At 54.1% G+C, this 56,751-nt stretch carries 60 protein-coding genes, 1 pseudogene and 2 riboswitches (2 of these 63 only partly in view); of the genes and pseudogenes, 59 read left to right on the top strand and 2 right to left on the bottom strand.

The annotated features are described in order from the left end of the window. The 21 genes from GC56T3_RS06310 to lysA all read left to right on the top strand — a co-directional run. On the top strand, nt 1-326 hold the 3' portion of the coding sequence (locus GC56T3_RS06310) for an NUDIX domain-containing protein (protein WP_013144828.1). It extends 235 nt beyond the left edge of the window; only the last 326 of its 561 coding nucleotides appear in the window; its start codon lies beyond the left edge, outside the window; its stop codon occupies nt 324-326. Continuing rightward, nucleotides 316-1,506 carry a TIGR00375 family protein gene (locus GC56T3_RS06315; protein ID WP_013144829.1) on the top strand — a complete coding sequence of 397 codons (1,191 nt, stop codon included), beginning with the start codon at nt 316-318 and terminating at the stop codon, nt 1,504-1,506. The genes GC56T3_RS06310 and GC56T3_RS06315 overlap by 11 nt, the downstream gene beginning before the upstream one ends. Nucleotides 1,507-1,730: 224 nt before the next feature. After that, nucleotides 1,731-2,396 carry a stage II sporulation protein M gene (gene spoIIM, locus GC56T3_RS06320; protein WP_013144830.1) on the top strand — a complete coding sequence of 222 codons (666 nt, stop codon included), beginning with the start codon at nt 1,731-1,733 and terminating at the stop codon, nt 2,394-2,396. A gap of 97 nt (nt 2,397-2,493) precedes the next feature. Beyond that, nucleotides 2,494-2,946, top strand: a complete 453-nt coding sequence (locus GC56T3_RS06325; protein ID WP_011231799.1) for a Fur family transcriptional regulator — start codon at nt 2,494-2,496, stop codon at nt 2,944-2,946. A gap of 100 nt (nt 2,947-3,046) precedes the next feature. Beyond that, nucleotides 3,047-3,259, top strand: a complete 213-nt coding sequence (locus tag GC56T3_RS06330) for a YqzK family protein (protein ID WP_011231798.1) — start codon at nt 3,047-3,049, stop codon at nt 3,257-3,259. 6 nt (nt 3,260-3,265) lie between these two features. Beyond that, nucleotides 3,266-4,162: a site-specific tyrosine recombinase XerD gene (xerD, locus tag GC56T3_RS06335; protein WP_012820676.1), complete on the top strand. Its 897-nt coding sequence runs from the start codon at nt 3,266-3,268 to the stop codon at nt 4,160-4,162. 131 nt (nt 4,163-4,293) lie between these two features. Further along, a complete protein-coding gene (deoB, locus tag GC56T3_RS06340) occupies nt 4,294-5,481 on the top strand; it encodes a phosphopentomutase (protein WP_041468302.1) in 1,188 nt (395 codons plus the stop codon). A 29-nt stretch (nt 5,482-5,510) separates the two neighbouring features. Then, nucleotides 5,511-6,347, top strand: a complete 837-nt coding sequence (locus tag GC56T3_RS06345) for a purine-nucleoside phosphorylase (RefSeq protein WP_011231795.1) — start codon at nt 5,511-5,513, stop codon at nt 6,345-6,347. Between the two features lie 5 nt (nt 6,348-6,352). Next, nucleotides 6,353-7,654, top strand: a complete 1,302-nt coding sequence (locus GC56T3_RS06350; protein WP_013144832.1) for a pyrimidine-nucleoside phosphorylase — start codon at nt 6,353-6,355, stop codon at nt 7,652-7,654. Between the two features lie 166 nt (nt 7,655-7,820). After that, a complete protein-coding gene (locus GC56T3_RS06355; protein WP_013144833.1) occupies nt 7,821-8,996 on the top strand; it encodes a D-alanyl-D-alanine carboxypeptidase family protein in 1,176 nt (391 codons plus the stop codon). A 125-nt stretch (nt 8,997-9,121) separates the two neighbouring features. Further along, nucleotides 9,122-9,472, top strand: a complete 351-nt coding sequence (gene spoIIAA, locus GC56T3_RS06360) for an anti-sigma F factor antagonist (protein ID WP_011231792.1) — start codon at nt 9,122-9,124, stop codon at nt 9,470-9,472. Further along, complete coding sequence (gene spoIIAB, locus GC56T3_RS06365) at nt 9,473-9,913, top strand: anti-sigma F factor (protein WP_011231791.1); 441 nt, start codon at nt 9,473-9,475, stop codon at nt 9,911-9,913. Nucleotides 9,914-9,926: 13 nt separating this feature from the next. Beyond that, nucleotides 9,927-10,679, top strand: a complete 753-nt coding sequence (gene sigF / locus GC56T3_RS06370) for an RNA polymerase sporulation sigma factor SigF (RefSeq protein ID WP_011231790.1) — start codon at nt 9,927-9,929, stop codon at nt 10,677-10,679. A 403-nt stretch (nt 10,680-11,082) separates the two neighbouring features. After that, a complete protein-coding gene (locus tag GC56T3_RS06375; RefSeq protein WP_041468727.1) occupies nt 11,083-11,706 on the top strand; it encodes a stage V sporulation protein AA in 624 nt (207 codons plus the stop codon). Next, entirely contained in the window at nt 11,693-12,124 is a 432-nt protein-coding gene (locus tag GC56T3_RS06380; protein ID WP_013144835.1) for a stage V sporulation protein AB, read from the top strand. The genes GC56T3_RS06375 and GC56T3_RS06380 overlap by 14 nt, the downstream gene beginning before the upstream one ends. 17 nt (nt 12,125-12,141) lie before the next feature. Beyond that, nucleotides 12,142-12,570: a SpoVA/SpoVAEb family sporulation membrane protein gene (locus GC56T3_RS06385; protein ID WP_013144836.1), complete on the top strand. Its 429-nt coding sequence runs from the start codon at nt 12,142-12,144 to the stop codon at nt 12,568-12,570. An 18-nt stretch (nt 12,571-12,588) separates the two neighbouring features. Next, nucleotides 12,589-13,617, top strand: a complete 1,029-nt coding sequence (spoVAD, locus tag GC56T3_RS06390) for a stage V sporulation protein AD (protein ID WP_011231786.1) — start codon at nt 12,589-12,591, stop codon at nt 13,615-13,617. A 39-nt stretch (nt 13,618-13,656) separates the two neighbouring features. Continuing rightward, nucleotides 13,657-14,007, top strand: coding sequence for a SpoVA/SpoVAEb family sporulation membrane protein (locus GC56T3_RS06395; protein WP_012820684.1), 351 nt, complete (start codon nt 13,657-13,659; stop codon nt 14,005-14,007). A gap of 5 nt (nt 14,008-14,012) precedes the next feature. Continuing rightward, the gene (locus tag GC56T3_RS06400; protein WP_041468729.1) at nt 14,013-14,624 is read left to right on the top strand and encodes a stage V sporulation protein AE; all 612 of its coding nucleotides are present in this window, start codon (nt 14,013-14,015) and stop codon (nt 14,622-14,624) included. Beyond that, complete coding sequence (locus tag GC56T3_RS06405) at nt 14,572-16,050, top strand: spore germination protein (protein ID WP_012820686.1); 1,479 nt, start codon at nt 14,572-14,574, stop codon at nt 16,048-16,050. Before GC56T3_RS06400 ends, GC56T3_RS06405 begins: the two co-directional genes overlap by 53 nt. Nucleotides 16,051-16,363: 313 nt before the next feature. Further along, a complete protein-coding gene (lysA, locus tag GC56T3_RS06410; RefSeq protein ID WP_013144837.1) occupies nt 16,364-17,683 on the top strand; it encodes a diaminopimelate decarboxylase in 1,320 nt (439 codons plus the stop codon). Between the two features lie 72 nt (nt 17,684-17,755). On the opposite strand, the gene GC56T3_RS06415 is transcribed toward lysA, so the two are convergent. Beyond that, on the bottom strand, nt 17,756-18,634 hold the full coding sequence (locus GC56T3_RS06415) for a DUF1002 domain-containing protein (protein ID WP_013144838.1): 879 nt from the start codon (nt 18,632-18,634) through the stop codon (nt 17,756-17,758). Between the two features lie 184 nt (nt 18,635-18,818). On the opposite strand from GC56T3_RS06415, the gene GC56T3_RS06420 reads away from it, so the two are divergent. From GC56T3_RS06420 to GC56T3_RS06445, 7 genes are all read left to right on the top strand, one after another. Continuing rightward, entirely contained in the window at nt 18,819-19,259 is a 441-nt protein-coding gene (locus tag GC56T3_RS06420) for a peptidylprolyl isomerase (RefSeq protein ID WP_013144839.1), read from the top strand. Beyond that, nucleotides 19,246-19,374, top strand: a complete 129-nt coding sequence (locus GC56T3_RS20135; RefSeq protein ID WP_014196248.1) for a hypothetical protein — start codon at nt 19,246-19,248, stop codon at nt 19,372-19,374. The genes GC56T3_RS06420 and GC56T3_RS20135 overlap by 14 nt, the downstream gene beginning before the upstream one ends. A 47-nt stretch (nt 19,375-19,421) precedes the next feature. Continuing rightward, nucleotides 19,422-19,554, top strand: a riboswitch (FMN riboswitch). A 207-nt stretch (nt 19,555-19,761) separates the two neighbouring features. Then, the gene (gene ribD, locus GC56T3_RS06425) at nt 19,762-20,904 is read left to right on the top strand and encodes a bifunctional diaminohydroxyphosphoribosylaminopyrimidine deaminase/5-amino-6-(5-phosphoribosylamino)uracil reductase RibD (protein WP_013144840.1); all 1,143 of its coding nucleotides are present in this window, start codon (nt 19,762-19,764) and stop codon (nt 20,902-20,904) included. Next, the gene (gene ribE / locus GC56T3_RS06430) at nt 20,859-21,503 is read left to right on the top strand and encodes a riboflavin synthase (protein WP_013144841.1); all 645 of its coding nucleotides are present in this window, start codon (nt 20,859-20,861) and stop codon (nt 21,501-21,503) included. The genes ribD and ribE (GC56T3_RS06430) overlap by 46 nt, the downstream gene beginning before the upstream one ends. A gap of 20 nt (nt 21,504-21,523) precedes the next feature. Then, on the top strand, nt 21,524-22,717 hold the full coding sequence (locus GC56T3_RS06435) for a bifunctional 3,4-dihydroxy-2-butanone-4-phosphate synthase/GTP cyclohydrolase II (protein ID WP_013144842.1): 1,194 nt from the start codon (nt 21,524-21,526) through the stop codon (nt 22,715-22,717). A gap of 20 nt (nt 22,718-22,737) precedes the next feature. Further along, a complete protein-coding gene (gene ribE / locus GC56T3_RS06440; RefSeq protein WP_011231776.1) occupies nt 22,738-23,202 on the top strand; it encodes a 6,7-dimethyl-8-ribityllumazine synthase in 465 nt (154 codons plus the stop codon). Between the two features lie 120 nt (nt 23,203-23,322). Continuing rightward, the gene (locus tag GC56T3_RS06445) at nt 23,323-23,679 is read left to right on the top strand and encodes a GNAT family N-acetyltransferase (RefSeq protein ID WP_013144843.1); all 357 of its coding nucleotides are present in this window, start codon (nt 23,323-23,325) and stop codon (nt 23,677-23,679) included. A gap of 22 nt (nt 23,680-23,701) precedes the next feature. Here the strand turns inward: GC56T3_RS06445 and GC56T3_RS06450 are convergent, their stop codons facing one another. Continuing rightward, entirely contained in the window at nt 23,702-24,241 is a 540-nt protein-coding gene (locus GC56T3_RS06450; RefSeq protein WP_012820694.1) for a DUF309 domain-containing protein, read from the bottom strand. A 194-nt stretch (nt 24,242-24,435) separates the two neighbouring features. Here GC56T3_RS06450 and GC56T3_RS06455 point away from each other — a divergent pair, with 194 nt between their 5' ends. From GC56T3_RS06455 to cobD, 31 genes and pseudogenes are all read left to right on the top strand, one after another. Continuing rightward, nucleotides 24,436-25,191, top strand: coding sequence for a segregation/condensation protein A (locus GC56T3_RS06455; protein WP_033005256.1), 756 nt, complete (start codon nt 24,436-24,438; stop codon nt 25,189-25,191). A 179-nt stretch (nt 25,192-25,370) separates the two neighbouring features. Next, nucleotides 25,371-26,024 (top strand): SMC-Scp complex subunit ScpB, encoded by a 654-nt coding sequence (gene scpB / locus GC56T3_RS06460; RefSeq protein ID WP_033005253.1) that lies wholly within the window; start codon nt 25,371-25,373, stop codon nt 26,022-26,024. A gap of 18 nt (nt 26,025-26,042) precedes the next feature. Beyond that, complete coding sequence (locus tag GC56T3_RS06465; RefSeq protein ID WP_012820697.1) at nt 26,043-26,444, top strand: hypothetical protein; 402 nt, start codon at nt 26,043-26,045, stop codon at nt 26,442-26,444. 357 nt (nt 26,445-26,801) lie between these two features. Next, nucleotides 26,802-28,115 (top strand): superoxide dismutase, encoded by a 1,314-nt coding sequence (locus GC56T3_RS06470; protein WP_013144844.1) that lies wholly within the window; start codon nt 26,802-26,804, stop codon nt 28,113-28,115. Nucleotides 28,116-28,465: 350 nt separating this feature from the next. After that, nucleotides 28,466-29,614, top strand: coding sequence for a D-alanyl-D-alanine carboxypeptidase family protein (locus GC56T3_RS06475; protein WP_041468731.1), 1,149 nt, complete (start codon nt 28,466-28,468; stop codon nt 29,612-29,614). Beyond that, nucleotides 29,607-30,203, top strand: a complete 597-nt coding sequence (locus GC56T3_RS06480; RefSeq protein WP_013144846.1) for a nucleoside recognition domain-containing protein — start codon at nt 29,607-29,609, stop codon at nt 30,201-30,203. Before GC56T3_RS06475 ends, GC56T3_RS06480 begins: the two co-directional genes overlap by 8 nt. After that, entirely contained in the window at nt 30,203-30,736 is a 534-nt protein-coding gene (locus GC56T3_RS06485; protein ID WP_013144847.1) for a spore maturation protein, read from the top strand. Before GC56T3_RS06480 ends, GC56T3_RS06485 begins: the two co-directional genes overlap by 1 nt. Nucleotides 30,737-30,868: 132 nt before the next feature. Then, nucleotides 30,869-31,600 carry a pseudouridine synthase gene (locus tag GC56T3_RS06490; RefSeq protein WP_011231765.1) on the top strand — a complete coding sequence of 244 codons (732 nt, stop codon included), beginning with the start codon at nt 30,869-30,871 and terminating at the stop codon, nt 31,598-31,600. A 143-nt stretch (nt 31,601-31,743) separates the two neighbouring features. Beyond that, the gene (gene resA / locus GC56T3_RS06495) at nt 31,744-32,268 is read left to right on the top strand and encodes a thiol-disulfide oxidoreductase ResA (protein ID WP_011231764.1); all 525 of its coding nucleotides are present in this window, start codon (nt 31,744-31,746) and stop codon (nt 32,266-32,268) included. 13 nt (nt 32,269-32,281) lie between these two features. After that, complete coding sequence (locus GC56T3_RS06500) at nt 32,282-33,946, top strand: cytochrome c biogenesis protein ResB (protein WP_013144848.1); 1,665 nt, start codon at nt 32,282-32,284, stop codon at nt 33,944-33,946. Further along, complete coding sequence (ccsB, locus tag GC56T3_RS06505) at nt 33,933-35,120, top strand: c-type cytochrome biogenesis protein CcsB (RefSeq protein WP_011231762.1); 1,188 nt, start codon at nt 33,933-33,935, stop codon at nt 35,118-35,120. The genes GC56T3_RS06500 and ccsB overlap by 14 nt, the downstream gene beginning before the upstream one ends. Nucleotides 35,121-35,195: 75 nt before the next feature. Beyond that, on the top strand, nt 35,196-35,942 hold the full coding sequence (locus GC56T3_RS06510; protein ID WP_041468306.1) for a response regulator transcription factor: 747 nt from the start codon (nt 35,196-35,198) through the stop codon (nt 35,940-35,942). Then, complete coding sequence (locus tag GC56T3_RS06515; RefSeq protein WP_013144851.1) at nt 35,942-37,735, top strand: ATP-binding protein; 1,794 nt, start codon at nt 35,942-35,944, stop codon at nt 37,733-37,735. The genes GC56T3_RS06510 and GC56T3_RS06515 overlap by 1 nt, the downstream gene beginning before the upstream one ends. Before the next feature lie 295 nt (nt 37,736-38,030). After that, entirely contained in the window at nt 38,031-39,233 is a 1,203-nt protein-coding gene (gene nagA / locus GC56T3_RS06520) for an N-acetylglucosamine-6-phosphate deacetylase (RefSeq protein WP_013144852.1), read from the top strand. Beyond that, nucleotides 39,224-39,985 carry a glucosamine-6-phosphate deaminase gene (gene nagB, locus GC56T3_RS06525; protein WP_013144853.1) on the top strand — a complete coding sequence of 254 codons (762 nt, stop codon included), beginning with the start codon at nt 39,224-39,226 and terminating at the stop codon, nt 39,983-39,985. The genes nagA and nagB overlap by 10 nt, the downstream gene beginning before the upstream one ends. After that, a complete protein-coding gene (locus GC56T3_RS06530; protein WP_041468735.1) occupies nt 39,982-40,713 on the top strand; it encodes a GntR family transcriptional regulator in 732 nt (243 codons plus the stop codon). The genes nagB and GC56T3_RS06530 overlap by 4 nt, the downstream gene beginning before the upstream one ends. Continuing rightward, nucleotides 40,713-42,077 carry an N-acetylglucosamine-specific PTS transporter subunit IIBC gene (gene nagE, locus GC56T3_RS06535; protein ID WP_012820709.1) on the top strand — a complete coding sequence of 455 codons (1,365 nt, stop codon included), beginning with the start codon at nt 40,713-40,715 and terminating at the stop codon, nt 42,075-42,077. The genes GC56T3_RS06530 and nagE overlap by 1 nt, the downstream gene beginning before the upstream one ends. Nucleotides 42,078-42,126: 49 nt before the next feature. Further along, nucleotides 42,127-42,532: pseudogene (locus GC56T3_RS06540) on the top strand (hypothetical protein). Between the two features lie 511 nt (nt 42,533-43,043). Beyond that, a complete protein-coding gene (locus tag GC56T3_RS06545; RefSeq protein WP_013144856.1) occupies nt 43,044-44,180 on the top strand; it encodes an IS110-like element ISGka2 family transposase in 1,137 nt (378 codons plus the stop codon). 341 nt (nt 44,181-44,521) lie between these two features. After that, on the top strand, nt 44,522-45,271 hold the full coding sequence (locus GC56T3_RS06550) for a sensor histidine kinase (protein ID WP_012820711.1): 750 nt from the start codon (nt 44,522-44,524) through the stop codon (nt 45,269-45,271). A gap of 3 nt (nt 45,272-45,274) precedes the next feature. After that, nucleotides 45,275-45,976, top strand: a complete 702-nt coding sequence (locus GC56T3_RS06555) for a helix-turn-helix domain-containing protein (protein WP_011231754.1) — start codon at nt 45,275-45,277, stop codon at nt 45,974-45,976. Further along, complete coding sequence (locus tag GC56T3_RS06560) at nt 45,976-47,265, top strand: hypothetical protein (protein WP_013144857.1); 1,290 nt, start codon at nt 45,976-45,978, stop codon at nt 47,263-47,265. The genes GC56T3_RS06555 and GC56T3_RS06560 overlap by 1 nt, the downstream gene beginning before the upstream one ends. 81 nt (nt 47,266-47,346) lie before the next feature. Beyond that, complete coding sequence (locus tag GC56T3_RS06565) at nt 47,347-48,252, top strand: acetamidase/formamidase family protein (RefSeq protein ID WP_013144858.1); 906 nt, start codon at nt 47,347-47,349, stop codon at nt 48,250-48,252. Nucleotides 48,253-48,265: 13 nt separating this feature from the next. Next, nucleotides 48,266-49,630, top strand: coding sequence for an APC family permease (locus GC56T3_RS06570; protein ID WP_013144859.1), 1,365 nt, complete (start codon nt 48,266-48,268; stop codon nt 49,628-49,630). A 186-nt stretch (nt 49,631-49,816) separates the two neighbouring features. Further along, complete coding sequence (locus GC56T3_RS06575) at nt 49,817-50,431, top strand: PH domain-containing protein (protein ID WP_013144860.1); 615 nt, start codon at nt 49,817-49,819, stop codon at nt 50,429-50,431. Between the two features lie 145 nt (nt 50,432-50,576). After that, nucleotides 50,577-51,044, top strand: coding sequence for an NUDIX hydrolase (locus GC56T3_RS06580; RefSeq protein WP_369769992.1), 468 nt, complete (start codon nt 50,577-50,579; stop codon nt 51,042-51,044). 83 nt (nt 51,045-51,127) lie between these two features. Next, nucleotides 51,128-51,327: riboswitch (cobalamin riboswitch) on the top strand. Nucleotides 51,328-51,467: 140 nt separating this feature from the next. Beyond that, complete coding sequence (locus GC56T3_RS06585; protein WP_012820717.1) at nt 51,468-52,424, top strand: ABC transporter substrate-binding protein; 957 nt, start codon at nt 51,468-51,470, stop codon at nt 52,422-52,424. After that, nucleotides 52,411-53,445: an iron ABC transporter permease gene (locus GC56T3_RS06590; protein WP_013144861.1), complete on the top strand. Its 1,035-nt coding sequence runs from the start codon at nt 52,411-52,413 to the stop codon at nt 53,443-53,445. The genes GC56T3_RS06585 and GC56T3_RS06590 overlap by 14 nt, the downstream gene beginning before the upstream one ends. Beyond that, nucleotides 53,442-54,914, top strand: a complete 1,473-nt coding sequence (locus tag GC56T3_RS06595; protein ID WP_012820719.1) for an adenosylcobinamide amidohydrolase — start codon at nt 53,442-53,444, stop codon at nt 54,912-54,914. The genes GC56T3_RS06590 and GC56T3_RS06595 overlap by 4 nt, the downstream gene beginning before the upstream one ends. Beyond that, on the top strand, nt 54,911-55,885 hold the full coding sequence (gene cbiB / locus GC56T3_RS06600; RefSeq protein ID WP_013144863.1) for an adenosylcobinamide-phosphate synthase CbiB: 975 nt from the start codon (nt 54,911-54,913) through the stop codon (nt 55,883-55,885). The genes GC56T3_RS06595 and cbiB overlap by 4 nt, the downstream gene beginning before the upstream one ends. Beyond that, a protein-coding gene (cobD, locus tag GC56T3_RS06605) for a threonine-phosphate decarboxylase CobD (protein WP_013144864.1) crosses the window boundary here: on the top strand, nt 55,842-56,751 show its 5' portion. The gene runs 161 nt beyond the window's last position; 910 of the gene's 1,071 nt are visible here — the first part of the coding sequence; the start codon lies at nt 55,842-55,844; its stop codon lies beyond the right edge, outside the window. The genes cbiB and cobD overlap by 44 nt, the downstream gene beginning before the upstream one ends.

Here is a 56,751-nt window from a genome sequence, read left to right on the forward strand (position 1 = left end):
AACATGGGGAAGAGCCGCTCGCTTCCGCACATCGCGAGCTTGAAGAAGAAACCGGCTACCGCGCCCAATCGATGCGCCATCTCATTTCTTTTTATACGTCCCCGGGGTTTGCCGATGAACTCATCCATTTGTATGTCGCCGAGGGGCTGGAAAAAGCGGAGGACGGCGCCGGTTTGGATGAAGATGAGTTTGTCGAGCTGTTGGAAGTTACATTGGAGGAGGCGCTTGAGATGCTTCAACAACGTGACATTTACGACGCGAAAACGGCATACGCCTTGCAATATTTGCAGCTGCGCCGCGCGCTAGGGGAGCAAAATGCCGAATAAAAAAAACGAGCGCGGCCTCGGCCGTTATTACGCTGATTTACATATTCACATCGGCCGCACCGCCTCGGGCCGCCCGGTGAAAATTACTGGGGCGCGCACGTTGACGCTTGAGAACATCTTGCATGAGGCGGCTGAGGTGAAAGGGATCGACCTCGTCGGTGTTATTGACAGCCATGTGCCCGAAGTGCTGGACGAGCTCGAGCGGGCAATGGAGAAGCACGGTTGGCGCGAACATGAGGGGGGCGGCGTCAGCGCCGGGAAGGTGATGCTTTTGTTAGGCAGTGAAATCGAAGTATATGACGACCATTGCCATGGACCGATCCACGTGCTCGTTTTTTTGCCGACTGTGCAGACGATGCGCACGTTTTCCGGCTGGCTTGGCAAACGGGTAAAGAACGTGTCGCTCAGTTCACAGCGCATTTACGTGTCCGGCCGTGAGCTGCAAGCTGCCGCGAAAGAGCAGGGCGGCTGGTTCATCCCCGCGCACGCGTTCACCCCGTTTAAAAGCTTGTACGGAAAAGGGGTCAAGCACAGCCTGACAGAAGTGTTTGACCCGGATTGGATTGATGCCATTGAACTTGGGTTAAGCGCCGACACGGCGATGGCGGATCAGATCGCCGAATTGCATCGCTACCCGTACTTGACGAATTCCGATGCCCATTCGCTGCGGAAAATCGCCCGTGAATATGAAGAAGTGCGGCTCGCCGCCCCGACGTTTGCCGAATTTGAAAAAGCGCTGCGCGGTGAAGACGGGCGCGCGATTGTCGCCAACTATGGTTTAAATCCCAAACTAGGAAAATATCACCAGACAGTGTGCGAGCGCTGTCTTGCGCCGGCTGCACCGGACGTCGACAGCTGTGCGGCATGCGGCCATCATCGCTTCGTGAAAGGCGTGTTTGACCGGCTTGCGGAGCTGAAAACGGCGGAACGCGGGCCGAAACGGCCGCCGTACATTTATCAAGTGCCGCTTGAATTCATCCCCGGCCTTGGTCCAAAAGCGTATGAAAAGCTGCTCGCCCGTTTTGGCACGGAAATGAGCGTTCTTCATGAGGCGGCGGAGGAAGAGATCGCGGAGACGGTGGGAGAAAAGTTGGCCCAACTGATCGTCCTTGCCCGCAGCGGTGCGCTCCATATCGAGGCCGGGGGCGGTGGGAGATACGGGAAAGTGCGGGAGGGGTAACCACTCGGGCAGCGCTCCTGCTGTTCATCATCATGCCGTGCGTGCTGCTTGGCCCAGCCCAGCCATGCGCCAATGGACCGAGGCGGCGTGCCGCCCGTGGAGTTGGTCACACGTCGGTGTTGAGCTGCTTTTTCATTACATCACCAGCCTTTTAGAAAAACAGTCATACCGAAAGCGGATGGACATACAATCTACTAAGAGACAAAGTAGGAGGACGAAGCACAATGAGAACCCATCCGCTGAAATCGGCTATCGCTGTCCATTGGCGTGAACATGCTTCGCTGTATGTGTTTGTCATCGTCCTGTTTCTCATGGGCGTCATTTTCGGCGCCATTGTCGTCAACAGCCTCGGTTTCAGTCAAAAGCAAGACTTGTACTATTACTTGACGCAATTTTTTGGACAAGTGTCAAAAGACAATATCGCAAGCGCCCATGATATGTTCCGGCAAAGCTATATGCACAACGTCAAATATACCGCGCTGATGTGGGTGCTTGGCATTTCTGTCATTGGCTTGCCGATCATTCTTGTTTTGCTGTTTTTCAAAGGCGTCGTCGTCGGCTTTACGGTTGGCTTTTTAGTCAACCAAATGGGTTGGCGCGGGTTTCTTTTGTCGTTTGTGTCCATCATGCCGCAAAATTTGGTGGCCATTCCACTCATGATCGTCATGGGCGTCATTTCGATTTCGTTTTCCTTGCACATGGTGCGCAACCAGTTTATGAAGCGGCCGCATGGATCGATGTTTCCGATGGTGATGCGCTACGCAGCGGCGATGGCGGCTGTCGCCCTTGGGCTGCTTCTTTCCTCAGCGGTCGAGGCATATCTTTCGCCGGCATTGATGAAACAGGCGGTTCAATGGACAATGAGTTTAATCATAATGAATATTATATAATAACCATTATCATTTCTTCATAATAGTGATTTTACTTTGATACTTCCCTCGTGCATTTGTTATAATGATGGGTGAATGGCGAGGGAGGAATGAAAAGATGGAAGATCGTGTGGAACGAATCAAGAAGCAGCTGCATTCGGCGGGTTACAAGTTAACGCCGCAGCGGGAAGCAACGGTAAGAGTCCTGCTTGAACATGAAGAAGACCATTTAAGCGCGGAAGACGTCTACCTCCTCGTGAAAGAAAAATCCCCAGAAATCGGGTTGGCAACCGTTTACCGGACGCTCGAGCTGTTAACCGAGCTGAAAATTGTCGATAAAATCAATTTCGGGGACGGGGTGTCGCGCTATGACCTCCGCAAGGAAGGAGCGGCCCATTTCCATCACCACCTCATCTGCTTGGAATGCGGATCGGTGGCGGAAATTCAAGAAGATTTGCTTGAGGATGTCGAAGCGATTGTTGAGGAGAAGTGGAAATTTAAAATTAAAGACCATCGTTTGACGTTCCACGGCATTTGTCACCGTTGCCAGCAAAAGCATGAAGAAAAATAAAAACCTTTTCCAACGGGAAAGGTTTTTTGCGTATAAACAACGAAACAAATGGCATATCCTCATACTAGCAAGCTGACAAGCAGCTGATAGGGAGGATGCCATGAAAACCGTTTGGCAAATGGTGAAAGTGTTTCTTTTATTTACGGGATGCACCATTTTATTTTATTATAGTCTTGTATGGTTTAACCGCGAGTACGAGTATTACCACCGATACGATGAGCCGAAGGGATCGGCGGTCAAAGTATCGGCGGCGGAGAGTGCGCCGCCAAGTTGGCTCGACCGGCTGTTATTTTTTTATCGCGATGGGGAGTAGAGAGCGTTGGAATACGAGTTGAAAGATTTTCTGCATTATTTGACGGTGGAGCGGAATTTGGCGCACAATACGATCGTTTCGTATGAACGCGATTTGAAAAAATACGTCCGCTATTTGCGCCAAGTCGAGCAGCTTCAGGCGTGGGGCGAAGTGGAGCGCCTCCATATTCTCCATTTTTTAAAGTTTTTAAGCGAACAAGGGCAATCGGCGCGGACGATCGCCCGCCATTTGGCGTCGATCCGTTCGTTTCATCAGTTTTTGCTAAGGGAGAAAATCGCGGCGCAAGACCCGACCGTCCATATCGAAACGCCGCAGTTTGAACGGACGCTGCCGAAAGTGCTGTCGGTCGAGGAAGTCGAGGCGCTGCTTGCAGCGCCGCAAGTGAGCACACCGTTTGGGCTGCGCGACAAGGCGATGCTGGAGCTGTTGTATGCGACCGGCATGCGCGTCAGCGAACTCGTGCAGCTGAATTTGGCTGACGTGCATTTGACGATGGGGTTTGTCCGCTGCTATGGAAAAGGGCGGAAAGAGCGGATCGTGCCGATCGGGCGCATGGCGATTGAAGCGCTTGCCCACTATTTGGAGCGAGGGCGCCCGCAGCTTGTCAATCCGCGACGGCGGGCAACGGAGGCGCTGTTTTTGAACCATTATGGCCAGCGGTTGACACGGCAAGGGTTTTGGAAAATTTTAAAGCGGCTCGCGAAAGAAGCCGGCATCGAAAAAGAATTGACGCCGCATACGCTTCGGCATTCGTTTGCGACGCATCTGCTTGAGAACGGAGCCGATTTGCGCGCTGTGCAAGAGTTGCTTGGGCATGCCGACATTTCGACGACGCAAATGTATACGCATGTTACGAAAACGCGCCTAAAAGACGTGTACAAACAGTACCACCCGCGCGCCTAGCAGCTGCCGTATGCTAGGCGCTTGCCTGTCGTTTTAGTTGTCAGACTTCTGACCAATTGGCCATAGGCGTGTTTTCGCGAAAATACGGGAACGATAGAAAGAGACTCCATTTTTCATTGCAGGCAGGGGGAATGAATGTGAAAGCGACATACCGGCGCGTCTTTTTGATTGTGATGGATTCAGTCGGCATCGGCGAAGCGCCGGATGCCGAGAAATACAACGACAAAGGAGCGGATACGCTCGGCCATATCGCTGAGTATCGCGGCGGCCTCTATATGCCGAACATGGCGAAGCTCGGCCTAAGCCATATTCGTGAGATCAAAGGGGTGCCGAAAGTCGATCGACCGCTCGCGTACTATACAAAAATGAAGGAAGCATCGGCTGGAAAAGATACGATGACAGGCCATTGGGAGCTGATGGGCCTTCGCATCGACAAGCCGTTCCGCGTCTTTCCGAACGGGTTCCCAGATGAATTGATCGCTGAGCTCGAGCGGCGCACCGGCCGGAACGTGATCGGCAACAAACCGGCGAGCGGAACAGCGATCATCGAAGAGCTTGGCGAAGAGCATATGAAAACAGGGGCGATCATCGTCTATACATCAGCCGACTCCGTCTTGCAAATCGCCGCCCATGAACAAGTTGTGCCGCTTGATGAATTGTACCGCATTTGCGAAATCGCTCGTGAATTGACGCGCGACGAGCCGTATATGGTCGGGCGCGTCATTGCCCGACCGTTCATCGGCACACCCGGCCATTTTGAGCGAACCGCCAACCGGCACGACTATGCGCTTAAGCCGTTTGGCAAAACGGTGATGAATGAATTGAAAGACGCCGGTTATGAAGTGATTGCCATCGGGAAGATCGCCGATATTTACGACAATGAAGGAGTTACCCAGTCGTTGCGAACGACATCCAATATGGACGGAATGGATAAGCTCGTCGACACGCTCGGCATGGACTTTACCGGGTTGAGTTTCGTCAATCTCGTCGATTTTGACGCTAAATACGGCCATCGCCGCGACCCAAAAGGTTACGGCGATGCGCTCGAAGAGTTTGACGCCCGGCTTGCCGATGTGTTGCCGCGCTTGACAGCGGACGACTTGCTTATCATCACCGCTGACCACGGCAACGACCCGATTCACCACGGAACCGACCATACGCGCGAATATGTGCCGCTTCTTGTGTACAGCCCGCGATTTCGCGGCGGCAAGCCGCTCCCAGTCCGCGAGACGTTTGCCGATGTCGGCGCAACGATTGCGGATAACTTCCAAGTCAGCCGGCCGCCGTACGGAACAAGCTTTTTGGCTGATTTGGCCTAACTTCATAAAGAACGATGAGGGGGAAAAGAATGGATCGACAAGCGATTGAAAAAACCGCCGGTCATTTGCGCCCATTGATGCCAACTCCGCCTGAAATCGGTCTCATTCTCGGCTCGGGGCTCGGCGTGCTCGCTGATGAAATCGAAGAGGCGGTTCGCATTCCGTATGAAGATATTCCCGGATTTCCAGTGTCGACCGTTGAAGGACACGCTGGACGGCTCGTATATGGGCGGCTTGAGGGGGCGACCGTTGTCGCCATGCAAGGGCGGTTTCATTATTATGAAGGGTATTCGCTTCAGGAAGTGACGTTTCCCGTCCGGGTGATGAAGGCGCTTGGCGTCCGCGAATTGATCGTGACAAACGCTGCGGGCGGCATCAACGAACGGTTTCAGCCCGGCGATTTCATGATCATTTCCGACCATATCAACTTGCTGGGCACAAATCCGCTCATTGGTCCGAACGATCCGGAGCTTGGTCCGCGCTTTCCGGACATGACGGAAGCGTACAGCCGGCGGCTGCGCGAGCTCGCCAAGGAAACGGCGGCGAGACTTGGCGTTCGCGTGCATGAAGGAGTATATGTCGCCAATACGGGGCCGTCGTACGAAACGCCGGCGGAAATCCGCATGATTCGTACGCTCGGCGGCGATGCGGTCGGCATGTCGACCGTCCCGGAAGTGATCGTCGCTCGCCACGGCGGCATTGAGGTGCTCGGCATTTCGTGCATTTCGAATATGGCTGCAGGGATGTCGGATGCTCCGCTTCACCACGACGAAGTGGTTGAAACGGCCGAGCGGGTGAAGACGGACTTTTTGAGGTTTGTGAAAGCGATTGTCGCCGAAATGGCGAAATCAAAACGAAAAAGGTGATCGCGATGCGAATGGTCGATTTGATTGCGAAAAAGCGCGACGGAAAGGCGCTGACGAAGGAAGAAATTGAGTGGATCGTCCGAGGGTATACAAACGGGGACATTCCCGATTACCAAATGAGCGCGCTCGCGATGGCGATTTATTTCCGCGGCATGACCGAGGAAGAAACGGCCGCGCTGACGATGGCGATGGTGCACTCCGGCGAAATGCTCGATTTGTCGAGTATTCGCGGCGTGAAAGTCGATAAACATTCGACCGGCGGGGTCGGCGATACGACGACGCTTGTTTTAGGGCCGCTTGTCGCCTCTGTCGGCGTGCCGGTGGCGAAAATGTCTGGGCGCGGCCTCGGCCATACGGGCGGCACGATCGACAAACTCGAGTCCGTGCCCGGGTTTCATGTCGAGATCAGCAAAGACGAGTTCATTCGACTCGTGAATGAAAACGGAATCGCCATTATCGGCCAAACAGGCGATTTGACACCGGCTGACAAAAAGCTATATGCGCTTCGCGATGTGACGGCGACCGTCAACAGCATTCCGCTCATCGCCTCGTCGATCATGAGCAAAAAAATCGCCGCTGGGGCTGATGCCATCGTCTTGGATGTGAAAACGGGCGCCGGAGCGTTTATGAAGAAACTTGACGAGGCGCGCCGGCTCGCTCGAGCGATGGTCGACATTGGCAAGCGCGTCGGCCGCCGGACGATGGCGGTCATTTCTGACATGAGCCAGCCGCTCGGCTATGCCGTCGGCAACGCCTTGGAAGTGAAAGAGGCCATCGAAACGTTAAAAGGAAACGGGCCGCACGATTTAACCGAACTTTGTTTGACGCTCGGCAGCCATATGGTCTATTTGGCGGAGAAGGCGCCATCGCTTGATGAGGCGCGCCGTTTGCTTGAAGAGGCGATTCGCAGCGGGGCCGCCATCGCGGCGTTCAAAACGTTTTTGGCCGCTCAAGGTGGAGATGCAACGGTCGTCGACGATCTGGATAAATTGCCAAAGGCGGCCTATACGTCGACCGTCACGGCGGCTGCCGACGGCTATGTCGCCGAGATGGCCGCCGATGACATCGGCACGGCCGCCATGTGGCTCGGCGCCGGCCGGGCGAAAAAAGAAGACATGATCGATTTGGCGGTCGGCATTGTGCTCCATAAAAAAATCGGCGATCGCGTGCAGAAAGGGGAAGCGCTCGCCACGATTCACAGCAACCGGCCAGATGTGCTTGACGTGAAAGAAAAGATCGAGGCGGCTATTCGTCTGTCGCCGCAGCCGGTTGCTCGGCCGCCGCTCATTTATGAGACCATCGTATAGAGAGGGACGCTGGCGATCCGCAAGGAAAAAAGCAGTTGTTCAAGTAGAAGACGCCTGAAACGCGTGTTTCGGGCGTTTTTTTTGTTTTTTGGAAAATGAGCTGTTTTTTGTATAAAAATATCTCGCCTGGAAAAAATGGCATGTATAAAGAATGGAGGTTTGGGAGATGAAAACGAAAGTCACTCGTCTTCTTTTATTGCCGTTTCTTCTTTTTCTTCCTCTTTCTGCCCATGCCGAGGCGAAAGAGATGAAGGAGGCGAAAGTGAAGCTGGCCGATGAGGCGAAATCAGCCATTTTGATTGAACGCGACACCGGCAAAGTATTGTATGAAAAAAATGCCCATGAACCATTGCCGCCGGCGAGCATGACGAAAATTATGACGATGCTGCTAGTCATGGAAGCCATCGATGAAGGAAAGCTGTCCTACGATGAAAAAGTGCGGGCGAGCGAATACGCCGCGTCAATGGGTGGATCGCAAATTTTCCTCGAGCCGGGCGAGGAAATGACCGTCGATGAGCTGCTGCGCGGCATTGCCATCGGTTCGGCCAACGACGCGTCGGTCGCTATGGCTGAGCAGATCGCCGGGTCGGAAGAAGCATTTGTCGAGATGATGAATGAAAAAGCGAAACAGCTCGGCTTAAAAAACACCCATTTCGCCAATGCGACCGGCCTGCCGGCGGAACATCACTACAGCAGCGCTTATGATATGGCCATGATGGCGCGCGAACTGTTGAAATATGAAGATATTACCAAATATACGAGCAAATACGAAGACTATTTGCGCGAAAATACGGACAAAAAGTTTTGGCTCGTCAATACGAACCGGCTTGTCAAATTTTATCCGGGCGTTGACGGCCTGAAAACCGGATATACAGCCGAAGCGAAATATTGTTTGACCGCCACGGCGAAAAAGAACGGCATGCGCGTCATCGCTGTTGTGTTTGGAGCGCCGACGCCGAAATCGCGCAATGCGCAAATTACGAAGATGCTCGATTACGCGTTTTCCCAATATCGAACTCACCCGGTGTACAAACGGAATGAAACTGTCGCCCGCGTCAACATCAGCAAAGGCAAACGGTCATCCGTCGAAGCGGTGACGTCGGAGCCGGTGTCGGTGCTGACGAAAAAAGGGCAGTCGGTCGAGCAGATCGAAAAAGTGATCAAAGTGAAAGACAATGTGAAAGCACCCGTTCGCAAAGGCGGTGAGCTTGGCGTCCTCATTTTAAAACAGGATGGAAAAGAAATTTTGCACAGCCCGATCGTCGCCAAGCAAACGGTCGAAGAAGCGAGCTTTTGGGACTTGTTTAAGCGGGTGTTTGGCCGCTTCGTGCAAGCGGGATAATGTCAAGTTTTGCGGTCTTTTCGCTCTCTTTGGCGAACGACCACTAGTTTTGTCGGGCGGCAGGATTTCGGGCGGACAGCAGCGAAATGTCTCCATATCCTGAAATGGACAAGGGGGAACACGCTGTGAGTCTCGCGATCGACTTGGAAGTGAAGCAAGACGTGCTCATCGTTCGCCTGTCTGGGGAGCTTGACCATCATACAGCCGAAGAATTGCGTGAACAAGTGACGGATGTGCTCGAAAACCGAGCGATCCGCCACATCGTGCTCAATTTAGGACAATTGACGTTCATGGACAGCTCTGGCCTCGGCGTCATTCTCGGACGCTATAAACAAATCAAAAACGTCGGCGGGCAGATGGTTGTATGCGCCGTATCGCCGGCCGTCAAACGGCTGTTTGACATGTCGGGTCTGTTTAAAATCATCCGCGTTGAGGCGGATGAGCAATTCGCCTTGCAAGCATTGGGGGTGGCGTAAATGCGCAACGAAATGCACCTCCAATTTTCTGCCCGCAGCGAAAATGAATCGTTCGCCCGTGTGACCGTGGCGGCGTTCGTCGCCCAGCTTGATCCGACGATGGACGAACTGACGGAAATTAAAACGGTTGTCTCTGAGGCGGTGACAAACGCGATCATTCACGGCTACAACAACGATCCGAACGGCATCGTCTCCATTTCGGTCATCATTGAAGACGGTGTCGTCCATTTGACGGTGAGAGACGAAGGAGTCGGCATTCCTGACATCGAAGAAGCGCGCCAGCCGTTGTTTACGACAAAGCCCGAGCTCGAGCGGTCAGGGATGGGCTTTACCATTATGGAAAACTTCATGGACGAAGTCATCGTCGAGTCGGAAGTGAACAAAGGGACGACTGTGTATTTGAAAAAGCATATTGCGAAAAGCAAAGCGTTATGTAACTGAGGGAGACATGCCTATGGATGTCGATGTCAAGCAAGATCAGTCGCCAATCAAAGATCAGGAGATGAAAGAGCTGATCCGCCGCAGCCAAGAAGGCGATCAAGAAGCGCGTGATGAAATTATTGAAAAAAACATGCGCCTCGTCTGGTCGGTCGTTCAACGTTTTTTAAACCGCGGCTATGAAGCGGACGACTTGTTTCAAATCGGCTGCATCGGCTTGTTAAAGTCGGTCGACAAGTTTGACCTGTCGTATGACGTCAAGTTTTCGACGTACGCCGTGCCGATGATCATTGGGGAGATTCAGCGGTTTCTTCGCGACGACGGCACCGTCAAAGTGAGCCGTTCGCTGAAAGAGATGGGCAACAAAATCCGCAAGGCGAAAGATGAGCTGTCGAAAACGCGCGGGCGGGCGCCGACGGTTACGGAAATCGCCGACCATTTAGGCATTTCGCCAGAAGACGTCGTTCTGGCTCAAGAGGCGGTCCGCTCGCCGACATCGATTCACGAAACGGTGTACGAAAACGACGGCGATCCGATTACGTTGCTTGATCAAATTGCTGACGCCGACGAGGCGTCATGGTTTGACAAAATCGCCTTAAAAAAAGCGATCGAAGAACTCGACGAGCGTGAGAGGCTGATCGTCTATTTGCGCTATTACAAAGACCAAACCCAGTCCGAAGTGGCATCGAGGCTCGGCATCTCTCAAGTGCAAGTATCCCGGCTGGAAAAGAAAATATTGCAGCACATAAAGGACAAAATGGACGGATAGTCCATTTTGTCCGCACGGAGTGAGCAACAAAATGGACGGATAGTCCATTTTGTCCGCACGGAGTGGGCAACAAAATGGACGGATAGTCCATTTTGTCCGCACGGAGTGGGCAACAAAATGGACGGATAGTCCATTTTGTCCGCACAAGGTGTGCCCAAAATGGACGGATGTCAATTCATCGGCGGTGAACCATGAATCGCATCCGTCTTTTGGTGTGTAAGCGCATCTTGGAACGCTTTTTCCGGAGCAAGCAACAAAAGTCTAAAAAAGAATGGGCGTTTTTTTCTTTGCCCATTCTTTTCTATTTTTATGAAATCGATGGTGAACGCCGACAGGCCGCATGATCAGTGTTTTTGCCAAGCAAACTAAAGAAAAACAAAATGGGGACAAAGGTGTGAAGCAAATGGCCAACACCGTATTTATCAAGCCGCGCCATCGCGTGCAAGTCAAGCCGGGGGCGGTGGTGACGCTCGGGCAGGCGGCCCAAATCGCTGCGCCGGATGGCGGGCTCATTCGGCGGTTGAAGACGATTCCGCTCTATCGCATCCAGCCCAGCGATAAAAATATCGTCATCATCGATATGATGCAAATGATCAGGGCTGTGTTTGACGTGGATTCCTCGCTTGATGTGCAGATGATCGGTCCATCACAGACGATCATTGAAGTCGTCTATGAAAAACGGAAGGTTTCGACCGCTTCCTTCGTTCTCGTTTGGCTTCTTTTGTTCGTCGGTTCGGCGATGGCGATCATGAACTTTCACGAGGACGTCAGCATGCAACGAGTGCATCGCCATCTGTACGAGATGATGACCGGCCAAGCGGTCGATAAACCGCTGCTTTTGCAAATTCCGTATTCGCTTGGGCTCGGCATCGGGATGATTTTATTTTTCAACCATTGGTTCCGCAAACGAATCAACGAGGAGCCCAGCCCTCTTGAAGTCGAAATGTTCAACTACCAGCAATCGATCGATCAGTACGTCATTTTGCATGAAAACAAAGAAAGCTTGAGGCCTCTTGACGACGCTTGAGATTTTGCTGGTAGTGTTCGTCGGCTTCGCCGGAGGGTTGGCGGTCGGAACCGGATTTGTCGCTTTTTTGGTCGTGCTTGGCGTCATCCCGCGCCTGACGCAGCTGACGAAAACGCCAAAATGCATTCACGCCTATGAATGGGGGGCTGTAGCCGGCGCCATCGTTGGCGGTTGGATGAGTTTGCGCCATTCGGTTTGGCATTTATCCAAATATTGGCTAGCGCCGATCGGATTGTTTCATGGTGTGTTTATCGGAATGCTCGCTGCCGCTTTAACAGAGGTGTTGAACGTTTGGCCGATTTTAGCGAAGCGGATCGGCGTCGATGATAAAATCGTCATTTTACTTATGGCCATCGCCTTTGGCAAAGTGGCCGGTTCGTTGTTTCATTGGCTTTATTTTGTCGATCACTTTCGCTGACAAAGGGGGAAGGAAACGTGGGATTAAAGTCCGATTATGTCCGCGAGGTGAAGGCGTTTCAGCCTTCTCCCCCATACGCCGCCAATGCGGTAAAAGCGTTTTTTGTCGGTGGGATGTTTTGTGCGTTGGCGCAATGGCTCGCTGATTGGTATGGCGGCACGTTTGCCGCTTCGCCGCTCGAGGCCCATCTGTGGGCGTCTATGGTGATGGCTGGATTGGCGATTGTGCTGACGGCCGTCGGGAAATATGATGATTTCAGCCAATTTGCCGGTGCGGGGGCGACGATGCTCATTACAGGGCTGGCCAATGCGATCGCGAGCGCTGCCATCGAACATCGCAGCGAAGGATGGACGGCCGGGGTGGCCGGGCAGATGTTGAAAGCCGGTGGGGCAGCGGTCATTTATGGTCTGATTGCCGCCTATGTGCTTGGCCTTGTTTGGCCGTGACGAAAAGAGGGATTGGCCATGAAACGTGTCGGAAAGCAGACATGGGTGTTTGACGATGGTGTTTACATCCAAGCGGCCGCTGCCGCGGTCGGGCCGCTTGAAGCCGACGGGCCGCTCGGAAGTTATTTTGATGTTTGCCATCGCGACTTATATTGCGGCGAAGCGACGTGGGAGCTGGCCGAGCGGAGGCTGATGCGGGAGGCGGTGGACTGCTGCTTGCAAAAGGCGGGCGTCTCTGCCGAAGAAGTCGATCTATTTTTGGCCGGTGATTTGTTAAACCAAAATGCGACATCGAATTATGTCGCCCGCGAGCTGCCGATTCCGTTTTTATGCTTGTTCGGCGCCTGTTCGACCTCGATGCAAACGTTGGCGGCAGCCGCTGCGTTTGTCGCTGGTGGATTGGCTGATCGGGCGCTTGCGGCGACAAGCAGTCATAACGCGACGGCCGAACGGCAGTTTCGCTACCCGACTGAGCTTGGGGTGCAAAAGCCGAAAACGGCGACGTTCACCGTCACGGGCGCCGGCGCCGCGCTTGTTGGCCGCGCGCCGGGACGTTGGCGCGTCCGGGCGGCGACGATCGGCAAAGTCGTTGACGCCGGGCTGAAAAACCCACTCGACATGGGGGCGGCGATGGCCCCGGCGGCGGCCGATACGATCGAGCAGCATTTCCGTGACTTAGGCGTCTCGCCGGGCGATTACGATTTGATCGTCACCGGCGACTTGTCGCGCGTCGGCAGCGTCATCGTCCGCGAGTTGCTTGCTGAATCAGGCTACGATGTGACCGACGTTTACAACGATTGCGGGCTGATGATTTACCGGCCAGATCAAAAGGTGTTCGCCGGCGGCAGCGGCTGCGCCTGCTCGGCGGTCGTCACGTACGGGTATTTGCTTCAAGAGCTCGCCCGCGGAACGTTTCGACGCCTGTTTGTCGTCGCTACCGGGGCGCTCTTGAGTCAAACGATGGTGCAGCAAAAACAGTCGATCCCAGCGATCGCTCACGGCGTCGTCATCGAAGCGGCTGGACAGGAGCCGGATTTGCCGCCGTAGGACGCCTTTTATTTGGGAACGATCAGGAGGGAATGTGATATGGAATACGTCCGTGCCTTTCTCGCCGGCGGGCTGCTGTGCGCCATCGTTCAGCTCATCATCGACCGCGGCAAATGGACGCCGGCTGGCGTCGCCGGTTCGCTTGTCGTCTTTGGCGTACTCCTTGGCTTTGGCGGCGTCTATGATCCATTCGTCGCTTGGGCTGGCGCCGGGGCGACGATGCCGCTATGCGGATTTGGGTATTGGTTGGCGAAAGGAGCCATGGCAGAACCGCGGCCGGAGGGATTTGTCGAAACCGGAGCAGCGGTGTTCCGATTTGCCGGCGCCTTGTTCGCTTTTATCGTGGCTGGCTCTTTTGCCGCGGCGCTCACTTGCAAACCGAAAGGGTAGAGATGATGGAAAAACGACGAGTCATTTTAGTAACGGATGGGGACGAGTTCGCCTGCCGGGCGATTGAGCGGGTTGCCGCCGAGATCGGCGGCCGTTGCATTTCCCGCTCGCAAGGCAATCCGACGAAACTGAGCGGTGAACAGTTGGTCGAACTCATTTTGCAAACGCCGCACGATCCAGTGTTTGTCATGTTTGACGATTGCGGCGCCCTCGGGGAGGGGGCCGGAGAGCAGGCGCTTCGCTATGTGGCGACGCATGAGCAAATCCAAGTGCTCGGGGCGCTGGCGGTTGCCTCCAATACGCACCAGCATGAATGGACAAAAGTGCATGTGAGCATCGACCGTGACGGCGTGATGACCGAATATGGGGTCGATAAAGAAGGCTTCCGGGACCTCGAGATCGGGCGGATCAATGGCGATACCGTCTACTGCCTTGACCGGCTGAACATTCCGCTCATCGTCGGCATCGGCGACATCGGCAAAATGGGATACCGAGACCATGCGAAATACGGAGCGCCGATTACGCGCAAGGCGGTCGAGTTGATTCTCGAAAGGAGTGGTGGCCATGCCGGAAAAAGAAAAGAAACCGAAAGCGCCGATCGCGAAGCGGCTCGTTGACAACGCGAAGTTTTTGCAACAGCGGATCGGCGTCGGGACAAGCTTTGATTTAGGCGTGCGGAAAATCTATGTCCTAAACCGGGAAGTACATATTTACTACTGCAACGGTTTATGCGACACGCAATACATTATCGAATTGTTAAAACAAATTGTGCGCGTCAACGATGATGAACGCCAGGCGTCCCAAGCGTGGCAGATCATCGAAAATCGACTCGTTCATCAGCAAGTCAGTCCGGTGACGAGCCTCGACGAAGCGGTTGACAAGCTGCTGTCGGGCTTGATCATCGTCTTGATTGAAGGCGAATCGACCGGATTTGCTGTCGACGTCCGCAGCTATCCGGGTCGGCAGCCGCAAGAGCCGGATACGGAAAAAGTTGTGCGCGGCGCCCGCGACGGCTATGTCGAGAACATCATTGTCAACACGGCGCTCACCCGCCGCCGCATCCGCGACGAGCGGCTGCGCTTTGAAATTTTGCAAGTCGGCGAGCGGTCAAAAACGGACGTATGCATCGCCTATATTCAAGACGTCGCTGACCCGGGGCTTGTTGAACTCGTCAAGAAAGAGTTGCAGCAAATCAACGTCGATGGACTGACGATGGGCGACAAAACAGTCGAAGAGTTTTTAGTCAAGCAAGGATACAACCCGTACCCGCTCGTCCGTTACACCGAGAGGCCAGATGTAGCAGCGACGCACCTGCTTGAAGGGCACGTGCTCATTATGGTTGATACATCGCCAAGCGTCATCATCACGCCGACAACATTTTTTCACCACGTCCAGCATGCCGAGGAATACCGGCAGTCGCCAGGGGTCGGGACGTTTGTGCGCTGGGTGCGGTTTTTAGGCATTTTGACGTCGTTGTTTTTGCTGCCGCTGTGGGTGCTGTTCGTCCTTGAACCGTCGTTGCTGCCCGAATCATGGGCGTTTATTGGGCCGAACAAACAAACGAACATCCCGATCATTGTGCAAATTTTGCTCGCTGATTTTGGGATTGAGTTTTTGCGGATGGCAGCCATTCATACCCCGACGCCGCTATCAACCGCGATGGGTTTGATTGCCGCCGTCTTGATCGGACAAATCGCCATCGATGTCGGGCTGTTTGTGCCGGAAGTGATCTTGTACATTTCGGTGGCGGCGATCGGTTCCTTTGCGACGCCAAGCTATGAGTTGAGCGTGGCGAATAAGATTTCTCGATTGGCATTGGTCATTCTTGTCGCCTTGTTTAAAGTGCCCGGGCTCGTCATTGGCACGACCGTTTATTTGCTTTGGCTCGCCAGCATCCGCTCGCTTAATACGCCGTACTTATGGCCGTTCATCCCGTTCGATCCAGCGGCATTTATGCAAATTGTCGTCCGCCGTTCGGTTGCCGGAGCGAGAGTGCGCCCGAGCATCGTTCACCCGCAAGACCGGCAAAAACAGCCGTCATGACGCGAACGATCCATTTGGAAGCGGCCGTTTCCACCTATTGGCGGCCGCTTTTTTCGTTTTAGCGCTATTGCAACTTTTTTATAATTATGATAAGTTATATTTAATTGCTTGCACTGATGGTGCTTGCCTCAGTGCTTCGCACGTTTGCACGGGCGGAATGGGCATGGCCCAGCGCGGGGTGTGCGGCCTTCCGTTTCAAGGCAGAGCCGATGGCGCTTTGCGGTTTTCCATTTTGTAAAGGCAGTTGCCGATTTTGCAAACTGTCTTTTTTGCTTTTGCCATGCGATTTCGATAGAGGAATGAGGGGTTTGCGATGTTTCTTCACGGGACAAGCCGCGTGAATGAACAAGGGCATTTGGAAATCGGCGGCGTCGATGTGGTCGAGTTGGCCAAAACGTATGGCACGCCGCTTTATATTTATGACGTTGCGTTGATCCGCGCTCGGGCGCGCGCGTTTAAAGAAGCGTTCCAGCGCCACGGCGTGCGGGCGCAAGTCGCGTATGCGAGCAAGGCGTTTTCCGCCGTCGCCATCGTGCAGCTGGCCGCTGAGGAGGGATTGTCGCTTGACGTCGTCTCAGGCGGTGAGCTGTATACGGCGCTTGCGGCCGGTTTTCCGCCTGAGCGCATCCATTTTCATGGCAACAACAAAAGCCGGGACGAATTGGCGATGGCGCTTGAACACGGCATCGGCTGCATCGTTGCCGACAACTTTTACGAACTCGAGCTGATCGAAGAGCTGGCGGAGTCATCCGGTCGGACGGTGCCGGTTTTGCTCCGCGTGACGCCGGGGGTCGAGGCGCATACGCACGATTACATTTTAACCGGGCAAGAAGATTCAAAGTTCGGCTTTGACTTAAACAACGGTCAGGCGGACGAGGCGTTTCGCCGTGTCATGGCATCGGCCGCGTTTCAGCTGCTCGGCGTTCATTGCCATATCGGCTCGCAAATTTTTGAAACAGCTGGGTTTGTGCTCGCGGCGCAAAAAGTGTTTGCCAAGCTGGCGGAGTGGAACAAGGCGCACGGATTTGTCCCAGCGGTTGTCAATCTTGGCGGAGGCTTTGGCATCCGCTATACGGAGGAAGACGACCCGATTCCGGTGACAGCGTACGTCGACTGCATCGTGGAAGAGGTGAAAAGGCAGGCCGAAGCTTGCCGCTTGCCGTTGCCGGAAATTTGGATCGAGCCGGGCCGGTCGCTCGTGGGTGATGCCGGAACGACGATTTATACGATCGGTTCGCGCAAAGAGGTGCCCAACGTCCGCACCTATATTGCCGTTGACGGCGGCATGAGCGACAACATCCGTCCGGCGCTTTACGGAGCGAAATACGAAGCCGCGCTCGCCAACCGGGTGTTCGGCGAGCCGACGGAAGTCGTATCGATCGCCGGGAAGTGTTGCGAGTCAGGCGACATGCTCATTTGGGACATCGCCCTGCCGGAAGCGAAGCCGGGCGATTATTTGGCCGTTTTTTGCACCGGCGCTTACGGCTATTCCATGGCGAACAATTACAACCGTCTGCCGCGCCCAGCCGTTGTGTTCGTTGAAAACGGCGACGCCCAGCTCGTTGTGAAACGGGAGACATATGAAGATTTGATCCAATATGATTTGCCTTTGAAAACGAAAGTGAAAAAGTGAAGGCCGCCGGTTGGGAAGAGAACGGCCTTCACAAAAAAAAGGCGCCCGCTGCCTTTTTTGGGGCGCCTTCTTTCATTGTTGATTTGAGGAAAATGCTGATTTGATCGCGTTCCAAATTTCTTTGAAGATGTCGATCAGATTTTGAATGAACGTTTTCCCTTCTTCTGACTGCAAAAACGCCGATAGCTGTTCTTTCGCCTTGCCCAGCTGATCGTTCACTTGATCCCAATTAATATGGGCGTTTTGCATTTTATGGAAAAGGGAAATCAGGTTGTTGATTTCATTCTCGCTCAGCGTAATGCCAAGGTCGTTGGCGATTTTTTCAATAAGGGCGCGCAAATCAGCGTCCGTCTGCGGTGGGTTGTTGGCGATTTCTTGTTTGATTTTCGCCAGCAGGGCGACCGCTTTGTCCGCGCCGATCGAATCGGCGAGCTTCGCCGTCTGCACCATTTCCTCGTTCGCCACTTTTTTGACATCATCAGGGATGGCTTGGTCCGAGGAAATTTCATACGCCTTCATCAGCCCCGTCAGCGCTGCGGTGCCGGAAACCGGGAACGGAGCGGTGATGTAAATATCGGCATCTTTCACCCCTGCGGTGATCAAGGCGTTTGTATACATCTCTTTCGTCACCCATGTGATGTTGTGCGTTTCGACATGAAGCCCCGAGCCGGGCTCTTTTATCGTGATCATCGACGACGAGATGGCGCGCGTGCCGATTTGCGCTTTCGGAATGAGTCCGTCCAAATATTTATGCTCCTCAACGTTTGAAACGGTGATCGTTTGCGCCCCGTCCGGCGCCTTCATTTCGTCGAGCACTTTTTGCTTTTGTTCATTCGTTAAGTTTTCCCCGAGCGTCACAATGACATCGCCCGGCGCGGCATCGGCCGCTGCGATGCCCGGAGATGCCAGCAGCACCGCCCAAAGCAGCGATGAAGCGATCGTTCGTTTCACATAGCTCGCCTCCTGTTTACGAAAATGCATTACCATTATACCGTACGCTCGCCTGCTTGGCTATCGGAAAAACGCGACGCGGTCAGGCGGCGTGCGAATTTGAAAAGACATTTTTTCTTTTGTTTCACTTGGCCATCATGGTATGATAAAAGCAGTTTCGATGTCGAAAAGGAGCTGGATGCTTGTGGCAAAAAAAGGATATATTCTAATGGAAAACGGCGGGAAAATCGAGTTTGAACTGTTCCCAAACGAGGCGCCGGTGACGGTGGCCAATTTTGAGAAGCTCGCAAACGAAGGCTTTTATAACGGGTTGACGTTCCACCGCGTCATCCCTGGATTTGTCAGCCAAGGAGGATGTCCACGCGGCAACGGAACGGGCGATGCCGGCTATACGATCCCGTGCGAGACGGACAACAATCCACACCGACATGTCACCCGCGCGATGTCAATGGCGCACCGCGGCCGCGACACCGGCAGCTGCCAGTTCTTTATCGTCCACGAGCCGCAGCCGCACTTGGATGGGGTGCACACCGTCTTTGGCCAAGTGACATCGGGCATGGACGTCGTGAAGACGATGAAAAACGGCGACGTGATGAAGGAAGTGAAAGTATTTGACGAACCGTAAACAGCGCATGAGCGAGGATGATCGGACTGTTCGAAACAACTGGCGCTTGTTTTTCTTTTTGCTTGCGGCCAGCCTGTTGTGGGGAGCGGCGTATTGGATTTGGGTTGCGGAATGATGATGCAGGGCGTTTCGTGTGGTATAATGAACATAACGATATAGTGATGCATCCTTCGGGGCAGGGTGAAATTCCCGACCGGCGGTGATGGGGCTTTCCGCCCCTCAGCCCGCGAGCCGAAAGGCAGGATCCGGTGCGATTCCGGAGCCGACAGTATAGTCTGGATGGGAGAAGGATGCCAATATGCGCACGGCTGTTTTCGGCCGGTTCAGACCGCGTGGGCAGCGTCTGTCGGCCGACTAGGCATGGTAGTATCTTTTGTTTCCGACCGGCCGGTATAGCCTGCTTGGCGAACATGTGTTTGTTTGCGCATCATTGGTCATTCTCTCATCGATGAGCCCCCGGGGACATCCCGGGGGTTTCATTTTTATTGAAGGAGGGAGTGCGGTGCATAACGATGAACATTATATGCGGCTCGCTCTCGATGTGGCCAAAGCTGGAGTCGGGCAAACGTCTCCCAATCCTGCAGTTGGCGCGGTCGTTGTCAACGGTGGGACGGTTGTTGGGCTTGGCGCCCATTTGAAAGCGGGTGAGCCGCACGCGGAAGTCTATGCGATCCGCATGGCTGGCGAGAAGGCGCGCGGTGCGACGGTGTACGTGACGCTTGAGCCGTGCAGCCATTATGGAAAAACGCCGCCATGTGCCGATTTGCTCATCCAGGCGGGCGTCCGTCGCGTCGTCGTTGCCACGACCGACCCGAATCCGCTTGTCGCGGGAAAAGGGATTGCCAAGCTGCGCCAAGCGGGCATTGACGTTGATGTTGGCGTATTAAAAGACGAAGCGGACGAATTGAATCGGATGTTTTTCCACTATATCGCCGCAAAAACGCCGTTTGTCACGTTGAAGTTCGCATGCAGCCTCGATGGCAAAATCGCGACGGCGACGGGGGAAAGCAAATGGATTACATCAAGCGCGGCGCGTGAGGATGTCCATCGCCTTCGTGCGCAACATGACGCCATTTTGGTCGGCGTCAACACCGTTTTGACCGACAACCCGAAGCTTACCGTCCGCTTTGGGGAAAAGCGGAAAAATCCGCTGCGCATCATTTTGGATACAAAATTGCGTACACCGCTTGACGCCCATGTCGTCGCTGACAAGGAAGCAGAAACGTGGATCATCACCGGCGGCGTCAGTCGGGAACAAGCGGCGGCGTATGAGCGCCTTGGGGTGCGCGTATTTTCAATGCCGACGGCCCAGATCGATGTCCGCGATGTGCTCCGTCTGCTTGGGGAGCAGGGAGTCATGTCGCTGTTTGTCGAAGGCGGCTCGCGCGTTCATGACAGCTTCCTCCGCGCGGGAGCAGTCAATGAGGTCATCGCCTATATCGCTCCGAAGCTGATCGGCGGCCGCGGGGCGCCGACGCCGGTCGGCGGCCTTGGCTTCGCCCGGCTTGCTGAAGCGGTGGAGCTTGACATCCGCCGCATCGAGACGATCGGCCCGGACATCAAAATCGTCGCCGCGCCGAAACGGAAGGAGGAATCGTTGTGTTCACTGGCATTATTGAAGAGATCGGCACGATCGAACAAATGAAGCAAACCGGCGACGCCATCGTGATGACGATTGGCGCCAAGCGGGTGCTCGAAGATGTGCGGCTTGGCGACAGCATCGCCGTCAACGGCGTCTGCTTGACCGTCACATCGTTCACCGAACGGCAGTTTACGATCGATGTCATGCCGGAGACGGTGAAAGCGACGGCGCTAAAAACATTAAAGCCGGGATCGAAGGTGAATTTGGAGCGGGCAATGGCGGCTGGGGGACGGTTTGGCGGCCATTTCGTCACCGGGCATGTGGACGGCGTCGGGCGCATCATCCGGCAGTGGCCGAAAGCGAACGCCGTCTACTATGAAATCGAAGTGCCGGCCTCGCTGCGCGCCTATATGATTGAGAAAGGATCGGTCGCTGTCGATGGGACGAGCTTGACGATTTTCGGTCTGAGCGAGCGCACGTTCATCGTTTCACTCATTCCGCATACGCGTGAGGCGACGATTTTAGGCGAAAAGCGGCCGGGCGATCTCGTCAATATCGAGTGCGACATGATCGGCAAGTACGTCGCCGCTTTCCTCAACGCGAAAGCGACGCCGACCTCCAAATTGACGGTCGAATTTTTGGAGCAGCACGGCTATAAATAGTGGAAAAGGGGGCAAGCTTGATGTTTGACACGATTGAAGCAGCGCTTTCGGCGCTGAAAAACGGAGAAGTGATCATCGTTTGCGATGACGAAGACCGCGAAAATGAAGGCGATTTTGTCGTGCTGGCCGAAAAAGCTACGCCGGATGTCATTAACTTTATGATCACTCATGGCCGCGGGCTCGTCTGCGTGCCGATTACGGAGGAATTGGCGGAGCGGCTCGAGCTTGAGCCGATGGTCACTCATAACACGGACGCGCATGGCACAGCGTTTACGGTGAGTGTCGACTACAAAACGACAACGACGGGAATCAGCGCCTACGAGCGGGCGGCGACGATTCAGGCGCTGCTTGATCCGAATGTGAAAGCGAGCGATTTTAAACGTCCTGGCCACGTTTTTCCGTTGATTTCGAAAAAGGGGGGCGTTCTTCGGCGCGCCGGCCATACAGAAGCGGCGGTTGATTTGGCCCGTTTGTGCGGCGCGAAGCCGGCCGGCGTCATTTGCGAAATCATTAAAGAGGACGGGACGATGGCTCGCGTTCCTGATTTGCGGCAAATCGCCGATCAGTTCAGATTGAAAATGATCACGATCAAAGATTTGATCGCCTATCGGAGCCAGCGGGAAAAGCTCGTGAAACGGGAGGTGGACGTTTGGCTGCCGACCGAATTCGGCGAATTTCGCGCCATCGGCTACACAAACGTGCTCGACGGAAAAGAGCATGTGGCGCTTGTCAAAGGAGAGATCATCCCGGATGAGCCGATCTTGGTGCGCGTCCATTCCGAATGCTTAACTGGCGATGTGTTTGGCTCGTACCGGTGCGACTGCGGTCCGCAGCTGCATGCGGCGCTCAGGCAAATCGAGGCGGAAGGGCGCGGGGTGTTGCTTTACATGCGCCAAGAAGGGCGCGGCATCGGCCTTATGAACAAGTTGCGCGCTTACAAGTTGCAGGAGCAAGGTTATGATACGGTCGAAGCGAACGAAAAACTGGGCTTCCCCGCCGATTTGCGCGATTATGGCATCGGGGCGCAAATTTTGAAAGATCTTGGCGTGACGAAAATGCGCCTGCTCACGAACAACCCGCGCAAAATCGCCGGCTTAAAAGGGCATGGACTCGAAGTCGTTGAACGGGTGCCCATTCAGATGCCAGCGAAAAAGGAAAATGAAAAATATTTGCGCACGAAACATGAAAAATTAGGACATATGCTTCATTTTTAATGATGGGAGGAGCAACGAACATGCGCATCATTGAAGGAAACTTAGTCGGCACCGGATTGAAAATCGGCATCGTCGTCTCTCGTTTTAACGAATTCATCACGGGCAAGCTTTTATCTGGGGCGATCGACGGCTTGACGCGCCATGGCGTGAGCGACAGCGACATCACTGTCGCCTGGGTGCCGGGTGCGTTTGAAATCCCGCTTGTGGCGAAAAAAATGGCGGAATCGAAGCAGTTTGACGCTGTCATTACGCTTGGCGCCGTCATCCGTGGGGCAACGAGCCATTTTGACTACGTCTGCAGCGAGGCGGCCAAAGGCGTCTCCCACGCGGCGCTTGCAAGCGGTGTTCCGGTCATTTTCGGCGTGTTGACGACGGACACCATTGAACAGGCGATCGAGCGGGCCGGCACGAAAGCGGGCAATAAAGGATGGGAAGCGGCGGTGTCGGCGATCGAAATGGCGAACGTCTTGCGGACGCTTGCGTAATTTGCGTAAAAAGGCATGAAATGGTTCACAATATCGGTGAGAATGTTTATAATACGTATAGAGAAAATGACAAAAACTTTTCCATTTCGGAAAAGCGTTTGTCGATAATGAGGGATTTTTATGTTAATCCGTTACCGAAAAAACTATGAGAAAATCGCCATGGGACTGTTGTCGTTTATGCCGACGGAAAAAGACCTGAAACGGCTGCAGCAGACGATGAAACAGTATGAAACAAACAACGATTGGCAGCTGTTTTTATGGAAAGAAGGGGATGACATCGTCGGCATTATCGGCGTCCTGTTGCGCGCTCCTGATGTTGTGGAAATCCAGCACATCAGCGTCAATCCGTCACACCGCCACCAAGGGATCGGAAAACAGATGGTCAAGGCATTGAAAGAGGTGTACCCGGGCCGCCGATTGTGCGCCAACGAGTGGACCGCCTCGTTTTTCGATAAATGCCATGCGTGCAACGAATAACGAAACTAGCGCGGCGCCGCGCTCAGGCGGGCGGCGGAGGGGGAGGGAAGCCAACTCCTTCCGCTTTGGCCCGTTTTTTTTGTTCGCGTGCGGCGATGACGTCCGAGCGGTCGCGGCGCCGGTGTTTATCCACAAGATCAAGGTTGGCTAGGTCGCTGGCTTGCCCCCAAACGAGCTGCCGGCGGGCGCAGGCGGCCTGGCATTGCTCATAAAGGGAACGGTCGCGAATCGGCAGTTCGACGCTTTCGTACGGTTCGCCGCGAGTGATCCGCCCAGCCGTCTCGTCGAGCAAGCGGGCGAGCGCCTCGTCATCGAGGCCGAGCCGCCGGATCATCTCTTGCGCTTCGTCAAGCAGCGCCCGCGCCCGTCGAATGAGGCGCAGCGCTCCCAAGACGTTGCCGCGCCGGTAATGGTAAAAAGCGACCGCCATTTGAATGAGCACAAGCCAACCTTTGTTTCGACCGTCTTGTTTCCAATGTTCCTCCAAAATTTCGTGGCATTCAAAATAATCGCGGTCGCTATGGAAATGGACCAAATACTCGATATACGCTTTTGGATACATCGGCCATCGTTCCTTTCAAAAGTGGGCCGCGCCATGTGAAGGCGGACGGCTCTTCTTCGATTATACGGCTTCGGCGGCCTGCGGCGCAAAAAAGAGACTGTTTTCCGTTCGCTTCGCCGCTTCGTTATGATACAATAAATGTACTGCAGCTGGAGACGAGCCTACCGGGCGGTGGTTCTGGAAAAAATGGTGGGATGGATGTGCAATTGCCGTACAACGTCAAAATCGAAGCATTTGAAGGGCCGCTTGATCTGCTTTTGCATTTGATCAACCGCTATGAAATTGATATTTACGATATTCCGGTCGCGCAAATTACGGAGCAGTATATGGCGTACATTCACGCCATGCAGGAGCTTGAGTTGGATATCGCCAGCGAATATTTAGTGATGGCGGCCACCTTGCTTGCGATCAAAAGCAAAATGCTGTTGCCGCCCTCCAATGAGGAAGCTGTCGACGGCGACATCGAGTGGGGCGATGACGGGGACCCGCGCGAGGAGCTGACGCAGCGGCTGCTTGAATATAAAAAGTTTAAAGAGGCGGCGCGCGAACTGAAGCGGCGCGAAGAGGAGCGGGCGCTTTTGTTTACAAAGCCGCCGAGCGACTTAAGCGCATACGCGGATGAGAAAAAGGCGGCGCCGCTGGATGTGAACGTATACGATATGCTTGGCGCCTTGTCGAAGCTGTTGCGCCGCAAAAAACTGCAAAAACCGATGCGGGCGAAAATCTCCCGCCAAGATATTTCCGTCGAACAGCGCATGGCGGAAATTTTGCACGAACTAAAGCAGGCGAACGGGCGGAAAAACTTTTACGAGCTGTTTCCGTCCTACGATCGTTCGTATATCGTCGTGACGTTTTTGGCCATTTTAGAGTTGATGAAGCAAGACGAAATCATCGTTGAGCAAGAACGGAATTTCAGCGATTTGTTTCTTGCGGTGAAACCAGCCGGTTGAGGCGGTGCGGTTTGGCCGCGGCGGTTCGCTGCGGCGGGCCGCTTTTCTTTTGTTGTTTGTTTGCCCATGCCATGATAAGGCGGAGAGTTGACTCACATTGGGGTGAGAAGACTTGGGAAACGACGAAAACAGGAGGAAAGGAGGAGGGGCGCCAACGAGTTTGGCGTGGCAGAAGGGCGATGGAACAAAACGAAAGAGAAAAAAAGGGCGCCGGCGCGCTCAAGCCGGCGAAGGCGATTGTCGAAGCGCTGTTGTTTGCTGCCGGTGACGAAGGGCTGTCGCTTTCACAAATTGCCGCTGTGTTGGAAGTCAGCGAGCTAGAGGCGAAAGCGGTGATCGAGGAGCTTCAACAAGACTGCCGACGGGAAGAGCGCGGCATCCAGCTTGTCGAACTTGGCGGCGTGTTTTTGTTGGCGACAAAAAAAGAACACGCCCCCTATTTAAAGAAGTTGGTCGAAGCGCCGGGAGCATCGCCGCTGTCGCAGGCGGCGCTTGAGACGCTCGCCATTATCGCATACCGCCAACCGATTACACGCGCGGAGATTGAGGAAATTCGCGGCGTAAAAAGCGACAAGCCATTGCAGACGCTGATGGCACGGGCGCTCATTAAAGAGGTTGGACGAGCCGAAGGAACCGGGCGGCCGATTTTGTACGGGACAACCCCGGAATTTCTCGATTATTTCGGGCTAAAAACGCTCGAGGAGCTGCCGCCGCTGCCGGAATGGGCGGACGATGGCGAATCCGAGCGGGAAGCGGATTTATTTTTCGAAAAATTAGCAGAAAATTTGAGCGATGGGCAGCCGGAATATGGTAAACTAAAGAAAAATGGCTGATCGGGAAGGAGAGCGCTCATGAACGTTTGCCGCCTGTACGGTGAAGAGCTGCAAAAGTCGCAATCGAACACGTTTGAAGACTATTTCAACCGCTCGGAAGTCACGTACCGCGACGGGGGCGAAGAGCGGACGCTGTCTGTGTTGTATTTGCGCCATTTTGAGGCGGCGCTGCTTGATTGGCTGCCGTATGAAAGCGATCCACTGTTTACGGCTAACGGGCGCGACATTCATTTGCGCGACATTATTGCTCTTGTCTGTTTATGGAAAAATCCGGCGTATCGGCAGCGAAAGCGCGTCTATATTCACGATGAAGAGGAATTGCGCCGTTATTTTGCCGAGGTAGACGCCAAAACGTTGCAGGCGCTTGTCAGCGAATGGGCGGAAACCGGCGAGTGCCGCTTGCCTGAACGGTCGGCGTAACGAGAAAATGCGGTTGGCGCCGCGTTTTCTGTGCGTCCGGACAAGGAAACCGTTTGGTGCAGCCGGCGGTTTGCCAAAGTAGCCTGCCTTTTTCAGAAAAAAGGGGGGCTGACCCAAAACGCGAATATGTTTTGGGTCAGCCCGATTTTTTTTGAGCGGTTTATCTATGGCTCATTTGCAGACCCGCCGCAGGGAAGCATTGCGGCGATTCTGTTCTTCCTTGCTGTCTTTTCCTATGATGACTGCCCTCGCTCCTCTATGTATGAGCGGCCGGGAATTTGGGTGAATGCGGACAAGAACGATTTCCCCATGACAGCATACGATATGGCGAACAAAACAGGAGGAGGTTTTTACCAAATGGACGATCAGGTGTTGTTCGCCCAATATGCGGCTAGGGTGAACGAATGGGGAAATCAAGTCAAGGAGACGCTCGCTTTGCGTGGGGCAAGCACGGATGGCGCTTCGTCGCTGCTCGAGTTTATTGCCGAGCATGACGGCGAGTGGACGGAAGAGGCCGTCCGCGAGCTTCAGCGCCTTGCCGATGACGTGTATGTCGGTGCGCTTCGCCAGTATGTCATGGAAGCGGCTGCGTGGGGAAGACAAGTTGAACAGGCGCTGTCTGCACGCAGGATGGCTGAGGATGTTGGGCTTTCGTCTTTGTTGGCGTACATCGATGGACACGGCGATGAATGGACCGAAGAAGCGATTTACGAGCTCCAGCGTCTTGTCGATGACGTATACACTCGGGCCGTCCGCCTGGCTGATTCGTCAGCTGCCGAGCGGGAAGAAGAGGCGACGCAAGAACAAGTCGAAGGGGAATCGGTGTCGCCTGAACTGGAGAGTGAAAACAAAGAGAACGAAGACGGATGGCTTGACACCAGCGGGACGGCAGAGCGGGTTGAGGACGCAAAAGAGCCGGCTTTTATGGCGGAGCTCTCCGACTCGCTGCCTGATATAGCTGACGGCGAGCCGGGTCAAGCGGACAACGTGACCGATGGAAAGCGACGCTGGGTGGATGCGGACGACGGCGGTGAGCCGCGTCAACAAGCAGCGCCCGGCCGTCATGTCTTGCCGCCGTTGCCGTACCGTTATGATGCGCTCGAGCCGCATATTTCCGAAGAAATCATGCGCCTCCACCATACGAAGCATCATCAAAGCTATGTCGACGGTCTCAATCAGGCGGAGCGGATGATGGCCGAGGCGCGCCGGACGAACAATTTTGATCTGTTGAAACATTGGGAGCGGGAAGCGGCGTTCCACGGCTCCGGGCATTATTTGCACACTATCTTTTGGTACAACATGCATCCAGAGGGCGGCGGCGAGCCGCGCGGGGAGCTGCGGGCGCAAATCGAGCGCGATTTTGGCAGCTTTGCCGCCTTTCGCCGTCATTTCACCGAAGCGGCGAAAAGCGCCGAAGGGGTCGGCTGGGCGCTGCTCGTTTGGGCGCCGCGAGCGCACCGGCTGGAAATTTTGCAGGCGGAAAAACACCAGCTCATGGCGCAATGGGATGTGATCCCGCTTCTTGTGCTTGATGTGTGGGAGCATGCCTACTATTTGCAATACAAAAATGATCGGGCGGCGTACATCGAACATTGGTGGAACGTCGTCAACTGGCGCAACGTTGAAGAGCGCTTTCATGAGGCGCGGAAGCTTCGTTGGCAGCCGTTTTAAACGGGCGGGGGGGAACCCCCTGCCCGTTTTTTTTGGGAGAGCAGGCGCTGCGATCCATCAGGACACCTGTCCGTCTTTTCGGGGAGCGGCTTTCTCTTTGCAGGGAAATGTCATCAATGCGCCCAGCGCAAGCGCCGGAGCGGATCGTTCAGGGCTGTCTCCCCTTGCAACGGCATTTTTTCATCATATTTGTCCCATCGACGCATACACTTGTACAAAACGCGGCTTTGGGGTTCAGCCTGTTTCCGCCGCGATGTTTCTTCGGCTGCGGCCCGTTCAGCCTAATCGGAAAGGAGGAACAGGCGATTCCTCCCCGCTCCTTAAAGGAGGGGGATCCTCGCCGATATGAGATGAATAAGCAGAAGCGGCTCATTGCGCTCATTCTTGCACTCGCTGCGGGGATTATGGCATTTGTTCCAGAGCGGATGCGCGCTATGGATGGGGTGAGCGCAAAAAGCGCGATTTTGATAGAGCAGCATTCCGGGCGGGTTTTGTTTGCCAAGGATGCCTATACAAAACGGCGCATCGCCAGCATTACGAAAATTATGACCGCCATTTTGGCGATTGAATCGGGGAAGATGGACGACACGGTGACGGTCAGCGCCCGCGCTGTCCGGACCGAAGGGTCGTCAATTTACTTGCGCCAAGGGGAGAAAATCAAACTGCGCGATTTGGTATATGGGCTGATGCTTCGTTCCGGCAACGACGCGGCGGTGGCCATCGCTGAACATGTCGGCGGCAGCGTCGAAGGATTTGTTTTTTTAATGAACCAAAAAGCGGCTGAAATCGGGATGCGTGATACCGAGTTTGCCAATCCGCACGGGTTGGATGACGCGGAAAACCACTACTCAACCGCGTACGATATGGCGATGCTCATGCAATATGCGATGAAAAACAAAGAGTTTCGGCGCATCTCGGGGACGAAGGTGTACCGCGCCCCCGCTCCGCCCGGCGAAGACGGCGCGCGTGTGTGGCGAAATAAAAACAAGTTGTTGACAAGTCTTTACGAATATTGCACCGGCGGCAAAACCGGCTATACGAAACGGGCCCATCGCACGCTCGTGACGACGGCGTCCAAAGGCGGCGTCGATTTGATCGCTGTGACGTTGGATGCACCGGACGATTGGAATGATCATATCGCGATGTACGAATATGGATTTTCTCATTATCACATCGCCAAAGTGAGCAGCGAGCGGGTGGTCGACAAAATTTCTGATCCGTTTTACCGCGGGCGGCTGCAGGCGGTCCGCGATTTGCGATATCCGGTGACCGATAAAGAGGAGAGCGGGCTGCGGGTGAAAGTGTATTTGCTGAAGCCGCGCAAGGGGTGGGAAAAATACCCAGAACGGGCGCCGACAGAGGTCGGAAAGGCGGTGCTTTATTTGCATCAAAAGGCGGTTGATTCGGTGCCGCTGCTGTATGAACCGGGAAAGGAAGGAAGCGGCCGAGGGTTTTTATGGCAAGCATTTCGCTTTTTAGGTGTGAGAAGCGATGGTTAACCTCATTTGGGTGATGATGGCGGTCATTGGCATCGTCTTTGCGGCGGCCAACGGCACGATGGACGAAGTGAACAAAGCGGTGTTTGAAAGCGCCAAAGAAGCGGTGACGATCAGCATCGGCATGGTCAGCATTTTAGTGTTTTGGCTCGGGCTGATGGCGATCGCTGAACGCGCCGGCTTGCTTGACAAAGCGGCGCGCCTGTTTATGCCGCTCGTACGCCGCTTGTTTCCAGAGGTGCCGCCCGGCCATCCCGCGCTCGGCTATATCGTCTCGAATATGGTCGCCAACATGTTCGGCCTTGGCAATGCGGCGACGCCGATGGGCATAAAGGCGATGGAGCAGCTAAAAAAGCTCAACGGCGGCCGCGACGAGGCTAGCCGGTCGATGGTGACATTTTTGGCCATGAACACATCAGGCATTACGCTCATTCCGGCGACCGTCATCTCGATCCGAATGACGTACGGTTCAGCGGCGCCGAGCGAGATCATTGGGACGACGATCGTCGCCTCGACGATTTCGACGATTGGGGCGGTATTGATTGACCGGTACTATTATTGGAAACGGATGCGGAAAGGCAGGAATCCATAATGGCCATCGTCCAACTTCTTTCTGTTTGGATGATCCCTGCGCTCATCGCTTTTATTTTGCTTTACGGTACAGCAAAGAAAGTGCCGACGTACGAAGCGTTTGTGGAAGGCGGCAAGGAAGGGATCGAGATCGCGTTTTCGCTCATCCCGTATTTGGTCGGCATGTTGGTGTCGGTCGCCATTTTCCGAGCCTCAGGGGCGCTTGATGCCATGATGGAAGTGATCAAACCGCTGGCTGATGCCATTGGACTGCCGGCCGAAGTCGTTCCGCTTGCGGCTCTCCGCACGCTTTCCGGCACGGCGGCGCTCGGCATGACGACCGATTTGATCGCTACTTACGGCCCGGATTCGTTCATCGGGCGCCTTGCTTCTACGATCCAAGGCAGTACGGAGACGACGCTTTACGTGCTCACCGTCTATTTTGGCGCCGTCGGCGTCAAAAAAATGGGCGATGCGTTAAAAGTCGGCATTTTGGCCGATATTCTCAGCTTTATTGTTTCTGTTTTCATCGTTTTGTTTGTATTCGGGCGCTAGCGGCGCCTTTTTTCGTTCCCGCCGTCCGGCGGGTTTTTTGTTTGCAAAGGGAACGGGAAAGGTGAAAAATAAAAGTGCCGCACTTGTATCTGTTAGACGGAAAGGGTAAGATGATGAAAGAGGTGAGAGAGAATGGAACGGTTGCAAAAAGTGATCGCCCGCGCCGGCATCGCGTCAAGGCGCAAGGCGGAAGAACTCATTTTGCAAGGGCGGGTGAAAGTGAACGGCCGCGTCGTCAAGGAGCTTGGCGTCAAGGTCGGGCCGCGCGATGATGTCGAAGTCGACGGCATCCCGATCGAGCGCGAAGAGCCGGTGTATTATTTGCTGTACAAGCCGCGCGGGGTGATTTCCAGCGTCAAAGATGACAGAGGCCGCAAAGTGGTGACCGATTTTTTCAAAGATCTGGACAAACGCATTTATCCGATCGGGCGGCTTGACTACGATACGTCTGGACTGCTTTTGTTGACGAATGACGGCGACTTTGCCAACCTGCTTATGCACCCGCGGTATGAAATTGAAAAAGTGTACATTGCCAAAGTGAAAGGCATTCCAACACACGAGCAGCTGAAACGGCTCGAACAAGGAGTGCAGTTGGAAGATGGCATGACGGCGCCAGCCAAAGTGAAGCTGCTCTCCGCCGACCGGAAGAAGGGGACAGCCATTGTGGAAATCCGTATCCACGAAGGACGAAACCGGCAAGTGCGCCGCATGTTTGAGGCGATCGGCTGCGAGGTGCTGAAGCTGAAGCGGGAGCGGTACGCGTTTCTCGATTTGAAAGGGCTGCGCCCCGGCGAATACCGCGAGCTGACGCCGCATGAGGTGAAGTTGCTGCGCGTCCTTGCCCAATCCGGGGGAAGAAAATGACGAAGATTGTCACATAACGTTCATATCCTTGCGCATAAACGAGCGAGGGACTTTGCTATAATGGAAAATGGGAGATTGTGAACCGCTTGCCTCCCCCTCTAGCGTTGGCTGTGGGGGAGGAGAAACGTAAAGGGGTTTGAACGATGAAAAAACAACAGCGCTTAGTGATGAGGACAGCGATTTTGCTCGTGTTGCTCGCGGCGATCGGCTATACGATTTACACGAATTTTTTCACGGAGAAAACGGCTGTCGCTGTTGGTTCGACGGCGCCTGATTTTGTGCTGACCGATTTGAAAGGGCATGAACATCGTCTTTCAGACTATCGCGGCAAAGGCGTTTTTTTGAACTTTTGGGGAACGTGGTGCAAGCCGTGCGAGCGGGAGATGCCGTATATGAACGAGCTGTACCCGATTTACAAAAAACAAGGGGTTGAAATTTTGGCTGTCAATGTCGGTGAACCGAAGTTGAGCGTTGAAAAATTCGCGGAACGGTTCGGCCTGACATTTCCGATTGTGATCGACCGTCAAGATCAAGTATTGAACGCCTATAACGTCGGGCCGCTGCCGACAACGTTTTTGATTGACAAAAACGGCGAAGTAAAACAAATCATTACCGGAACGATGACGAAAGAAGACATCGAACGGCATCTAGAAAGCATCAAACCGTAAGGAGTTTTGCGCCATGGAACACGTCAAATGCGAATGCGGCCATGTCAATCCGCACGGCACGGCGTTTTGTGAGTCGTGCGGCAAGCCGCTTGCCGATTTGGGAGAAAAACTGATTTTGGACATGCGCTACGAAGGAAGCGCGCGCCGATCGCAAACGTACAAAAAAACGATGATCGACCAAATTTGGGCGTTTTTCTCGTCGGTCAAAGTCGGGGTGGCGCTCATCGTCATCACGCTCATCGCTTCGGCGATCGGCACGATTTTCCCTCAGCAAATGTATATTCCGCCGAACGTCGATCCGGCGGAGTATTATAAGCAGCAGTACGGCTGGGCAGGGAAGCTGTATTATGAGCTCGGCTTTAACAACTTGTACGGCTCATGGTGGTACATTTTGCTCATCGCCTTAATCGGCGTTTCGCTTGTCATTTGCAGCTTGGACCGGGTCGTTCCGCTTTACCGCGCCTTGAAGCGGCAAGGGGTGAAGCGCCATCCGCGCTTTTTAGAGCGGCAGCGGTTGTTTGGCGTCTCGCATGTGAGCGATCTCGACAAGACGATGGCTGTGTTGAAAGAACGGCTGGTTGCGCGGCGCTACCATGTCCGCGAGGAAGACGGGCATTTGCTCGCTGAAAAAGGGCGTTTTTCCCGCTGGGGGCCGTACGTCAATCATATCGGCCTCATCATTTTCTTGATCGGGGCGATGCTTCGTTCCGTTCCTGGCATGTACATCGATCGGGTGATGTGGATTCCGGAAGGGGAGACGAAAGAAATTCCTGGGACGAACGGCCGCTACTTTTTAAAGAGTGAAAAATTTATTTTTGAAACATATGAGAAAGGCAAAGACAACGAAGTGTTCAACGCTGCCATCGACCGCGTCGGCAACGGGATGATCGCCAAAAACTATCAAACAAACGTCGTGTTGTATAAGCGCGTCGGTCCTGTGATCCCCGGCGCCAAGCCGAAGCTTGAAAAAGTGAAGGAGTATCCGATTCGCGTCAACGAGCCGCTGGAGTTCGACCATTATGCGCTCTACCAAGTCGATTTCCGCTTGAATGAGCCGAAAGCGATGTCATTTCAGTTGGCGGACAAGCAGTCGGGGAAAACGTTCGGCACGGTGACGGTCGACTTGTATGATCCGAAAGAGTCGTACAATCTCGGACATGGGTATCGCGTTGAGCTATTAAGCTATTTTCCTGATTTTGAGTTTGATGAAGACGGCAATCCGTCAACGAAGTCGCGCGTGCCGAACAATCCGGCGTTCGTGTTCAAAATGTACGCGCCGGACCGTCCGAAAGGGGAAGTAAGCTTTGTCGCCATCCAGCAGACGATCGAACCGTTTGGCAACAACAAATACAAAATGGCGTTCGCGGGGCTTCAAACCCGCAATGTCTCCGGTTTGACCGTCCGCCGCGACTTTACGCTTTGGATTTTAGGGGTAGGCGGCGCGATTTTCATGATCGGGCTCATCCAAGGGATGTATTGGAACCACCGCCGCATTTGGGTGCAGCGGGTAAACGGAGAGCTATGGATCGCCGCGCACACGAATAAAAACTGGTTCGGCTTGAAAAACGAGCTGCGCCGTTTGCTTGACGGCACCGGCGTCATGATGCCGGCTGATCAGCTCGAAAACGACAAAAAAGCCGGACAAGGGGGACAAGTCCATGGACATGGTACAGCTTAGCAGCACGTTGCTATATATCGCGTTCGTTCTATATTTAATCGGCACGTTCTTTTTTGGCGGCGCCATTCGCGACAAGCGAAAAGAACGGCAAGAGAAGGATCGTTGGTCGCAGCTTGGCATCTCCGTGACGATCATCGGCTTTCTCGCCCAAGTCGGCTATTTTGTGACGCGCTGGATCGCCGCCGGGCATGCTCCGGTGAGCAACTTGTTCGAGTTTACGACCTTTTTCGGCATGATGCTGGTTGCTGCTTTCATTATTATTTATTTCATTTACCGGCTGAGTGTGCTCGGTTTGTTTGCGCTGCCGGTCGCGTTGCTTGTGATTGCTTACGCAAGCATGTTTCCGCGGGAAATTTCGCCGCTCATTCCCGCCTTGCAAAGCGATTGGCTGCACATCCATGTGACGACGGCGGCGGCTGGTGAAGCGATTTTGGCCATCAGCTTTGTCGCTGGGCTCATCTATTTGATTCGCGTCGTCGATCAATCGAAGCCGTCGAAACGGACGTTTTGGCTCGAAGTGGTCATGTTTTGCTTAATTACTACGCTCGGCTTTGTCATCGTTTCGACAGCGTTCGGTCTTTCTGGGTATGAAGCGAAGTTCACGTGGGTCGACAAAAACAAGCAGACGGTTGAGGTCATCTACGATATGCCGGCGCTCGTTGGGCCGCACAAAGGGGAGCTTATGAAAGAAAGCGCCGGCCGCATGGAGCCGCTTGTTGAGATGCCGGCGATCATCAATGCAAGAAAGCTCAATACGGTCATCTGGTCGCTCATAGCCGGAACGGCGCTGTACATCATGCTTCGGCTTCTCTTGCGCAAGCGCGTTGCCGCCGCACTCAAGCCGCTCGTGAAGAACGTTAACTTGGATTTGACCGATGAGATCAGCTATCGGGCGGTGGCGATCGGCTTTCCGGTGTTTACGCTCGGGGCGCTCATTTTCGCGATGATTTGGGCGCAAATCGCCTGGACGCGTTTTTGGGGCTGGGACCCGAAAGAAGTATGGGCGCTGATCACTTGGCTGTTTTACGCTGCCTTTTTGCACCTTCGTTTGTCAAAAGGCTGGCATGGTGAAAAGTCGGCATGGCTCGCCGTCATCGGCTTTGCCATTATTATGTTTAACTTAGTGGCGGTCAACCTCGTCATTGCGGGATTGCACTCGTACGCCGGAACATAATGGAAAACAACCGGATGCTCTGTTGGCGAGCATCCGGTTTTTCGGTAAACTAGAAAATAGGGAGTGTTTCCATTGATGATGGGAGGGTGCAAAGCATTGGAAAAACAAGAAAAAACCATCCGTATTTTAGTGGTTGACGATGAAGAGCGCATCCGGCGGCTCTTGAAAATGTATTTGGAGCGGGAAAACTATGTGATCGATGAGGCCGGCGACGGCAATGAAGCGTTGGAGAAGGCGTTGACGAATGATTATGACGTCATTTTGCTCGATCTGATGCTGCCGGGCAAAGATGGAATTGAGGTGTGCAAAGAAATCCGCGAGCAAAAAACGACGCCGATTATGATGTTGACGGCAAAAGGCGAAGAATCCAACCGCGTGCAAGGGTTTGAAGTCGGCACGGATGATTACATCGTCAAGCCGTTCAGTCCGCGCGAAGTCGTGCTGCGCGTAAAAGCGCTGTTGCGCCGCGCGGCGAATGCCGCCTACGCGCCGGTGGAGACGACGGCGAAAGACGTGCTTGTGTTTCCGCATTTGACGATTGACAACGATGCCCACCGGGTGACGGTCGACGGCAAGGAAGTCAGCTTAACGCCGAAAGAATATGAGCTGCTTCTCTTTTTGGCCCGCTCGCCCGACAAAGTGTTCGACCGCGAACAGCTGTTGAAGGAAGTATGGCATTACGAGTTTTTCGGCGACTTGCGCACGGTCGACACCCACATTAAACGGTTGCGCGAAAAGTTGAATAAAGCGTCGCCGCAGGCGGGAAAAATGATCGTCACCGTCTGGGGCGTCGGCTACAAGTTTGAGGCAGTGAACGACTGATGTGGCTGTTTCGCAGCGTCGTCGGCAAGCTATGGTTTACGATTTTGTTGCTCGTTTCGTGCGTGCTGTTTATTTTAAGCATTTTGCTTATTAAATTTTTGGAAGATTATTATGTGCAGGAAGCGGAAAACGACTTGACCCGCCTGGCGACAAAAGTGGCCGAGGTGATGCACGATTACCGCGACGAGCAGCTTGCCCGCTCGATCGCTTGGACGCTTGTGGACAATCGAACGAAAGCCGTCATCGTCGCCGATGAGTCGCACTATTGGTATTCGCCTGGCGATGCTGGTTTGGACAATATGCCGCTGTCGTCGATCCGCCAAGATCGGGACTTGCGGCGTGTGCTGACAGATGGGAAAACGGTGAAAAAGCGTTTGTATATGCCACAGCGGCATCCAAAAGAAAAGCTGCCCCGTGATATGATCATTGTCGGCGTGCCGATGTCGATGCCGGATGGCAGCCGAGGAGCTGTGTTTATCTATCAGTCGCTCGAGGCGATCGCCGACGCGACGGAGCGGACGAAAGAGTTAATTTTTCTCGCCGCGTTTATCGCCATTGTCATGACCACGTTTTTTGCCTTTTTCTTGTCGACGCGCATCACCGCTCCGCTCCGGAAAATGCGGCAAGCCGCGTTCGAAATGGCGCGGGGCCATTTCGATATGAAAGTGCCGATTTTAACGAACGATGAGATCGGTGGGCTGGCGATGGCGTTCAACCAAATGGGACGGCGTCTGCAGTTTAACATCAACGCCTTAAACCAGGAAAAAGAACAGCTCGCCAGCATTTTAAGCAGCATGGCCGATGGCGTCATTACGTTTAACCGCGACGGGGAAATTTTGATTACGAACCCGCCGGCTGAGCGGTTTTTGCAGGCGTGGTATTTTGAGCAAGGAAACGACGCGGAAGCGATGGCGCCGTTGCCGCCGCAAGTGAAAGAGCTGTTCGCCCGCGTCGTTCGCGAGGAGAAGGAGCAATCGACCGAAGTGACGCTGCAGGGGCGGACGTGGGTCATTTTAATGACGCCGCTGTACGGCAAAACGATGGTGCGCGGCGCGGTGGCTGTTTTGCGCGACATGACCGAAGAGCGGCGGCTTGACAAGCTGCGCAAAGACTTTATCGCCAACGTTTCGCACGAATTGCGCACGCCGATTGCCATGCTCCAAGGCTACAGCGAGGCGATCATCGACGATATCGCGGCGAGCGAAGAAGAGAAGAAAGAGATGGCGAAAGTCATTTATGACGAGTCGCTGCGCATGGGCCGCCTTGTTAATGATTTGCTTGACTTGGCGCGCATGGAAGCTGGCCATATCGAGCTAGAGTACGAACAAGTCAAGCTTGTTCCTTACATCGAGCGGGTGATCCGCAAGTTTTACGGGCTGGCGAAAGAAAAGCAGATTGAGCTGACAGCCGAGTTTCGCGATCGGGACATCGAAATCGCCTTCGATCCGGATCGGATCGAACAGGTGCTGACGAACTTAATTGACAACGCCATCCGCCATACGGAATCGGGCGGCACAGTTCGCCTCATCATCGAACCAAGCGGCGACGGCGTGACGATCCATGTCCAAGACTCTGGTTCCGGCATTCCCGAAGAGGATTTGCCGTTTGTGTTTGAACGGTTTTACAAAGCCGATAAAGCGCGCACGCGTGGCCGTTCCGGCACCGGGTTAGGCCTTGCCATCGCCAAAAACATCGTCGAAGCGCATAAAGGGCTCATTACCGTTCACAGCAAACTGAACGAAGGAACGACGTTTTCGTTTTATTTGCCGGCCCGCGGACCGAAAGGAGCGTAGCGCCGTTTGGAAGAGCAGGGAAGCCACGGCTTCCCTGCTTCTTTCATGCTGAAGCGAACTGGTTGACGCTCACATTTCGCACCCTGAATAAAAATTCGAAATAAGCCAGGTTTGACCGAATAAAAATTAATTATTTTACAATTTTTGTATAAAAAATTATTTTTATGCGCATATCCGGGTTGTTTTTTGTATATTATGCAAAGGTTGCGAAATATGAGTTGACGGATTTGTTTTAGTGGTATAGACAACTAGAATATATAATGTTATAATGAGAGACAGAAAGTGGGGAATCGCGATGAAGCGGTGGATATTGAAAAATGCCGCGGTGTATGCAGAAACAGGAAACATTGAACAAGGGTATGTGCTGATCGAAGGGGAAAAAGTGGCCGCGATCGGGCCGATGTCGTCGTGCCCAACTGATGCAGGGGCGGAAGTGATCGATCTTTCCTCACGGTTTTCCATCGTGCCGGGATTCATCGACGTCCATATTCATGGGGCGGCTGGGGCGGATGTCATGGATGCGACCCCGGAGGCGCTTTACAAGATGGCCAACGCCTTGCCGGCGGAAGGGACGACGAGCTTTTTGGCGACGACGATGACAGCGCCAAGTGAACAAATCGAAGCCGCCCTTCGCAACGTCGCTCGCTATATGGCGGAGGCGAACAGGCCGGGAGCCGCCGAAGTGCTCGGTGTTCATCTGGAAGGACCGTTTTTGTCGCCGAAGCGCGCCGGAGCGCAGCACCCGCGCCATCTCGCCGATCCGGACATCTCACTGTTCCAGCACTGGCAAAAGGCGGCGGGCGGCCATATCCGCCTTGTCACGCTTGCCCCAGAGCGGAACGGGGGGCTGGAACTTGCCTCCTACTTGAAACAGACGGGTGTGATCGCTTCGATCGGCCATTCCGATGCCGTTTACGACGAAGTAAAAGCGGCGGTCCATGCAGGGGTGACGCATGCGACCCACCTGTTCAATGGGATGCGCGGCATCCATCACCGTGAACCGGGTGTCGCCGGTGCTGTGCTTATGTTTGAAGAAGTGATGTGCGAGCTGATCGCCGACGGGTTGCACGTTGCGCCGCCGATGGTCCGCTTCGCTTACCGGAATAAAGGAAGCGATGGGCTCATATTAATCACCGATGCCATGCGGGCGAAATGTCTAGGTGATGGGCGATATGAACTTGGCGGCCAAGAGGTGACTGTTCGGGGCCAAGAGGCGCGGCTTGCCGACGGCACGCTGGCGGGAAGCGTGCTCAAGCTTGGCGAGGCCATCCGCCGTGTGCTCGATTATACTGGCTGCACGCTTGAAGAGGTGATCCGCATGGCGAGCTGGAATCCGGCGAAACAGCTTGGCTTGCTTGATCGGAAAGGCAGCTTGCGGCCCGGCAAAGACGCCGATGTCGTCGTTTTGAATGAACGATATGAAGTCATGATGACGTTTTGCCGCGGCGCCCTTGCCTATCGCAAGCCGGATGAAAGGAGTGGAGAGCGATGGCCATGAAGCTTTTGAAAGCTGCTGACTACGCAGAGATGAGCCGTCAGGCGGCGGACATCATCATCAAACAAGTCAAGGAAAAGCCGAACGCCGTTCTCGGCTTGGCGACCGGCTCGACCGTGCTCGGTGTGTACCGCGAATTGGCCGCCGATCATCGGCAGCATGGGACATCGTATCGGCTCGTGCGCACGGTCAATTTGGATGAATACGTAGGCCTTGGCCCGGATCATCCGAACAGCTATCGCTATTATATGAATCAGCATTTGTTTGCCCAATTGGACATCCCGCTTCACGAGACGCATGTGCCGGATGGCTTGGCCGCTGATCTTGACGAAGAATGCCGCCGTTACGAGCGGCTCATCGATGAATTGGGCGGCATCGATTTGCAGCTCTTGGGCATCGGCCGCAACGGCCATATCGGGTTCAACGAGCCTGGGACGCCGTTTTCGACAGCCACCCACGTCGTCGAGCTGACCGAGCTGACACGGGAAGCGAACGCCCGCTTTTTCCCATCGCTTGATGACGTGCCGCGCTATGCCATTACGATGGGGATTGCGACCATTTTGCGCAGCCGCCGCATCGTGCTGTTGGCGTCAGGGGAGGAAAAAGCGGAGGCCATGGCCCGGCTTCTCGAAGGCGTTGTCACACCGGACTTGCCGGCTTCAGCGCTTCACCTTCATCCGGACGTGACGATCATCGCCGACCGAGAGGCGCTCTCGCTCATCCCAAAGGAAAAGCAGTGGGTGGATGCGCCGTGATCGATAAACAGTCGCCGATTCCGATTTACTATCAGCTCGAGCAATATATGAAAGAAAAGATCGAAAAAGGGGAGTGGCAGCCGGGCGAGATGATCCCGTCTGAGCGCGAGTTGGCGGAAATGTATGACATCAGCCGGATGACCGTTCGGCAGGCGGTCAACAATTTAGTGAACGATGGCTATCTCATCCGCCGGCGCGGGAAAGGAACATTTGTCGCCGCCCAAAAAATCGAGCAGCCGCTGAAAGGGCTGACGAGCTTTTCCGAAGATATGCGGGCGCGCGGCATGGAGCCCGGCACGATCGTCCTTAGCTTTGAGACGGTTCCGGCTTCTCAGAAGCTCGCTGAAGGGCTTGGCGTCACGGAAGGCGATGACCTTTACGAAGTCCGCCGCCTTCGGTTGGCCGACGGCTTGCCGATGGCGTTGGAGACGCTGTACATTCCCGTCCATCTTGTTCCCGGGCTGACGCGTGATGTTGTAAGCGGTTCCGTCTATGAATTTATCGAAAAAGAAAAAGGGATGATCATCGGCTCCGCTGTTCAAACATTGGAAGCATCTGTCGCCCGCAAGGTGGAGGCGGAGCATCTGAAGATGAAAGAAGGGGCTCCGGTGTTGCTGCTTGAGCGCCGCACGCAACTTGTCGACGGTCGGCCGCTTGAAGTCGTCAAATCGGTGTACCGCGGCGACCGGTACAAATTTATGATTGAGATGAAAAGGGGAGGATCATGATGTTAGGCTTTTTACAGCGGCTTGGAAAAGCATTAATGTTGCCGATTGCCGTTTTGCCGGCGGCAGGATTGTTGCTTCGGCTCGGTCAGCCTGATTTATTGAATATTCCGTTTATCGCCGCCGCAGGCGATGCGGTGTTTTCCAATTTAGCGCTCATTTTCGCCATCGGCGTGGCCATCGGTTTTTCGAAAGACGGCAACGGCGCGGCGGCGCTTGCTGGGGCGATCGGCTACTTTGTCTTGACAAAAGGGGCCGCCGCGATTGATAAGGACATCAATATGTCCGTATTAGGCGGCATCATCTCCGGAGTGATCGCCGGGCTTTTATACAACCGTTACCATGATATCAAGTTGCCCGACTGGCTAGGCTTCTTCGGCGGACGGCGGTTTGTGCCGATCGTGACATCGCTTGTCATGCTCGTGCTTGCCTTGATTTTTGGCTATGTATGGCCGCCGATTCAAGATGGCATCAACGCGGTCGGCCATTGGATCGTTGGCGCCGGGGCGGTTGGCGTCGGCATTTTCGGGTTCCTCAACCGGTTGCTCATTCCAGTCGGATTGCACCATGTGTTAAACAGCTTCGTCTGGTTTGTGTTTGGCGAGTATAACGGAAAAACGGGCGATTTAAGCCGCTTTTTCGCCGGCGACCCGGATGCGGGCATTTTTATGGCCGGCTTCTTCCCGATCATGATGTTTGGCCTGCCCGCGGCAGCGCTGGCGATGATCGCGGCGGCGAAAAAAGAGCGTCGCAAAGCGGTCGCCGGCGCGCTCCTTGGCGTGGCGTTGACGTCGTTTTTAACCGGGATTACGGAGCCAATTGAGTTTCTATTCATGTTTTTATCGCCATTGCTCTACGTTGTCCATGCCGTGTTGACCGGCTTGTCGCTCGCAGTGGCGACAATGCTTGACATCCACCACGGGTTTACGTTCTCGGCCGGGGCGATTGACTTTTTCTTAAACTACGGCATTGCGAAAAAACCGTATTTGTTGATTGTTCAAGGTCTTGTATATGCTGTCGTCTATTTCGTCGTCTTCTATTTCCTCATTACGAAGCTCGATTTGAAAACGCCGGGGCGTGAAGAGGAGGTAGAGGGCGAGTTTACCGACAGCGGTGCGGCGCAGTCGGGCGTCAAATACGAGGACCTTGCTGCAAAATATATCGAGGCGTTGGGAGGAAAAGATAATCTCGCACAAATTGACAATTGTGTCACACGCTTGCGCCTAAAAGTGAAAGACATGTCAAAAGTCAACGAAGCAGAATTGAAACGTTTGGGAGCGAAAGGTGTGCTTCGCCTCAACCAAACGGATTTGCAAGTGGTCGTTGGCACGGATGTCGAATTTCTGGCCAACGCTATGAGAAAATAAGGAACAACGAAGCCGTTCTTTTAAGGGACGCCAGAAAGGGGGAGCTCCGGTGAAGCGGCTGTTGGATTGCAACGCCTCCGATTTTCGTCGGATGACAGGAAAACAGTTAAAACAATCGATTCAAGCGTCAGAAGGCAGGGTGATCGTCGCGGAAGTCGTCGGGGAATTCGCGCCGCTGTATCCGGCGGTCACCAACGCCGAACTGGCCACGGCGTTTGGGGCGGATTTGCTGTTGTTGAATTGGTTCGATGTGTTCCGGCCGGTTGTGAACGGGTTGGACACGAACGAACCGAATCAAATGGTGGAACGGTTAAAGCAGTTGAGCGGATCTACATCATATCGGCGACGCTGGCTATCATGGCATCGCTGTTCCAGAGAATATTATGGCGTATTCGATCGCCATTCGCGGCAGACGCCATACGTATATTCGCATGGCAAGATCGCCGTTGAGATAAAGTGGAATATGATCAGTCGGTCCCAAAAGCATTCGCTTTTGGGGCGTTTTTTTGCCGGGAGAGGATAGGATGGGAGCCAAGATGATGGAAAAATAAGTTTGCGGATGTGGGAAACATTTGCCTTGTACTGCCGCCTCTATTTATCATCCTGAACCGAGAAGACCCCCCACTTTCACGCGTGAGCGGAAGTGGGGGATGAATCGGGATGGGTCATCGCTCTTCCTCTTGCTTTCACAGAAAAGTTCCATGAGCAATTTTTGCTCTCCACCCGGGCATGAAAATCCCCCTTTTCTTCCCATAATGAAGAGTAGGCGCAAACAGCTCAATAGGACGTTATACTTAATGGTGGCTTGGACCCTGTACAGAAAAGCGTTCGAATCCACTGGGTGCACCACCCATTGTCCGCCCTTTCCCGATGCGGAGGAAAGGTGACGACGAACGGAAAACTGCCGCATTTCTCCCGTGGATTCGCTGTTTGCGCACTCGATCATCGAAAAGGAGGATTTTCATCATGGATGTCATCTATCCTCGCTGCGCAGGATTGGATGTTCATGCCGAAACCATCGTCGCCTGCGCGCTATGGGAAGAAGATGGACACATTCAAAAGGACATTCAAACCTTCTCCACGTTCTCGAAGGGACTTGGCGACCTGCTGGAGTGGCTCGAAGAACATGGCGTCACCCATGTCGCCATGGAATCCACCGGCGTGTATTGGAAACCGGTCTTCGCCTTCCTCGAAGGCTATGTCGACTTGACACTGGCCAATCCGCAGCGGATCAAAAATGTCCCGGGAAGAAAAACCGATGTCTCTGACGCCGAATGGATCGCCAAGCTGCTCCGCCATGGACTCGTTGAAAAAAGTTTCGTCCCCCCAGCGGATATTCGCGAATTGCGGGATTTTACCCGCCTCCGCAAAAAGTGGGTCGGACAGCTGACTTCGGAGAAAAACCGGATTCAAAAAGTGCTCGAGTCTTCCAATGTCAAACTCGGCTCGGTCCTCTCCAATCTCTTCGGCGTTTCCGGAAAAGACATCCTCGCCCGGCTGCTTGAGAAGGGATACGTGGACAAGGACGAGTTGGATCAATGCCTGCGCGGAAGGCTCAAAAAGAAAAAGCAAGCGGTGTACGATTCGCTGCTCGGCACCTTGACCGAACACGAGCTCCGTCTCCTTCGCCTCTTGTGGAAACACGTTGAGGAATTGGAGCAGTTCATCGAAGAAGTCGACCAGCACATCGACCGCCTGCTCGAGCCGTATCGTGAGGAAGTCGAATTGCTGATGACCATGCCCGGAGTGAAAAAACAAACCGCCGCCGTCATCATAGCCGAGATGGGAACCGACATGAGCGTCTTTGAAACGCCGGAACGGGCGGCTTCATGGACTGGATTGTCCCCCGGCAACCATGAAAGCGCCGGAAAGCGAAAGAGCACGCGCACGACAAAAGGCAATCCCCATCTCCGATCGGCGTTATGCGAGGCGGCATGGTCAGCAGCTCGATCCAAGACGCATCCCTTGTCCCGAAAGTTTTGGTCGTTGGCGGCCCGGTGCGGGAAGAAAAAAGCCATCATCGCCATTGCTCGGCGGATGTTGGTGATCATCTTTTGCATGATCTCCCGCAAAGAGCCGTTCCGCCAACCACAACTTATTTAGTCTAGCCAAAAGGCAGACAGGTTATACGAGATGCCTAAAATCGGGCACCTCTGCTTTCCTATTGCCTTTTTTGGCCATTTTCAGTATACCCGCACGGATCAGGAGCGTATACCGCACTCACCAAGTGGTGGGGATTTTCACGGAAAAGTGTAAAGAACCGTGGGACGCACGGGGATGGCTTGGTGGACAGCCTGCCGTGGGGCGGGTGTTCCCAAGAATCTCCCACTTCTAAGCGTACGCGTAGGTGGGAGAGCGTTCAATTTGTGATCAAATGAAAGAACAAATTTGTGATAAAATGAAAAAACAAATGGGAAAGCATTGCGAGTGGCGGGGAGAATATGATGATTGCCGAGCCATTATTTCATCTCATTCTCATTTTCAGCGTATTGTTGCCGCTTGTATCGTTGACAGTGTTGGCGCTGTTGGGAGTAGCGGAAAAAGAAGTGGATTATTGGCAGTTGGAACATGCGCGCCTTCGATTGGAAAAAGAACTTCAAGAAAGCAAGTATATGCAACTCCATCAACAAATCCGACCGCATTTCTTTTTCAATGCGTTGAACGCTTTCTTATCCTTGGCGCGCTTAGGAAAAAATGAAGAAATGATTCGGGGAATGGAGCATTTTGCGCTGTTTTTGCGTGATAGCTATGAGACGAAACAGCCGCTTATTCCGTTCAAACAAGAATGGGCGCATACAAGCAACTATCTAGCGGTGCAGCAGCTTCGCTTCGGTTCACGGCTGTCGGTGTCGGTGCAAATGGATCCGGATGGAGAGCGTGCGCTCATTCCTTCTTATACGTTGCAAACGCTGGTGGAAAACGCATTCAAACATGGCCTTGAGAAAAAAGCGGGTGAAAAATGTTTGGCGATCGATTTTCGACGCCAAGGCAACTGGGTATATTTGCGCGTCTGCGATAATGGCAATGAAGGGAAGGAGTTATCCATCGCGAATGGAGGTGTCGGCTTGGATAATTTGCGCAAGCGGTTTGCTCTTTTGTTTGATTTGCCAACTCAGCTTGTGTTGCAAAAAGATGAGCGCGGGTGGACAGAGGCGCTTGTCGTTTGGCCGTATGTTCCAGGGGATGAGGGATAAACGATGAAGGTGCTGATTGTCGATGATGAATATTTGGAATTGGAACAACTCACGTATTTGGTGAAGCGGAAATATCCGCATTGGGAAGTATGGCCGGCGGAGGATGCCGCAGAGGCGAAACGGTTGGCCGCATCCCATCGCTTCCGGCTGGCGCTGATCGATATCCACCTTCCTGGACAGTCCGGGTTGGATTTGGCCTATGAGCTCAAACAAAAACAGCCCGATCTTGCCTTGATCATTATCACAGCCTACCAAGATTTTGCTTATGCCAAACGGGCGATTCAGCTTGAAGTGCTCGACTACTTGGTGAAGCCGCTCATCGAGAGCGAGTTTGATCAAGCGTTGTCGAAATTTGAACAAAAGCATCCGGAAGCGCTTGTCTCGTCCCCGCTCATCCGCGCGGCGCTCGAATATGTGCACTGTCATTATGCACAAAAAATCAGCTTAACCGAGGTAGCCGCTGCCGTGCATGTACATCCAGCCTATTTGAGCAGACTGTTTGTTGAGGAGATCGGCATCCATTTTAAGGATTACGTCAATCGATATCGGATTGAAAAGGCGAAAGAGCTGTTGACCAAAAAGCCGGATTGGTCCATGGCACGCATTGCTGAGGAGACAGGATTTTCTAGTCAACATCATTTCAGTCATTTGTTTCGAAAATATGTCGGCATCCCGCCTACGAAGTATAAGGAGACCAATGGATAATGGACTGGTATATGCTTTTATTCATGGCATGCGTACTGCTGCTTGCTGCTGTGCCGCATATTGGTCGCTGCAATTTTATCGGAGCGGAGGCGCTTGGATTAAGCAAGGGGGTCAATGCCCTGTTACTGCGTTTCGCATCCGGTGAGCTGCTGTTGTTTGGATGTTATGCTTTTATTCATGGTGGGGTGGCGGCGGGGGTGGTGACGGCTATGGCGGTGTGGGCCGCCGTTTTTGTGCTTTGGCGTTCAGCAGCGGCCGTACGCTATCGTTCCCTAACAGAGGAAGGGGATCGCTGGCCGGACTGCTGTTTTACGGCGCGGGCTTTGTTTTTCTTTCGGTTTTTTGTTCGCCTTCTTTCGATCGGCCGGCTGCTTACCGTTGTCGTGTTATGTGCCTATTTGTTGCAGCAACTCTTTCGTTTTTCTCCGGCTTTTTTATTCATTTGGTTCGTCTATGTGTACGTGTTTACCGTGCTCGCCGGTTGGTTGGGGATGCGGAAAATCGGAACGGTTCTGCTATACATTGTTTATATAGTGATGGGAATGGTTCCGTTTGCCTATTATCTAACGGGTGGTGTGGCGCGGCAATATGAGATGATTGTACGCACTGTCCCAGCTTCCCTCGATGTGAACATGGTTTCGTTGTTCGTGTTGTTTTGGGCTGTGCTGGCGGCGGCTGCCGGGCAATGGTTGGCCGACGAGTATGTATGGGATATTGCATCAATATTGAAAAAAGAACGCGTTGCGCTGACGTTTTCTATGGCCGCGTTTTGCCTTGCTCCGCTTCCGTTGGCCGTCGCAGCCTTATGCGTCCCGTATGCGGCGGCCGCTTCGACTGCCGCCATACTGAAACGGTGGCTGCTTCATTCTTCTGTCTTGATTGCTTGGCCGCTTACTATTGCCTTGCTGGCGGCGTTGTCACTCAGCTTATCCCTTTCCTTGCATTCCGTTGTGCAAATTTTTTGGCACAGGTGGAGCAGGCATCTCTCATGGACATATGTCATCTCTTTTTTGCTTGTACTAGCCCTCTTTTTTATTGCTCCTCTTCTTCCGATGCGGATGGTCATGTTTTCGACCGCCTTGCTTGCCTCCTCGTGTTTTGGGTTGGCTGCTTTACGGACAGGAGAGAAACCGATGGGGGTTATAGGCATGATCGGATGGGTATGTTTGTTTGCTATCGCCTGGCGATGGGGAATGCGCCATAATGTGCTGGAGGCCATAGCATGGAATGGGATTGGCGGTTTCTTGTTTACTCAGATTTATCGATTAATTCAAAAAATAAAGAAGTAACAAAAATGAATCAAAAAAATGCAAAACAGTTTGTTTGCTCCCTGTTATAATGAGACAAAAACGAAAGGGAGGAAAGCGGACATGTCATTTGTTCCATGCACAACGGCCATTTATGCATTTAGCAAAAACCACCAACCGGTTCGAACAGTCCAGTCAGGGGAAACGTTTGTCATCGAAACGTACGACTGTTTCCAAAATCAAATTACTTCAAGCGAAACGCCGTTTGACTCGATCGATTGGAATCATATCAATCCGGCGACCGGACCGATCTATATTGAAGGGGCGGAACCCGGTGACATTTTAGCGGTAAAAATTGAACAGATTCTCCTCAAAGGACAGGGGGTCATGGCTGTCGGCCCAGGGCTCGGGGTGCTTGGAGACCGGATTCCGCAGTTTGAGGCAAAAATGATTCCAGTAGAAGAAAACCGGGCCGTATTTGACGAGCATCTTTCTATTCCATTAAATCCAATGATTGGCGTCATCGGGGTAGCGCCGAGCGGTGAGGATGTGTCGTGCGGGACGCCCGGGCCGCATGGCGGCAATATGGATACAAAGCTCATTACAACAGGGGCAACCGTTTACTTCCCGGTTTTTGTCAAAGGGGCGTTGTTCGCATTAGGCGATTTGCATGCGGCGATGGGGGACGGCGAAATCGGCGTGTCTGGTATCGAAATTTCGGGGGAAGTGACGGTCACCGTCCGGGTGATGAAAGGATATTCGCTCAACCATCCACTGTTGCAAAACGATGATGGCATTGCGACGATCGTCTCGGCCAAAACGTTGGATGAGGCGGTCAAACAGTCGGTTGAGGAAATGGTTAATTTGCTGTTGCCGCACACTCCGTTGACGCTGAACCATTTGACGATGGTGCTTAGCGCTGTCGGTCAGACACAAATCAGTCAAGTCGTTGACCCGCTCGTCACGGCGCGTTTCTTTGTACCGCGATTTGTGCTTGAAGCGTATGGCATCCGCCTGTTTGAGGATTGAGGAGGGAACGGCGATGGCGCAACTTGAAACGAACACATCGGTTGAGTCGCTCGGTTATAAACAGGAATTAAAACGGTCGCTCACATTTGTTGATTTGTTGATTTACGGAATGGTGTTCATGGTGCCGATCGCTCCTTTCGGCATTTACGGGTATGTAGCGCAAGGGTCAAAAGGGATGGTCGCCTTAGCATACTTAATCGGAATGGTGGGGATGATTTTCACCGCCTTGAGCTACGCCAGAATGGCCGAAGCGTTTCCAATCGCTGGTTCCGTGTATTCTTACGCCCAGCGGGGAATGAATGAATATGTCGGTTTTATGGCAGGCTGGGTCATTTTGCTTGATTACATTTTTGTTCCGGCTCTTCTCTATTTGGTCAGCGCTGCTGCCTTAGCCGATATTGTGCCGCAAGTGCCGATTTCCGTGTGGCTCATTCTGTTCATTGGCATGAATACGATCATTAATATTCTTGGAATCGAGATGACGGCCAAAGCGAACAAAGTGATTGTTGTTTTAGAGCTCATCGTCCTTGCAGTGTTTGTGATCACAGGAATTATTGCGATTATAAAAGGTGTCAATGGAGCGCAGTTTACGTTCAAACCGCTGTACGATCCTAATCATTTCAGCGCGGAGACGGTGATGGGGGCGGTGTCGGTGGCCGTCTTGAGCTTCCTTGGTTTTGATGCGGTGTCGACGCTGGCTGAGGAAACAAGGGACGGGAAATCATCGATCGGCAAAGCGATCATTTTCGCTTTGCTCGTTGTCGGTGCGCTTTTCATCGTGCAAACATGGGTCGCCGCTCTCATTTGGCCTGATTATACGACGTTTAAAAACGCAGATGTGGCGTTTTATCAGATTGCGGAGCTGGCAGGAGGACCATGGCTGAAATGGACAACGATCATCGCCACTGCGCTTTCATGGGGGATCGCGAACGCGCTCGTCGCCCAGGCAGCCATCTCCCGCATTTTGTACAGCATGGGTCGCGACCGTAAACTGCCCAGTGTGCTGGCTAAAGTGCATCCGAAATTTCAAACGCCATACGTCAGCACATTGCTTGTAGCTGTGATTTCGCTCATTGTCACGACGGTGTTCGCCTCACAAATTGATAAACTCGCTTCGCTTGTCAACTTTGGCGCCCTGACGGCTTTCCTCTTTTTGCATGTATCAGTGATGAACTATTTCTTGCGCAAACAAAAGAGTAACGATTATATCAATCATCTCTTGTTTCCGCTCATCGGTTTTGTTATCATCGGCTATGTATGGATGAACCTGGACCCGCTCAGCAAAAAGCTAGGATTGAGTTGGATCGCGATTGGACTCGTTTATCTGGTCTTTTTGCGACTCACGAACAAAGACTCCCGTCTAAGCGGGGAACTGTAGTTGCTTGTAAGGCCTGACGCCGTCATAAAAGGCGTTGGGTCTTTCGTTTTTTGCCGACGATGAAACATTTTTTCGATCGCGACGTATTACAGAATGAGGGTACGGCGCCTTGTTAAGGCAAAACGCCGTTCATCCGCCAATAGGTGGGCGCCGATAAAACGTGGAAGGAGCCGGAGGAACATGAGCATGTTTGGAAAAGTCGCCGCCGATGTGCTTGGGCTAAGCGACATCGGCTCGGTTATTCAGCCGAAAGACTACGACAAAGTGGATGCCGATGATTATGTGATGCACGAGGATGGGGAAAAAATCTATTTCCTTATTAAATCGAAATCCGATGAATATTGCTTCACAAACCGTGCGCTCATTCATCTGGACGGCACGAGCGCCGCGAGCAAAAAACGGACGCTGCGCCGCTACGATTACTACAAGCATCCGATTTCCGACGTATCGCTCGAAACGGCCGGGACGGTCGATTTGGATGCGGAAATTAAATTTAAAATTGGACCGCATTCCTACTCCATTGATGTGCATAAAAAGCATATTGAGGAATTGAAAGATTTGTATAAATCGCTGCTGGCGATCGCGGAGATTTGCCTTGAAAACGAAACGAAGTTCAACTATGCGGAGCGGAGTCTGGAACTGGCAACGAAGGTGTTTGCCAACATGCGCGGCGACGGCGCCAATGTGTCGGCGGATTTTCAGGCCGTGAATGAATACGCTTTTCGCTGGCTGACGGAAGCGAAAAAGAACTATACGGTGAAGGATTTCGGCTTTGTGTTTGACAAATATATTCAACAGTGACGAGATGAAGGTTGTATCGGGGAAAGACGCCGTGCCAGAGGCGAGGTATCTTTCCTTATTTTTTTCAAGATGGCAGTATAGATGGGGCAGCTGCTTTTTTTCTGCAGGAGAGGGCTAGGATCATTCCGCGATGTAGGAGGAGAGCTTGATGGATAAACACCAACAAGCCATTATCACCGTTTCAGCCTATATTACGAATGACACGGGAGAGGTTTTGCTTGTTAAAAGCTATGACCGCTCCGATACGTGGGAAATGCCGGGCGGACAAGTTGAACCAGGCGAGCCGCTCGATCGGGCCGTTCATCGCGAGGTGTATGAAGAGACTGGCGTTGACATCCGTCTCATCGGGGTCAGCGGCGTGTATTACAATGAAACTAAAAATATCATAAACATTGTATTTAAAGCGACATATGTGAAAGGAAACGTTTCTCCCCAGCCTGAGGAAATTCAAAAGGCGAAGTTTGTGTTGATCGATGAGTCGAATATTGATGAATATGTGACATGGCCGCATTTGAAATCGCGGGTGCTCGATGCGATGAAAAGGGAATGCTCTGTTCCGTATGAAACATGGGTTATGAATCCATCTCGATTGTCTGCAAGAGTGGGAAGGTGACGACTTCCCTCCAACCTGCTGTAAATTCATAGTTGTCAAATGCTAAACGCTGCATTATTATAAAAATGTCCATATCCGACAAATTCATCAACTCGCAGCAAGGTGCCGAAAAGGCTTAATAGGGAATCCGGTGGGAATCCGGAGCTGTCCCCGCAACTGTCAATGCGGACGAAATGAAATCGCCACTGTACGGACAGATGGCTTGCGCTGTTTTCCGTACGGGAAGGCTTCAGAGTAGGATGAAGCATGAGCCAGTAGACCTGCCTTGCTTGCCGCAGTTTCCGAATCTTCGGGGGGTGAGACGCGGAAACAGTCGTACAGGGCATTGTTGTGCCCATTGGCGGTCTGTTTCGCGCTCATTCCCAGATTTAGGCGGAATGGGCGTTTTTTATTGTACATACATCACTGAAGGGGGAATGACGGATGAAACGTTGGACATGGCCGGCGGTGGTGGCGGTGTTCTTCCTTTTGGCCGCCGTGCTCGTCGGCTGCGGCGGGGCGAATGGCAGCACCGAGCCTGCGAAAAAAGAAGAACCGAAAACGGAACAAGCGGCGTTTCCGGTGACGGTGAAAGACGGGCTTGGCGAGGATGTCACGATCAAAGCGGAACCGAAAAAGATCGTCTCGCTCATCCCAAGCAATACGGAAATCGCCTATGCGTTGGGGTTGGGCGATAAGATCGTCGGCGTCAGCGATTTTGACAATTATCCGGAAGACGTCAAAACGAAAACGAAAATCGGCGGCATGGAATTCAACGTCGAGAAAATCATTTCGCTCAAACCGGATCTTGTCTTGGCCCACGCGTCAAGCGCCCATAACTCGCGCGATGGCCTCAAGCAATTGAAAGACGCCGGCATCACCGTGCTTGTCGTGAATGACGCGAAGTCGTTCGACGATGTGTATGCGTCCATCGAATTGATCGGCAAAGCGACCGGGACGACAGACAAAGCGAAGCAAGTGATTAAGGATATGAAAGAGAAGCTTGCGCAAATTCAAGAAAAAGCGAAACAAATCCCGGCGGACAAACAAGCGAACGTCTGGATTGAAGTGTCGCCGCCGCCGCAGCTGTATACGGCCGGCAAAGGGACGTTTATGGATGAGATGCTTCAAGTGATTTCAGCGAAAAACGTCGCCGGCAGCTTGGAAGGCTGGCCGATGGTGACGGAAGAAAAAGCCGTAGCCTATAAGCCGGACGTTATCATCACGACATACGGCGGAGCGAAGCAAGTGTTTGCGCGCGCCGCTTGGAAAGACGTGCCGGCGGTGAAAAACAAGCGGGTGTATGACGTCAACACCGACTTAGTAAGCCGCCCGGGTCCGCGCCTTGTCGAAGGGGTCGAGGAACTTGCCAAAGCCATTTACCCGGATGTGTTCAAGTAAAACGTGGATGTATATATTGGCCGTCACGGCGGCCATGTTATCGTTGCTCGTAGGGATATCGACAGGATCGCTGTCGATTCCCTTTTCTTCTATTGTTCGCATTCTTGCGTCCGAATGGTTTGGTATGCCGCTTCCGTCTGACATTCCGGCCGATTGGGTGCCGATCGTGATGGCGATCCGCTTGCCGCGCGTCGTGCTCGCTTTTTTGGTCGGGGCGTCATTGGCACTGGCTGGCGCGGCGTTCCAAGGGTTGCTGAAAAATGCGCTCGCCGATCCGTACACGCTCGGCGTCTCGTCCGGCGCCTCGGTCGGGGCGGTGCTCGTCATCTTTCTCGGCTGGCAATGGCCGCTCTTTGGCACGTTCACGCTGCCGATCGTGAGCATTTTATGCGGCATGGCGACGCTTGTCGCCGTTTTGGCGTTCACTCGCGCGGTTGAGCCGCAGCTGTCGGTTGAGACGATCATTTTAGCCGGCATTATCTTCGGCGCGTTTTTCAGCGCGTTCATTTCACTGATGATCGCTTTGACCGGGGAAGAATTGCGGCAAATCATCTCATGGCTGATGGGAAGCGTCGCGATGCGCGGCTGGAAATACAGCGGGCTTTTGTTGCCGTTTTTTCTCATCGGCGCGGCGGTGCTTCTCGCCAACGGCCGCGAGTTGAACGCGTTTGCTTTTGGCGAGGCGGCGGCGCTTCATGTCGGCGTTGATGTTACGCGCCGAAAAGTCATCATTTTGACGGCGGCGGCGCTGCTCACCGGCGCGGCGGTGTCGGTGTCCGGGACGATCGGTTTTGTTGGGCTCGTTGTTCCGCATATGGTTCGGCTTGTGTGCGGGCCAAACTACCGGGTGCTGCTGCCGCTGTCGCTCTTGTATGGCGGGGCGTTTCTTGTGCTTGCCGATGTGGCGGCGCGGACGATCATCGAACCGCGCGAACTGCCGATCGGCGTCATCACCGCGCTGATCGGCGCCCCGCTATTTGCCGTCTTGTTTTTCCGAAAAATGAAGCGAAAGATGGGATGATGATGCTCGAGGTGCGGGCCGTATCGCATCGGTATGGACCAAAGCAAGTGCTTGATCGTGTGACGTTTTCCGTGGAAAAAGGGGAGCTTTTTGGCATCGTCGGGCCGAACGGCAGCGGAAAAACGACGCTGCTGAAACTCATTTGCAAAGAGCTTCCGCTTGCCAGCGGTGAGATCAAGATTCATGGCCAGCCGCTTTTGGCGCTGTCTGCGAAGCAATGGGCGCGGTTTGCCGCCGTCCTGCCGCAGACAGCGGAGGCGGCGGCCGGCTATACGGTGAGAGAAACGGTGGCGCTCGGCCGCTACGCCCATCAGCGCGGCTTGTTTCCGACGTGGACGAAAGAGGATGAAGCGGCGGTTCAAGAAGCGCTTCGTGCGGTCGGCTTGGCTGACAAAATCGATGAGCCGCTTGAGCGGCTAAGCGGCGGCGAGCGGCAGCGCGCCTATTTGGCGCGGGCGCTTGCCCAAAAGCCGCAGCTGCTCTTGCTGGATGAGCCGACGAACCATATGGATGTGAGCGGCCAAGTCCGGCTTTTGGACCGGCTCGCGGAAGCTGCCCGCTCCCGCGATTTGACGGTCGTCGCCGTCTTTCACGATATGAACGTCGCTAGCTTATATTGCGACCGGGTGCTTGTGTTAAAAGAAGGAAAAACAGCGGCGCTTGGAACGCCGACAGATGTGATGACGCCGGCGCTGCTTGAGGAAGTGTTTGCCGCGCCGATTGTGCGTCTGGCTCATCCGGCGGCGGCAAAGCCGATGTTTTCGTTCGTGCCGAAAGGGAAACAAGAAGAATCGTCGGCCGGCGGGCTGCGTTTGTCCTTTCTTGATGACGCCGCTGTTCTGGCCTCCTGCCAGCCGCTTCGCGTCCTGTCCTCGGCATTGATCGGCGCTGGGTTTCAATGGGCGACCCATTTTGTCAACCGCCAAGTCGGGTTGGATTACGATTGCGGCGATGCGGAAGGAGACATGCGCCGCTATTTGGAGCAGCACGGGTTTTCGCCGGAACGAACGATCGGCATGATGACGGCGGTTGATGTCCGTGATGCCGTTTGGCTTCAGAAAGAAGGGGAAGCGTTTTCGGTGGCGGTCATGGCAACCGCTGGCGTCGGCAATGCGGTTGATGCCGCTCGGGCGTGGCAGCATAAGCCGCTTGCGGCAAGGCCGGGAACGATCAATATGGTGATTGTCATTGACGGAGTGCTGACGGAAGCGGCGTTTGTCCAGGCGATGATGACGGCGACGGAAGCGAAGGTAAAAGCGCTCGCCGATCGTTCCGTTTGCGACCCGGAAACAAGGACGCTTGCCACCGGCACGTCGACCGATTCGCTCGCCGTGGCGGCGACGCAAACCGGGCGGACGTTTGCCTATGCCGGAACGGCGACGGAACTCGGGCGCGCGATCGGTCGGCTCGTGTATGAAGCGACGATCGAGGCGCTTGACCGCTACAAGCGGCGGAGGGGGCGGCGATGACGCATTTGCTGGCAATGACGTTGGCTTTGCTGTTGGATGCGCTGCTTGGCGACCCGCGCTGGCTGCCGCACCCTGTGCGCGGGATGGGAACGCTGATTGCGTGGCTTGACCGCCGCTGGAATCAAGGAACAAAGCGGCGGGCGAAAGGGGCGGCGGCCGTGGCGGTCGTGTTGGCCGCTGTTTACGGGGTATCGGCGTTGGTCGTTTATGTGGGCTACGCGCTGTCCGTATACGTGGGGGTGGCGATTGAGGCGGCGCTCATTTTCATCACCATTGCGACCAAAAGCCTCGCTGAAGCGGCTGAGGATGTGCGCCGGCCGCTTGAAGCGGGCGATCTTCCCGAGGCGCGGCGGGCGCTGTCGATGATCGTTGGCCGCGACACCGAGCGGCTCGATGAGGCCGGCATCACCCGCGCCTGCGTCGAAACGGTGGCGGAAAATACGAGCGACGGCATCACGGCTCCGCTCTTTTACGCGGCCTTGGGCGGCGCGCCGCTTGCCATGCTGTACCGGGCAGTGAACACGTGCGATTCGATGCTCGGCTATAAAAATGAAACGTATCGCGAATTTGGCTGGGTGGCCGCCCGGCTGGACGATGCGCTCAACTACATTCCGGCGCGGCTGACGGCGCTCGTGATGGTGTTGGTCTGCGGCGGCCGCCGCCTTCGTTTGGCGCTGTCGATATTGTTTCGCGATGCCCGCCGCCACCCAAGCCCGAACAGCGGCTGGCCCGAGGCGGCGATGGCTGGATTGCTTGGGGTGCAGCTGGGCGGGACGAATACATATGGCGGCGTCGTCTCTGAGCGGCCGACACTCGGCGATCCCGATGTTCCGCTGCGCTCGGTTCATATTCGCCAGGCGGTCGGCATCATGATCAGAACGGTGCTCGCCTTTACGTTATTGCTGCTATGGATCGGGGGGATGATCGTTGCGTTGGCCGGCGCATGGGGCGAATCCGCGCGCGTTGTATGAGCAATGCGGATTGGCCCCTCCGAACGAATACATTGATTTCAGCGTCAATACGAACCCATATCGACTGCCGCCGTCGGCTTGGCCGAACGGCGAGGAATGGATTCGCTGGGCCGGTGAGTATCCGGATTCGGAAGCGAAGGCGCTCAGGGAGCTCGTTGCCAAGCAGGAGCAGATTCGACCCGGACAAGTGCTGGTGACGAACGGGGCAGCGGAGGCGATTTATTTGTTGGCCGCGCTGCTTGCCGGCCGGCGCGTCGGCATCTTGGAGCCGACGTTTTCCGAGTATCGGCGCGCCTGCCTTGCTTACGGATGCGAAGTCAAGTCTTTGCTGGCAGAGGAAAACCGCGGTTTTTCGTACGACATTGACCAAGCGGCGGCATGGGCAGCGGAATGCGACGCGGTTTTTTTCTGTCATCCGAACAATCCGACCGGAACCGTGATGCCGGAGCGTGATCTCCGCTCGCTCGTCGCTGCAGCGGACCAAGCGGGGACGTATATCGTGGTGGATGAGGCGTTCTATCCGTTTTGGCGCGGCGGATTTACAGCCATGCGGTGGCTGGATCGCTATCCGCGCCTCATTGTGCTTCGATCGTTGACGAAAATCCATCATCTGGCCGGCGCGCGCCTTGGTTATGTCGCTGCCGACGAGGCGGTGATCGCTTCGCTGAAAACGCATCAGCCGCCATGGAGCACAAACTGCATCGCCCAACAATTGGCGCTTCGTTTCATGGCGATGGAATCGTTTGTCAAGTGGACGAAAGAACGGATCGCCGCCGAGCGGGAGCGCGTGTTTCGGTCGCTGCCGGCCGGCCGGTATGCCGTCTCGCCGTCGGTGGTCAATTTTTACTTGCTGCGTCCGCTCTCCG

It is taken from the genome of Geobacillus sp. C56-T3, assembly GCF_000092445.1.
Classification (GTDB): Bacteria; Bacillota; Bacilli; order Bacillales; family Anoxybacillaceae; genus Geobacillus; species Geobacillus thermoleovorans.

Bases quoted from the DNA above. Each gene is read 5' to 3' on its own strand.
- GC56T3_RS06595 (WP_012820719.1), top strand. From the start codon at position 53,442: ATGATGATGCTCGAGGTGCGGGCCGTATCGCATCGGTATGGACCAAAG.
- GC56T3_RS06375 (WP_041468727.1), top strand. From the start codon at position 11,083: ATGGCCAACACCGTATTTATCAAGCCGCGCCATCGCGTGCAAGTCAAG.
- GC56T3_RS06445 (WP_013144843.1), top strand. From the start codon at position 23,323: ATGTTAATCCGTTACCGAAAAAACTATGAGAAAATCGCCATGGGACTG.
- GC56T3_RS06490 (WP_011231765.1), top strand. From the start codon at position 30,869: ATGGAACGGTTGCAAAAAGTGATCGCCCGCGCCGGCATCGCGTCAAGG.
- GC56T3_RS06550 (WP_012820711.1), top strand. From the start codon at position 44,522: ATGATTGCCGAGCCATTATTTCATCTCATTCTCATTTTCAGCGTATTG.
- nagE (WP_012820709.1), top strand. From the start codon at position 40,713: ATGTTAGGCTTTTTACAGCGGCTTGGAAAAGCATTAATGTTGCCGATT.
- GC56T3_RS06475 (WP_041468731.1), top strand. From the start codon at position 28,466: ATGAATAAGCAGAAGCGGCTCATTGCGCTCATTCTTGCACTCGCTGCG.
- sigF (WP_011231790.1), top strand. From the start codon at position 9,927: ATGGATGTCGATGTCAAGCAAGATCAGTCGCCAATCAAAGATCAGGAG.
- cbiB (WP_013144863.1), top strand. From the start codon at position 54,911: ATGACGCATTTGCTGGCAATGACGTTGGCTTTGCTGTTGGATGCGCTG.
- GC56T3_RS06355 (WP_013144833.1), top strand. From the start codon at position 7,821: ATGAAAACGAAAGTCACTCGTCTTCTTTTATTGCCGTTTCTTCTTTTT.
- GC56T3_RS06345 (WP_011231795.1), top strand. From the start codon at position 5,511: ATGGATCGACAAGCGATTGAAAAAACCGCCGGTCATTTGCGCCCATTG.
- GC56T3_RS06470 (WP_013144844.1), top strand. From the start codon at position 26,802: ATGGACGATCAGGTGTTGTTCGCCCAATATGCGGCTAGGGTGAACGAA.
- GC56T3_RS06435 (WP_013144842.1), top strand. From the start codon at position 21,524: ATGTTTGACACGATTGAAGCAGCGCTTTCGGCGCTGAAAAACGGAGAA.
- deoB (WP_041468302.1), top strand. From the start codon at position 4,294: ATGAATGTGAAAGCGACATACCGGCGCGTCTTTTTGATTGTGATGGAT.
- nagB (WP_013144853.1), top strand. From the start codon at position 39,224: ATGGCCATGAAGCTTTTGAAAGCTGCTGACTACGCAGAGATGAGCCGT.
- GC56T3_RS06325 (WP_011231799.1), top strand. From the start codon at position 2,494: ATGGAAGATCGTGTGGAACGAATCAAGAAGCAGCTGCATTCGGCGGGT.
- GC56T3_RS06585 (WP_012820717.1), top strand. From the start codon at position 51,468: ATGAAACGTTGGACATGGCCGGCGGTGGTGGCGGTGTTCTTCCTTTTG.
- GC56T3_RS06330 (WP_011231798.1), top strand. From the start codon at position 3,047: ATGAAAACCGTTTGGCAAATGGTGAAAGTGTTTCTTTTATTTACGGGA.
- scpB (WP_033005253.1), top strand. From the start codon at position 25,371: ATGGAACAAAACGAAAGAGAAAAAAAGGGCGCCGGCGCGCTCAAGCCG.
- GC56T3_RS06545 (WP_013144856.1), top strand. From the start codon at position 43,044: ATGGATGTCATCTATCCTCGCTGCGCAGGATTGGATGTTCATGCCGAA.
- spoIIAB (WP_011231791.1), top strand. From the start codon at position 9,473: ATGCGCAACGAAATGCACCTCCAATTTTCTGCCCGCAGCGAAAATGAA.
- GC56T3_RS06560 (WP_013144857.1), top strand. From the start codon at position 45,976: ATGGACTGGTATATGCTTTTATTCATGGCATGCGTACTGCTGCTTGCT.
- GC56T3_RS06515 (WP_013144851.1), top strand. From the start codon at position 35,942: ATGTGGCTGTTTCGCAGCGTCGTCGGCAAGCTATGGTTTACGATTTTG.
- nagA (WP_013144852.1), top strand. From the start codon at position 38,031: ATGAAGCGGTGGATATTGAAAAATGCCGCGGTGTATGCAGAAACAGGA.
- GC56T3_RS06455 (WP_033005256.1), top strand. From the start codon at position 24,436: ATGGATGTGCAATTGCCGTACAACGTCAAAATCGAAGCATTTGAAGGG.
- spoIIM (WP_013144830.1), top strand. From the start codon at position 1,731: ATGAGAACCCATCCGCTGAAATCGGCTATCGCTGTCCATTGGCGTGAA.
- GC56T3_RS06510 (WP_041468306.1), top strand. From the start codon at position 35,196: ATGATGGGAGGGTGCAAAGCATTGGAAAAACAAGAAAAAACCATCCGT.
- GC56T3_RS06405 (WP_012820686.1), top strand. From the start codon at position 14,572: ATGCCGGAAAAAGAAAAGAAACCGAAAGCGCCGATCGCGAAGCGGCTC.
- GC56T3_RS06575 (WP_013144860.1), top strand. From the start codon at position 49,817: ATGTTTGGAAAAGTCGCCGCCGATGTGCTTGGGCTAAGCGACATCGGC.
- ribE (WP_011231776.1), top strand. From the start codon at position 22,738: ATGCGCATCATTGAAGGAAACTTAGTCGGCACCGGATTGAAAATCGGC.
- spoVAD (WP_011231786.1), top strand. From the start codon at position 12,589: ATGAAACGTGTCGGAAAGCAGACATGGGTGTTTGACGATGGTGTTTAC.
- GC56T3_RS06315 (WP_013144829.1), top strand. From the start codon at position 316: ATGCCGAATAAAAAAAACGAGCGCGGCCTCGGCCGTTATTACGCTGAT.
- GC56T3_RS06350 (WP_013144832.1), top strand. From the start codon at position 6,353: ATGCGAATGGTCGATTTGATTGCGAAAAAGCGCGACGGAAAGGCGCTG.
- GC56T3_RS06450 (WP_012820694.1), bottom strand. From the start codon at position 24,241: ATGTATCCAAAAGCGTATATCGAGTATTTGGTCCATTTCCATAGCGAC.
- GC56T3_RS06480 (WP_013144846.1), top strand. From the start codon at position 29,607: ATGGTTAACCTCATTTGGGTGATGATGGCGGTCATTGGCATCGTCTTT.
- GC56T3_RS06570 (WP_013144859.1), top strand. From the start codon at position 48,266: ATGGCGCAACTTGAAACGAACACATCGGTTGAGTCGCTCGGTTATAAA.
- GC56T3_RS06485 (WP_013144847.1), top strand. From the start codon at position 30,203: ATGGCCATCGTCCAACTTCTTTCTGTTTGGATGATCCCTGCGCTCATC.
- GC56T3_RS06400 (WP_041468729.1), top strand. From the start codon at position 14,013: ATGGAAAAACGACGAGTCATTTTAGTAACGGATGGGGACGAGTTCGCC.
- GC56T3_RS06555 (WP_011231754.1), top strand. From the start codon at position 45,275: ATGAAGGTGCTGATTGTCGATGATGAATATTTGGAATTGGAACAACTC.
- GC56T3_RS06565 (WP_013144858.1), top strand. From the start codon at position 47,347: ATGTCATTTGTTCCATGCACAACGGCCATTTATGCATTTAGCAAAAAC.
- GC56T3_RS06590 (WP_013144861.1), top strand. From the start codon at position 52,411: ATGTGTTCAAGTAAAACGTGGATGTATATATTGGCCGTCACGGCGGCC.
- ccsB (WP_011231762.1), top strand. From the start codon at position 33,933: ATGGTACAGCTTAGCAGCACGTTGCTATATATCGCGTTCGTTCTATAT.
- lysA (WP_013144837.1), top strand. From the start codon at position 16,364: ATGTTTCTTCACGGGACAAGCCGCGTGAATGAACAAGGGCATTTGGAA.
- GC56T3_RS06500 (WP_013144848.1), top strand. From the start codon at position 32,282: ATGGAACACGTCAAATGCGAATGCGGCCATGTCAATCCGCACGGCACG.
- resA (WP_011231764.1), top strand. From the start codon at position 31,744: ATGAAAAAACAACAGCGCTTAGTGATGAGGACAGCGATTTTGCTCGTG.
- GC56T3_RS06465 (WP_012820697.1), top strand. From the start codon at position 26,043: ATGAACGTTTGCCGCCTGTACGGTGAAGAGCTGCAAAAGTCGCAATCG.
- GC56T3_RS06395 (WP_012820684.1), top strand. From the start codon at position 13,657: ATGGAATACGTCCGTGCCTTTCTCGCCGGCGGGCTGCTGTGCGCCATC.